General features: G+C 40.0%; 50 protein-coding genes (2 of these 50 only partly in view). 19 read left to right on the top strand and 31 right to left on the bottom strand.

Annotation, left to right across the window (positions count from 1 at the left end; translation table 11 throughout):
• The 7 genes from AAG807_RS03150 to AAG807_RS03120 form a co-directional block, all read left to right on the top strand.
• Positions 1-141 carry the 3' portion of a gliding motility lipoprotein GldH gene (locus tag AAG807_RS03150; protein ID WP_341900706.1) on the top strand. The gene continues 333 nt to the left of window position 1, outside the view, so only the last 141 of its 474 coding nucleotides appear in the window; the start codon falls outside the window, past its left edge; its stop codon occupies positions 139-141.
• Between the two features lie 4 nt (positions 142-145).
• Complete coding sequence (gene dut / locus AAG807_RS03145; protein WP_341900705.1) at positions 146-580, top strand: dUTP diphosphatase; 435 nt, start codon at positions 146-148, stop codon at positions 578-580.
• Between the two features lie 8 nt (positions 581-588).
• The gene (locus AAG807_RS03140) at positions 589-1596 is read left to right on the top strand and encodes a sugar phosphate nucleotidyltransferase (RefSeq protein WP_341900703.1); all 1008 of its coding nucleotides are present in this window, start codon (positions 589-591) and stop codon (positions 1594-1596) included.
• Positions 1596-3302, top strand: a complete 1707-nt coding sequence (locus tag AAG807_RS03135; protein WP_341900702.1) for a tetratricopeptide repeat protein — start codon at positions 1596-1598, stop codon at positions 3300-3302. Before AAG807_RS03140 ends, AAG807_RS03135 begins: the two co-directional genes overlap by 1 nt.
• On the top strand, positions 3283-4170 hold the full coding sequence (locus AAG807_RS03130; protein WP_341900700.1) for a DUF4292 domain-containing protein: 888 nt from the start codon (positions 3283-3285) through the stop codon (positions 4168-4170). The genes AAG807_RS03135 and AAG807_RS03130 overlap by 20 nt, the downstream gene beginning before the upstream one ends.
• Positions 4145-5452 carry a peptidoglycan DD-metalloendopeptidase family protein gene (locus AAG807_RS03125; RefSeq protein WP_341900699.1) on the top strand — a complete coding sequence of 436 codons (1308 nt, stop codon included), beginning with the start codon at positions 4145-4147 and terminating at the stop codon, positions 5450-5452. The genes AAG807_RS03130 and AAG807_RS03125 overlap by 26 nt, the downstream gene beginning before the upstream one ends.
• Positions 5453-5659: 207 nt before the next feature.
• The gene (locus AAG807_RS03120) at positions 5660-7501 is read left to right on the top strand and encodes a T9SS type A sorting domain-containing protein (protein ID WP_341900697.1); all 1842 of its coding nucleotides are present in this window, start codon (positions 5660-5662) and stop codon (positions 7499-7501) included.
• An 81-nt stretch (positions 7502-7582) separates the two neighbouring features.
• Here the strand turns inward: AAG807_RS03120 and AAG807_RS03115 are convergent, their stop codons facing one another.
• The 14 genes from AAG807_RS03115 to AAG807_RS03050 form a co-directional block, all read right to left on the bottom strand.
• Positions 7583-8437 carry a SpoIIE family protein phosphatase gene (locus AAG807_RS03115; protein ID WP_341900695.1) on the bottom strand — a complete coding sequence of 285 codons (855 nt, stop codon included), beginning with the start codon at positions 8435-8437 and terminating at the stop codon, positions 7583-7585.
• Between the two features lie 247 nt (positions 8438-8684).
• On the bottom strand, positions 8685-9569 hold the full coding sequence (locus tag AAG807_RS03110) for a M28 family peptidase (RefSeq protein WP_341900693.1): 885 nt from the start codon (positions 9567-9569) through the stop codon (positions 8685-8687).
• 53 nt (positions 9570-9622) lie between these two features.
• Positions 9623-11560: a hypothetical protein gene (locus AAG807_RS03105; RefSeq protein WP_341900691.1), complete on the bottom strand. Its 1938-nt coding sequence runs from the start codon at positions 11558-11560 to the stop codon at positions 9623-9625.
• 22 nt (positions 11561-11582) lie between these two features.
• Positions 11583-12047, bottom strand: a complete 465-nt coding sequence (locus AAG807_RS03100) for a T9SS type A sorting domain-containing protein (RefSeq protein ID WP_341900689.1) — start codon at positions 12045-12047, stop codon at positions 11583-11585.
• Between the two features lie 146 nt (positions 12048-12193).
• Positions 12194-12829, bottom strand: a complete 636-nt coding sequence (locus AAG807_RS03095) for a DsbA family oxidoreductase (RefSeq protein WP_341900687.1) — start codon at positions 12827-12829, stop codon at positions 12194-12196.
• Between the two features lie 19 nt (positions 12830-12848).
• Positions 12849-13541 (bottom strand): alpha/beta fold hydrolase, encoded by a 693-nt coding sequence (locus tag AAG807_RS03090; protein ID WP_341900685.1) that lies wholly within the window; start codon positions 13539-13541, stop codon positions 12849-12851.
• Between the two features lie 253 nt (positions 13542-13794).
• Positions 13795-14511: a hypothetical protein gene (locus AAG807_RS03085; RefSeq protein ID WP_341900684.1), complete on the bottom strand. Its 717-nt coding sequence runs from the start codon at positions 14509-14511 to the stop codon at positions 13795-13797.
• Between the two features lie 146 nt (positions 14512-14657).
• A complete protein-coding gene (locus AAG807_RS03080; RefSeq protein ID WP_341900682.1) occupies positions 14658-16637 on the bottom strand; it encodes a histidine kinase in 1980 nt (659 codons plus the stop codon).
• A gap of 13 nt (positions 16638-16650) precedes the next feature.
• Complete coding sequence (locus AAG807_RS03075) at positions 16651-18573, bottom strand: histidine kinase (protein WP_341900680.1); 1923 nt, start codon at positions 18571-18573, stop codon at positions 16651-16653.
• Between the two features lie 4 nt (positions 18574-18577).
• A complete protein-coding gene (locus AAG807_RS03070) occupies positions 18578-19318 on the bottom strand; it encodes a LytTR family DNA-binding domain-containing protein (RefSeq protein WP_341900678.1) in 741 nt (246 codons plus the stop codon).
• Between the two features lie 85 nt (positions 19319-19403).
• On the bottom strand, positions 19404-22454 hold the full coding sequence (locus AAG807_RS03065) for a T9SS type A sorting domain-containing protein (RefSeq protein WP_341900675.1): 3051 nt from the start codon (positions 22452-22454) through the stop codon (positions 19404-19406).
• Positions 22455-22466: 12 nt separating this feature from the next.
• Complete coding sequence (locus AAG807_RS03060) at positions 22467-25691, bottom strand: T9SS type A sorting domain-containing protein (RefSeq protein WP_341900673.1); 3225 nt, start codon at positions 25689-25691, stop codon at positions 22467-22469.
• Between the two features lie 82 nt (positions 25692-25773).
• A complete protein-coding gene (gene gcvP, locus AAG807_RS03055; RefSeq protein WP_341900672.1) occupies positions 25774-28608 on the bottom strand; it encodes an aminomethyl-transferring glycine dehydrogenase in 2835 nt (944 codons plus the stop codon).
• A gap of 189 nt (positions 28609-28797) precedes the next feature.
• Positions 28798-29052: a hypothetical protein gene (locus tag AAG807_RS03050; protein WP_341900670.1), complete on the bottom strand. Its 255-nt coding sequence runs from the start codon at positions 29050-29052 to the stop codon at positions 28798-28800.
• A gap of 99 nt (positions 29053-29151) precedes the next feature.
• On the opposite strand from AAG807_RS03050, the gene AAG807_RS03045 reads away from it, so the two are divergent.
• The 4 genes from AAG807_RS03045 to AAG807_RS03030 all read left to right on the top strand — a co-directional run bounded on the left by AAG807_RS03045 (position 29152) and on the right by AAG807_RS03030 (position 33444).
• Positions 29152-30282 carry a methionine aminotransferase gene (locus AAG807_RS03045; RefSeq protein ID WP_341900668.1) on the top strand — a complete coding sequence of 377 codons (1131 nt, stop codon included), beginning with the start codon at positions 29152-29154 and terminating at the stop codon, positions 30280-30282.
• On the top strand, positions 30270-31061 hold the full coding sequence (locus tag AAG807_RS03040; protein ID WP_341900667.1) for a nitrilase-related carbon-nitrogen hydrolase: 792 nt from the start codon (positions 30270-30272) through the stop codon (positions 31059-31061). The genes AAG807_RS03045 and AAG807_RS03040 overlap by 13 nt, the downstream gene beginning before the upstream one ends.
• Positions 31062-31133: 72 nt before the next feature.
• On the top strand, positions 31134-32969 hold the full coding sequence (locus tag AAG807_RS03035; protein ID WP_341900665.1) for a T9SS type A sorting domain-containing protein: 1836 nt from the start codon (positions 31134-31136) through the stop codon (positions 32967-32969).
• Between the two features lie 61 nt (positions 32970-33030).
• Positions 33031-33444, top strand: a complete 414-nt coding sequence (locus AAG807_RS03030) for a YqaA family protein (RefSeq protein WP_341900663.1) — start codon at positions 33031-33033, stop codon at positions 33442-33444.
• On the opposite strand, the gene AAG807_RS03025 is transcribed toward AAG807_RS03030, so the two are convergent.
• Entirely contained in the window at positions 33438-34550 is a 1113-nt protein-coding gene (locus AAG807_RS03025) for a thioredoxin domain-containing protein (RefSeq protein ID WP_341900662.1), read from the bottom strand. The genes AAG807_RS03030 and AAG807_RS03025 overlap by 7 nt on opposite strands.
• A gap of 3 nt (positions 34551-34553) precedes the next feature.
• Positions 34554-35714 (bottom strand): 1-deoxy-D-xylulose-5-phosphate reductoisomerase, encoded by a 1161-nt coding sequence (locus tag AAG807_RS03020; RefSeq protein ID WP_341900660.1) that lies wholly within the window; start codon positions 35712-35714, stop codon positions 34554-34556.
• Between the two features lie 86 nt (positions 35715-35800).
• Between AAG807_RS03020 and AAG807_RS03015 the strand changes: the two genes are divergently transcribed.
• The 4 genes from AAG807_RS03015 (at position 35801) to AAG807_RS03000 (ending at position 38616) form a co-directional block, all read left to right on the top strand.
• Positions 35801-36853, top strand: a complete 1053-nt coding sequence (locus AAG807_RS03015; RefSeq protein ID WP_341900658.1) for a hypothetical protein — start codon at positions 35801-35803, stop codon at positions 36851-36853.
• Positions 36854-36874: 21 nt separating this feature from the next.
• Complete coding sequence (locus AAG807_RS03010) at positions 36875-37342, top strand: DUF6495 family protein (protein ID WP_341900656.1); 468 nt, start codon at positions 36875-36877, stop codon at positions 37340-37342.
• Positions 37343-37493: 151 nt separating this feature from the next.
• Positions 37494-37895, top strand: a complete 402-nt coding sequence (locus tag AAG807_RS03005) for a hypothetical protein (RefSeq protein ID WP_341900654.1) — start codon at positions 37494-37496, stop codon at positions 37893-37895.
• Positions 37896-38001: 106 nt separating this feature from the next.
• Positions 38002-38616 carry a suppressor of fused domain protein gene (locus tag AAG807_RS03000; protein WP_341900652.1) on the top strand — a complete coding sequence of 205 codons (615 nt, stop codon included), beginning with the start codon at positions 38002-38004 and terminating at the stop codon, positions 38614-38616.
• A 1-nt stretch (position 38617) separates the two neighbouring features.
• Here AAG807_RS03000 and AAG807_RS02995 read toward each other — a convergent pair whose 3' ends face one another.
• The 5 genes from AAG807_RS02995 to kynU form a co-directional block, all read right to left on the bottom strand.
• The gene (locus AAG807_RS02995) at positions 38618-38977 is read right to left on the bottom strand and encodes an ArsC/Spx/MgsR family protein (protein ID WP_341900651.1); all 360 of its coding nucleotides are present in this window, start codon (positions 38975-38977) and stop codon (positions 38618-38620) included.
• An 11-nt stretch (positions 38978-38988) separates the two neighbouring features.
• Complete coding sequence (locus tag AAG807_RS02990; protein ID WP_341900649.1) at positions 38989-39906, bottom strand: hypothetical protein; 918 nt, start codon at positions 39904-39906, stop codon at positions 38989-38991.
• A 39-nt stretch (positions 39907-39945) separates the two neighbouring features.
• Positions 39946-41283, bottom strand: a complete 1338-nt coding sequence (locus tag AAG807_RS02985; protein WP_341900647.1) for an NAD(P)/FAD-dependent oxidoreductase — start codon at positions 41281-41283, stop codon at positions 39946-39948.
• Positions 41284-41366: 83 nt separating this feature from the next.
• Positions 41367-41750 carry a GxxExxY protein gene (locus AAG807_RS02980; protein ID WP_341900646.1) on the bottom strand — a complete coding sequence of 128 codons (384 nt, stop codon included), beginning with the start codon at positions 41748-41750 and terminating at the stop codon, positions 41367-41369.
• 144 nt (positions 41751-41894) lie between these two features.
• A complete protein-coding gene (gene kynU / locus AAG807_RS02975; protein ID WP_341900645.1) occupies positions 41895-43178 on the bottom strand; it encodes a kynureninase in 1284 nt (427 codons plus the stop codon).
• 300 nt (positions 43179-43478) lie between these two features.
• Here kynU and hemL point away from each other — a divergent pair, with 300 nt between their 5' ends.
• Entirely contained in the window at positions 43479-44786 is a 1308-nt protein-coding gene (gene hemL, locus AAG807_RS02970) for a glutamate-1-semialdehyde 2,1-aminomutase (protein ID WP_341900644.1), read from the top strand.
• Between the two features lie 44 nt (positions 44787-44830).
• Positions 44831-45400 (top strand): hypothetical protein, encoded by a 570-nt coding sequence (locus AAG807_RS02965; protein ID WP_341900643.1) that lies wholly within the window; start codon positions 44831-44833, stop codon positions 45398-45400.
• A gap of 25 nt (positions 45401-45425) precedes the next feature.
• Here AAG807_RS02965 and AAG807_RS02960 read toward each other — a convergent pair whose 3' ends face one another.
• The 4 genes from AAG807_RS02960 to AAG807_RS02945 form a co-directional block, all read right to left on the bottom strand.
• Positions 45426-45938, bottom strand: coding sequence for a hypothetical protein (locus AAG807_RS02960; RefSeq protein ID WP_341900642.1), 513 nt, complete (start codon positions 45936-45938; stop codon positions 45426-45428).
• 48 nt (positions 45939-45986) lie between these two features.
• Positions 45987-46508 (bottom strand): hypothetical protein, encoded by a 522-nt coding sequence (locus tag AAG807_RS02955; RefSeq protein WP_341900641.1) that lies wholly within the window; start codon positions 46506-46508, stop codon positions 45987-45989.
• A gap of 74 nt (positions 46509-46582) precedes the next feature.
• Positions 46583-48607, bottom strand: a complete 2025-nt coding sequence (locus AAG807_RS02950; RefSeq protein WP_341900639.1) for a tetratricopeptide repeat-containing sensor histidine kinase — start codon at positions 48605-48607, stop codon at positions 46583-46585.
• The gene (locus tag AAG807_RS02945) at positions 48604-49308 is read right to left on the bottom strand and encodes a LytTR family DNA-binding domain-containing protein (protein WP_341900638.1); all 705 of its coding nucleotides are present in this window, start codon (positions 49306-49308) and stop codon (positions 48604-48606) included. The genes AAG807_RS02950 and AAG807_RS02945 overlap by 4 nt, the downstream gene beginning before the upstream one ends.
• A 148-nt stretch (positions 49309-49456) precedes the next feature.
• Between AAG807_RS02945 and AAG807_RS02940 the strand changes: the two genes are divergently transcribed.
• Positions 49457-50002, top strand: a complete 546-nt coding sequence (locus tag AAG807_RS02940) for a hypothetical protein (protein WP_341900637.1) — start codon at positions 49457-49459, stop codon at positions 50000-50002.
• 73 nt (positions 50003-50075) lie between these two features.
• Here the strand turns inward: AAG807_RS02940 and AAG807_RS02935 are convergent, their stop codons facing one another.
• From AAG807_RS02935 to AAG807_RS02925, 3 genes are all read right to left on the bottom strand, one after another.
• Entirely contained in the window at positions 50076-50621 is a 546-nt protein-coding gene (locus tag AAG807_RS02935) for a hypothetical protein (RefSeq protein WP_341900635.1), read from the bottom strand.
• A 2-nt stretch (positions 50622-50623) separates the two neighbouring features.
• Positions 50624-51574: a methylenetetrahydrofolate reductase [NAD(P)H] gene (metF, locus tag AAG807_RS02930; RefSeq protein WP_341900634.1), complete on the bottom strand. Its 951-nt coding sequence runs from the start codon at positions 51572-51574 to the stop codon at positions 50624-50626.
• 681 nt (positions 51575-52255) lie between these two features.
• A complete protein-coding gene (locus tag AAG807_RS02925; protein WP_341900632.1) occupies positions 52256-53764 on the bottom strand; it encodes a hypothetical protein in 1509 nt (502 codons plus the stop codon).
• Positions 53765-53886: 122 nt separating this feature from the next.
• On the opposite strand from AAG807_RS02925, the gene AAG807_RS02920 reads away from it, so the two are divergent.
• Positions 53887-55443 carry a hypothetical protein gene (locus AAG807_RS02920; protein WP_341900631.1) on the top strand — a complete coding sequence of 519 codons (1557 nt, stop codon included), beginning with the start codon at positions 53887-53889 and terminating at the stop codon, positions 55441-55443.
• Positions 55444-55457: 14 nt separating this feature from the next.
• Here AAG807_RS02920 and AAG807_RS02915 read toward each other — a convergent pair whose 3' ends face one another.
• The 3 genes in view from AAG807_RS02915 to AAG807_RS02905 are tightly spaced (at most 15 nt apart) and all read right to left on the bottom strand, a layout consistent with a single transcriptional unit that may run on beyond the window.
• The gene (locus tag AAG807_RS02915) at positions 55458-57029 is read right to left on the bottom strand and encodes a S41 family peptidase (RefSeq protein ID WP_341900629.1); all 1572 of its coding nucleotides are present in this window, start codon (positions 57027-57029) and stop codon (positions 55458-55460) included.
• Positions 57022-57483: a dCMP deaminase family protein gene (locus tag AAG807_RS02910; RefSeq protein ID WP_341900627.1), complete on the bottom strand. Its 462-nt coding sequence runs from the start codon at positions 57481-57483 to the stop codon at positions 57022-57024. The genes AAG807_RS02915 and AAG807_RS02910 overlap by 8 nt, the downstream gene beginning before the upstream one ends.
• Positions 57484-57498: 15 nt before the next feature.
• Positions 57499-57671, bottom strand: the 3' portion of a protein-coding gene (locus AAG807_RS02905) for a response regulator transcription factor (RefSeq protein WP_341900625.1). The gene runs 520 nt beyond the window's last position; only the last 173 of its 693 coding nucleotides appear in the window; its start codon lies beyond the right edge, outside the window — the gene reads right to left on this strand; it ends in the stop codon at positions 57499-57501.

The raw sequence follows: 57671 nt of genomic DNA, 5'->3' as shown, positions 1-57671 counted from the left end.
AACACCGTCTATTTCAAGCACCGGAAATTTCCTCAAAAAGGAGATTACCTCTTTACTTTCGAGCAAGGTATCACGGAGCAAAGTGCACGAAATGTCATGGATATCAGTTATGTAGTCACCAAAGATCCGGAACAGAAATAAGGCTATGGAAATCAAAGTCATCAATAAATCAAACAATGAGTTGCCACAGTATGCAACTGCAGATTCAGCCGGGTTGGATATCCGAGCTTTTTTGAGTGAATCAGTGACACTGAAACCCTTGGAGCGCAGATTGATCCCAACTGGTTTGTACCTGGAAATTCCAAGCGGTTTTGAAGTTCAAATCAGACCCAGAAGCGGATTCGCTTTCAAGCAAGGTGTAACCGTTTTGAATTCACCCGGAACCATTGATGCTGACTACCGTGGCGAAATTGGCGTGTTATTGATTAACCTGTCCAATGAAGACGTACTCATCGAAAGTGGTGAACGCGTAGCACAAATGGTTGTAGCACCTTTTGTACAAGCACAATTAAAACAAACAGATGAACTTTCGGAAACGAGCCGTGGAGACGGAGGTTTCGGAAGTACAGGAAAAAATTAAATCATACTATGAAAGTTATCGTTCCAATGGCGGGGCGTGGTAGCCGATTAAGACCACATACTTTAACAGTTCCCAAACCACTTGTGCCAGTTGGTGGAAAACCGATTGTCCATCGTTTGGTGGAGGACATTGCCGCCATGTGCAGCGAACCGATTGATGAGATCGGATTTGTGATTGGCGATTTCGGTCCTGAAATTGAAGCAGAATTAATCAAAGTTGCTGAAAAATTAGGGGCAAAAGGAAGTATTTTCTATCAGGATAAACCACTCGGAACTGCTCATGCGGTTTTATGTGCTGAAAAATTATTGGAAGGACCGGTTGTTGTAGCTTTCGCGGATACTTTATTCCGTGCAAACTTCAAAATTGATCCGGAAGCAGATGGAATCCTGTGGGTGAAACAAATTGAAGACCCAAGTAACTTCGGTGTGGTCAAATTGAACGACAAAGGCGAGATCATCGATTTCGTTGAAAAACCGAGAGAATTCGTTTCGGATTTGGCCATGATCGGGATTTATTATTTCAAGGATGGAATTGCTTTGAGAGATGAATTAAACTTTTTGGTGGAAAATGGCATCATAAAGAGCGGCGAATACCAACTTCCTGATGCATTGCGCAGATTGACGGAAAAAGGGAAGCGCTTTAAACCCGGAGAAGTGGAAGAATGGCTTGATTGCGGAAATAAAGAAGTGACTGTTATCACGAACCAACGCGTGTTGGAATACGATCAGGAAAAGGGTCTTGACCTGGTGGATGATTCTGCGAAAGTTCTGAATTCCATCATCATTCCTCCTTGTTACATCGGGAAAGATGTCATTCTTGAAAACTCCGTTGTTGGTCCGCATGTTTCCCTTGGAAAAGGTTCCATGGTAACCAATTCGATTATCAAGAACAGCATCCTGCAACAGTATTCGATTATCATCGATGCGAATTTGAAAGACTCTATGTTGGGTTCACATTCAAAATATAAAGGTTTGGCTCGGGATTTGAGCTTAAGCGATTACTCAATAATTAGCTGATGAGACATTTCCTTTACTTCTTTACCCTGGCATTGGTTATCACTTCTTGTGGAACTAAAAAAGTGACTGCTGATAAAACAAATTCGAAATACGATCTTGCATACATTCAGACCTTTCACCATGCCATGCGGTATAAAGTAACAGGACAAACAGCGAATGCGATACAGGCTTTCGATTCCTGTCTGATGATCCGGCCAACGGATGATGCGGCAGCTTTCGGCTTAAGCCAATGTTATCTGCAGCTGGACAATAAAACTAAGGCCGCTGAATACACGGAATTGGCAACAAAATTGGATCCCAACAATATCTGGTACACGCAGGAATTGGGGTATATGTATTACAACCAGGGAAAGTTTGTCGAATCTGAAAAGTGCTTTCAAAAAATGGTCAAGGCGCAGCCGAATAACGTGGATTGGTTATTTGCACATGCAGATCTTTTGAAACGTTTAGGTCGCCAGAATGATGCAATCAATTCCATTAATAAAATGGAAGACCAATTGGGTGTTCTACCCGACCTGTCCATCCAGAAATTTGAATTATATGTTTCATTGAAGCAGGATGAAAAAGGGATTCAGGAGATTCAAAAGGCTCGTGAGGTTTATCCGGATGATCTGGGTCTGATCGGAACCTTGGTAGATTATTATTTTTCGAAGCGGGAAATTGCGAAAGCACAATCCATGTTGGTTGAACTGGTGAAAAATGATCCGACCAATGCACGTGCAAATTTGGCATTGGGTGATTTGTATTACCGCCAAATGAACAAAGCGGAAGCTTACAGGTATTTTAAAGCTGCTTATCAAGGAACTGATATCGATATCGACACGAAGATGTCCATTTTGTTGGAGATGTACGAAAAACAGGTGCTGGTTGATAAGGAACTGATCGAACTCGCTGATTTGTTGATCCAGAATTATCCGAATGATGCAAAGGGTTACTCCGTAAAGGGTGATTTCTTACTTCGGAATAATGACAAGGAGGGTGCCTTGGAAGCCTACAAAAAAGCTTTGACCTTTGAAGAGAATAAATATCCCATTTGGAACCAGGTACTGATTTTGGAATACGAGTTAATGAAATTTGAAGACTTGTATAAGGATGCCCGTGCATGCAGTGCTTTGTTTCCAACAATCACTGAAGTCCAGTTGCTGTATACCATTGCTTGTGTTCAGCTGGATCATTTCCAGGAAGCAATTGATGCGGCAGACATGGGAAAAGAATTGGTGGTCAATGATCCATCAACGGAGTCTGAATTTTATGCCCAAAAAGGTGATGCCTTATTCGGGTTGAAGAAATACACCGAAGGTGCAGAGTCCTATGATAAGGCATTAAGCATCTACCCTTCCAATCTGTTGACCAAAAATAACTACGCGATGCGTCTGGCATTGGCAAACATGGATCTGCCCAAAGCTGAAAAGCTGATCAATGAAGTGAATGAGATCAAACCAAGTCAGGCTCCATATCTGGATACAAAAGGATTGGTTCTGTTCAGACAAGGCAAATACAAACAGGCATTGGAAGAATTTACAAAAGCGGACGAACTGGACAAGGAAAATAAAAATTATACTGAGCACTTGGGTGATGCCTTCTTTAAGTTGGGAGATACCGCCAAAGCACTCGAATTATGGAAAAAAGCGCTTACCCTTGGATCAAAGAACAAATTACTTACTAAAAAAATTCAATCAAAAACGTATGTCGATCCGGAATATTAAATGGTTTGGACTTGCTTTGTTGGTGGTTCTGGGATCTTGCGCAAGAAGACCTGTTGCTGAAAAACCAATCAAACTTGAAAAACGAAAAACAAGCGAGTTGATCTTTGTAATGGATAGCCTTTCTGCGATTCGTCCGAATTCGTTTTACACAAAAATCAAATGTCACTTTTCTGATACCAATCGAAGAATCAGTTTCAAAACATCCATTCGTTCCATCAAAGACAGTATCATTAATCCGATCATTACTTATGCCGGAATTCCGATTGTGAATTCGATCATCCGCCGGGATTCGTTGTTTATATCAAACCGGAAAGACAAGTGTGCCATCCGCACAAACATGGGTTATATCAAAGAATCATTTGGCGTGGACTTCGATTACCGGAATATTGAGGAATTATTGCTCGGTTTACCGGTTGCTTATGATACGACACAAAAATACTTCCAGATCAACGATCCGTACAATTACATCATTTCTTCTCACCGCAAACGTATCATCAAAAAGGAAAATAAAAACAAGCACGATAAGGATGGAATCAATTTGCATCCGCGCCGGAATGGAATTGACAACAACAATGAGGAGGAAGGTGAAGACAACGTGATGATTCGTTATTTCATACATCCTTCATTGAAAAGCATCAGTCGTTTGGTCATTGACAGTCCGGATGATACAACCCATATTTCTGTGGATTACATTGATAGAGATACGGTTGGCACATACCTGCTTCCAAAAGAAGTGATCATTGATATTGTAACGGCACGGAATCATATCGTTCTAACAATGGATTATGATAAGACAGAAATAAACACTCCTCAGGAAATTTACTTTGTAATACCGGAAGAATATGGTGACTGCAGTTCTGAAAAATAGTTTGTTTTTAGTGCTATTAATTAGCACTGGTTCGGTTTGGTCGCAAAAGAAAAGTGATCAGCTTCAGGCTGAACAGAACAAATTGGAGAAGAAACTTTCCACAACGAAATCCTTATTGGATAAAGTGAAAAAAGGAACTGAATCTTCTTTGAATGAATTGAAGTTAATTGAAAATCAAGTGAAAAACCGGGAATTACTTGTCCGGAATTTCGACAATCAGATCCGCAGTGCAGAATTGACCATCTCTTCGAAAGGAGTCCAAATCAAAGAACTTCAGAAGCGCTTGGTACTTTTGAAGGAACAATATCGGAAACTCCTTATTTACGCTTACAAACACCGCAATAAATCTGCGAAGATGATGTATATCTTTTCCTCTTCCAACTATTTCGAAGCGGTGAAAAGAACTTCCTATCTGAAACGGCTTTCAGAAATTCAACAAAAACAATTCAAGGTCATCCTTCAGAATGAAAAGACGATTCATAAAGAAATCAGTACGATAAAACAGGAAAAGGATCACAAGAAAGAATTGCTGGAGGAAAAGATCGTTGAGAAACAACAAATCGAAAAAGACAAAACCAACAAACAGCTGGCACTTGAAAAATTGCGCAAGGATGAGAATTCTTTGATGGCGGAATTGAAAGAACAGGAACGTCAAAAAGCGGAACTTAAACGCCGGATCAAACTCGCTATCGAGAAGGAAATTGCAGACGCGGAAGCAAAAGCAAAAAAAGAAGCAGAGAAAAAAGCATCTTTAGCATCGAAAAGCTCAACGAGCACCTCAACAAACAAAACCACCACCACAACTGCTCCTGCAAAAGAGGTTTCCTTCACGGATACCAAGGAGAATATTGCAATGGGTAAGAACTTCGAATCCAATCGCGGAAAATTGCCTTGGCCGGTTGCAAAGGGTTCCATTACCGAAAATTACGGTAAGAATGCCCATCCGACTTTGCCAAATGTCTACACCAATAACAACGGAGTTGATATCGGGGCTCCTAAAAATGCACAAGTCCGTGCTGTTTTTGACGGAGAAGTAACCAGTGTTCTGAATATTCCCGGAGCAGGAAAAGTGGTCATCATCAAACACGGGGCTTACCGGACGGTTTACAGTAACTTACAGGAAGCGTATGTTTCAGTTGGTGATAAAGTGGGTTCCAAACAATCCATCGGGTCACTGCTTGCAGATGAAGAGGGAAATCTTTCCACTTCGCATTTTGAGATTCACCAGGTAGTGGAAGGAACGGTGCAGCGCATCAATCCAACACTGTGGCTGGCGCAATAAAAAATTGATTCGTCAATTCATCCCCTATCTGATTGACTTTGTTAAGGGTCAACCCTTTAACTTTCATTCTCAATGCGCGCGCAGTAACCCGGGTATCCATTTGGTTCATTTAACGACTTTTATGACACATTTAATCAACTTTTGAAGTAATTTTACGCTTCGCGTAAGAGATCACTATTCCATTAAATTATATTGATAATAGTGTATATGTACAACTTTCTATCCTTAACTTTCCTAAGTGCTTTATTGGCATTCTCCTCGCTCGGGCAAACCGGTCCGGCAGGTGTTGGGACTTCAGCAACCAATGTGTTGTGGTTAAAAGCGGATGCAGGAACCAGTACTTCGACAAACGGCTCTCCCGTTGCTTCCTGGAATGACCAATCAGGAAATGGTGTCATACTAAATCAAGGTACAACCGCACAACAACCGCAATTCGTCAGTTCACTCATGAACGGATTTCCGGCATTGGAATTCGACAACAACAGCTCTTCCGGTCAAAATGATTATTTGATCACTCCCGATAATCCCATTTTTGATAATACCAACGGATACAGTTTCTTCACGGTAACTCGCATGAAGGGATTTGGAGATGCACAATCAATTATTAGCAAACGCAATAACGTAGGAAATGAGGAAGCTTTCATGCTTTTCTATTATACCGGAAACAAATTGTTTGTCGATATTGACAACGACAACAACCGCTTTTCAAACAGTGCAGTAAGTGCAATCAATACGAACAAGATCTATGATTTCTTTTACGACGGAACTTTACTGCCTCCACAACGTTCTACCATCTTTGATCAGGAAGTGTTGCAGACAACCAGTGTGGAAAGTAGCTCAACCATTCCGGATAAAAACTCCCCACTAATTGTAGGTGCAACACACTCCGGAGACCCAAGAGCATTCAACGGGTATATTTCGGAAATAATTATGTACCGCACCAAACTGAACGATGCACAACGAGCCATTATCAATAACCATTTGTCTGCCAAATATGACATTGCCCTGAGTTCCAATGACTGGTACGTGGGCGACAATCCATCAAATGGAAACTACGACCGCAACGTGGCAGGAATCGGAATGGACGCAGCGGGTACTTCAAACCCTCAATTCAATCCATCGACTTGTGCAGGAATCGGAATTCAAACGGTTTCCGGTTTGGATAATCTGGACTATATTCTTGTAGGACATGCATCCCCTGCTAACAGCGAAGCCACAACCGATATTGCCGGAATAACAGGAACCAATGCTTCTCGCTGGCAGCGCATTTGGTATATCGATGTTACCAATACCGGCGCTGCAAACATTGTGAATCTGACATTCGATATGAGTGATGGCGGAATGGCCGGTGTGAATTTGGGTGCTCTTTCAAATTACATCTTGGTTTATCGATCCGCACAAACAGGATCTTGGACGGAAATTGCCACAGCAAACGCCATTGTCGGAGACCAAATTTCATTTGCAAACCAAAGCTTGACTTCGGATGGTTATTACACACTTGCTAGCAAAGATTTTACGATGAGTCCACTTCCGGTAGAGTTGGTTTATTTCGACGCCACTTTAACCAATGGTCAGGTTGCTTTAGCTTGGGAAACAGCAAGTGAATTCAATAGTAGTTATTTCGATGTGTTGCGATCTGACAACGGTGAAAACTGGTCAAGCATCGGTACTGTTCCAGCTCAAGGAAACTCTCAGATCACGCTTGATTATTCATTGATAGACGAGTCTCCTTTATCCGGTGTTTCTTACTATCAGTTAAAAGAGGTCGATTTGAATGGGTCTTTTCATTTATCTGACATTGAATCCATCAACAATAGCCGCAAGGTCAATCAAGTGAAGATCTACCCCAATCCTACTGATAAAGGTTTGGTTACTGTTGTTTCCGATGAGCCAATCACCACCCTTTTTGTTTACAATGCTCTTGGAGAAACTGTTTTCGAAGTCAGAATCGACTCGGATGATACCTACTTATTAGACACGCAGTCTTTCGAATCCGGCATGTATTGGATCAATCTGAATGGTGAGAAATACAAACTGATTGTTCGATAGAAATGATCAATTATAAACGATTTAATTATCAAGGGGGCTTCGACTCCGCTCAGCCACCCTTAGTAATTTATATCGGCTCATTCATATTTTGATCCCAACGACGCAAATATCATCCACTTGTTCTTGTTTCCCTTTCCAGTTATTATAGTGAAAGAGCAGTTCAGCACGTTGTTCCCACTGCTCAAAATCACGGATGGAAGTCAACAAATTCCGGAATCGTTGACGGTTAAATTTTTTCACGTTCTCTCCTCCAAATTGGTCCGTGTATCCATCTGAAAACAGGTAAAACTGATCTCCTTCCTGCAAACCAAAGTGAATGGTTTCAAACTCCTTCGTTTCTTTTGAAGCGTGCCCGATGGAATCCTTTCCTTTTTTGAATTCGACCAATTCACCATCTCTTACCAGAATCATGGGTCTTCCGGCACCGCAAAACGATCCTTTCATCTGAGACAGGTTGAACTTACAGAAAACCAAATCCATTCCATCGCGGGTGGTTCCCTCGGTTAAATGCTCATTGAACAGACTTGTCAGTTCGATATCCAATAACTCCACAATCTTTGCGGGATCTGATAATCCTTCCAATCGAATAATTTGTCTCAACAAAGCGTTCCCTGCAATGTTCACCATGGCTCCAGGAACACCATGTCCGGTACAATCGCCCACCGCGAAATAGATATCATCATGATGTTGGAAAATCCAATAAAAATCGCCGCTAACAATGTCTTTTGGCTGAAAAATGACAAAGGCATCTGAAAACACATTTTGAAAAATTCGCTCATTCGGCAAAATACTTCTCTGCAAACTTCCGGCATAGCGCATGCTTTCATGCAAGGTGTGAGCCTGTTGTTCTAAATAAGCAATTCGATTGGCAAGTTCTTCGGAAACCAACTTAGTTTCTGATAACTGAACTTGCTCTTCCAAAACGAGCGTGTTCATGGTGTAAAAAATAAAATTGAAAAACGGATTGTTTGTTGAATGATTTTCGGAGGATCAACAACCTCCCTTACGAATTCAGAACCTACAAATAGGAATCATAAATCGCATGCGCAAAATGAAACGGCGCGTAAAAATTCGATATGTCGAAGTGAAATTCACGAAACAAAACTAATCAATTTTTCAATTAATCTAGTTTTTGAATGGATTAATTCCTTCCTTCAGGTACTTCTTTCCTTCTATAAACCCTTTATTTTATAGGCAATGAATTCTGAAAAGGTTGTTCTTCAAGCACGATTTCAAAATATCGGAGGATTTGATATAACCCTTCATAATGAATATATAACGCATCATCCGAAATTTTGTGATAATCCGAGTGCATCCCTGTAGAAAAGGTAGCACATGGAATTGTTCTATCCAGAAAATGTTTGGTGTCGAGTATTTCCACTTTCTTTCGATCTTGATAAACAGGATGAATAAAAGAGGTTTCTTCAAAAAGCGAGTCTGCTTGTTGGTTACAGGAAATATACAAGTTATGATTTTGTTCATCCAATCGACCAATCATGTCCCAATTCAAAACACCGACTAAGGTTCCGTACTTGGTATCTAAATGTTTTGAGAGGTATTCCGATCCGAAAATTCCTATTTCATGCGCCGTATACGCAACGAATAATAGATTGAACGGCAATTTCTTTTTAGCAAAATACCGTTGCAGTTCGATCAGTACCGCGACACCTGCAGCGTTGTCGTCTGCACCATTATGAACTTCTGTTTTTCCGGGAGATTTGGAAAGCGCACCTCCCAAACCAATATGATCGATATGGGCTCCAATCACTACCGTAAAAGGAGATTTATTCGAAATGAAAGATCCAACCATTTGACAATGCAGGGTAGAATCTTTGGAAACAGTAAAATCCCAGAATTGATTTTTGGACCTGCGATTTACCAAAAACTGGCTGACAACATAGCGATTAGCCATGCGTTCCTCTTCTGATCCGGATGCTCTTCCTTTCAGGCTATCTGATGCCAAAAACAATACATGAGACTTCAACCTGTTATAAACAATGGAATCCATTTGCCCGTAAGCAAACGAAATCCCTAATAAGGAGACGAGTATCAACCGGTTTTTTATCATACAAAAAGAGGGAAGCTGAATGCCTCCCTCAAAAATAGATTATTATTTCAATTTTATTTCGTTGACGGACGTTTCGTAGTCGTCAAGTGAGCAGGGATTTTTCCGAAACGGATAGTTTGTCCATCCCACCAAATTCCATCAGATGTTGTTTCCAGGTTGGAGTCTGAAACAAGCACCTGTTGGATACTGCGATCAAATCCTGAAGCACTTACGATACGGGTTGCTTCTTCCATGCGGTTGTCGATACGGTTCCCAACAGAAATCCAAGAGATATTTACAGTGCTGTTACCGTTATTCATTTCTTTAATTCTGAATCCGTTTTTATCTACAGAAGCAATGTATACACCATTACAATCTCCATTCGGAGTAACTGTAACAACCGGCTTATCTCCAAGCAAAGCCTTATAGTTTTCATCAAAAGCAATATAAGCTTCTCCGTTTACTAATTCAGCTGTACCGTTGTTATAGATTTTCGCATCTACAGATGTCACAGCATAAACGGGTGTAGAAGCCTCACCTGTTTTCACCAATTCGATGTTTTTACCGGTAGTATATGTGTTTCCGGAGTTATACGAGGCGAAAAGCTCCCCTGAGTTCAACTGACCTGCAATTTCTCCTTTGGAGATTGTACCGATCATACTTCCGAAGAATCCACCACCGATACCGATTGCTTCCGTTGAAGGCAGGTAACCTGTTCCTGAACCCATTGCATTGGATCCGTAAACTCCGTAAGTTACTGTACTAGCCGCTTTGTAACCAAGGCTACCCCAGTAGTTTCCGTAAATTTCACCACCGACCACACCACCGGTACGAGAGAAATCATTGTAGTTCCATCCACCAACACCAAAGGAATAATCATCTCCCCAGAAAGACATCCCTGTAACACCGGTGTTAGAACCGTTTTGTCCGTAAGATGCCCCTACGTTCTGGCTGTTACGGTCACGGTATCCGTAGATAGTTGACTGTCCGTCACCGGTTGCAGTAACTTGCTGACGGTATACGAAAAACTGGGAATTTGCCTGTATCGGGTAATTAAGGGATGCAGATGTTCCGTTGTCCTGAATCATCGAGTTTACAAGGGTTCCTGAAGCAGTCCATTTTGTATGGTAATTATTGTTTCCTGAACCGGTAATTCCCGGAAAGGCAACTGCTGAAATATCCCCGTTGTTATCTGTAGTAAGGTAACGGGTACCCGAACCGGCAGCTGAAGCCAAATTAAGGTTGTTAGTGACTGTTTTACCCGTAACGTTCAATGTGGATGTTGCATCGTTCCAAGTAAGATTGGCAGATGCTCCTGCTGCTCCGGCATTATTGAAAATAATTTGCGTGTCTGCTCCTGCAACTGGTCCTGCTGGTCCTGCTGGTCCTGTTAAACCAGTTGGTCCTTGAGGTCCCATTGGTCCCGTTGCTCCATCTAATCCATCAACGCCCGCAGGTCCTTGTGGTCCCATTGGTCCGGTTGCTCCATCTAGTCCATCAACGCCCGCAGGTCCTTGTGGCCCCATTGGTCCGGTTGCTCCATCTAGTCCATCATTCCCAGCAGGTCCTTGTGGTCCTGTTGCTCCAATTGGACCTTGAGGACCAGCAACTCCAGCATTCTCTGCATACAATGCATACGGTACACTTAATAACTCGGATGTTCCGGCAATTGTATAGTTTGTTCCTCCGGTAATATCTGTTTCTGTTTTTACAAAGTAAGTTCCTGTTGACCAGTCTATCGTTGAAAAAGTACCGGATACCACAGTACCTCCACCGATTTTAACTGTTGCCAAACCATTTGAATTCGTAGTCGCTGTGTGCGTTTCTACATAAACAGATGTTCCGGTTGCAGATCCCTGCAAAATGCTTACACGCATTCCGATGGGAGAACTCACAACTAAGTTATTTGAACTATTTCTTACTACCGCTTGGTAAGTCATTTTTTGAGGAGCTTGAGCAAATGTTGCACCTGCTAATAATAATGCTCCAACTAAGAAGTATAATTTTTTCATGATTACTTAAACTTTAAAGGGGTTAATTTTTAGTGATTTGGTAGGTACGGACGTTAGATTCCTTTACGCGAATCTGAAAAAGGTAATTGGCATTAGCTAATGAGCTAAGGTCAACAGTATTTTTCAATTCTGATAGAATTCCTTGTTGAATCAATTTTCCGGAAACATCCATAATGGCATAAGTAAGACCATCAATAGAGGTTTCTGATTCAACAAATAAAAGATTGGTTGTGGGATTTGGAAAAACCGAAAGGTTCCAATTCATATCCCATTCATCCACTGATAAGGCAAACAACTCATAAGGTTGTTGGACTCCACCAGTTAAATTTCCCGAAGAGGAGGATTGATTCGAGTAATCGATCAAACCGATCGAATACGATACGGTTCCTCCGGAAGATGCTGCTTCACCACCGGAACCGGTAGTTCGTTCTTGGGCAGATAGATACCCAACTGACAGCACGAAAATAGGTAACAAGTACTGTTTCATTCCGCGAATAGTTTAATTTAGAAACAAATGTGACTAAAAAAATCGTTACTATAACTAAGGGGTAACCCCTAATCTATCCGGGAATTGACATATCAAGCATCTCTGTGAAACTATAACGATTTAGCGCGGGGTTTTTATCTATTTTTTTATTCTTTATTTAACCCTGCCTTAATGGTTTCTTCAAAATTTGCGATTGGTTGAGCTCCCGAAATAGCATATTTTCGATCGAAAACAAAGAAAGGAACTCCACGAACTCCAATTTGCTGTGCTTCGGAAATATCGCTTTTAACGGAATTTGCAAACAAGTCCTCTTCTTCCAAAACAGCTTTCACATCCAGTGCATTCAAACCTGCCCCAACACACAATTCTGTTAAAGTTGATGCATCATTCAGATCCCTTCCATCCGTGAAATACGCTTTGAAGAATGTTTCTTCCATCACATCACCCAACCCTTTGGTTTTCGCCAATTGAATCAAGCGATGAGCTTGAAATGAGTTTGAAATGACTGCTTTCTCGAAATGGTAATCCAAGCCAACTTCAGCTGCCCGAGCAACCACCCCGGCATGCATTTGTTTGGATTCTTCCACCGACATGCCTTTGCGTTCAGCCAGGTATTCGTAGACATTCTTATCCGGTTGCGGAACAATGCCCGGATCCAATTGGAAACTCTTCCACTCGATTTCAAATTGTTCATCCGGAAATGCATTCAAGGCAGCTTCCAAATGTCTTTTCCCAATATAGCAAAATGGACACATGATGTCCGACCAAATTTCGATTTTCATGCGCCAAATTTACGTCAATTTACCCTGGTAAGTACAATCTTAACAATTCTTGTGCAAGCTCTTCTACAGGGATTTTATCGATAGGATGTTTCCAATCCATCATTTTATGAAAGGTCCCATTTGCAAGTAATTCCTGAACATTCGCTGTTTCATCTTCTGTTACCATTGTATCCAAAGAACCACGTAATAAATGAACAGGAATTTGAATATGGTGAAAATCGTATGGTCTTAAAGAAGGTTTTTTTCCAAGCTCCAGCATCATTTTTGCTGTCTTTTCAAGAACTGTTTTCCACTCTTTTTCTCCATGTAGTGATTTCAAATAGCTCGCATAAGCCGGCACTTTTTCTTCGATCTTTCCAGCATTCAACAATTCTGCTTCCTTCTCGGAACCTTCTTTGTTCCAGTCGAATTTCGTTCCCAAAGTCACCACTTTCTCAAAAGTCCTTGTTTCCAGACTTTCTAACCTCAATGCCACATAACCACCCATGCTATAACCGAAAACCAATGGTTTATGAATCTCATGCTGCTCCATGAATTTTTTCAGGTTCTGCGCAAAACGCTCAATTGAAAAATCACCTTCTGTATCGGATTTTGTACCATGCCCATCAAAATCAAAGGTGTGAACATTGAAATGGGGGGTCAGTTTGGAAATTAATTCCTCAAATTGAATTTTAGCTCCAAGGGCTCCGTGAAGAATGATCAAGTTTTTCATACGCGAAGATAAGAAGAAATCCGTCCTCCGATGGCTATCGGCAAGACGGATTTCAATATAAATTTCTAAAGCCTTCTATTGTTTCACTACTCGTTGAACGCTATGTCCTTGTGAGTTCTTGAAATCAACCCATCTTTAGATTTTAGTATTACAAAAAAATCCGCCTTCCAATCCATAAGGACCAGAAGACGGATTTGGGCTTTGGTTTGAGTTACAGCGCCCGTTAACGTAGAGTTGGTTATTTGGTATACGCTTAATATTTTACAGCTATTTTGGAAATGTTGTCTCCGTCCCAAGTGATTTCAACCGAACTGAATCCGAATTCCGTTGAACAAACATAGGTTCCGTCTGCTTTGATATTTGTGATTTTAAGTCCTTTCGTTGCAGGATCAGCAAACATCGCTTCTCCGTTTTCTTCCGTAGCAATGTCGTACGGATTCACTCCGCTTTTCACGTATTTCTTAGCAGCTTCCAATACACGACCACCTTCAGTGAATTCGTTCAGGAATTCTTTCATGCGAGGATTCACTTTCAACGTTGCTTCGTCTTTCAACGTTCCTGCATCCAATGTTGCAACTGCATCACCGTAAGATTTGATTTCGATTGTGTATTTTCCATTTGCATCTACCAGGTACAAATCACTTTTATCCGGACTTGTAGTAATATCCAAATCTCTAACGAAAGGTCCTGATACCAGGAAATCCACTGGCTGAATTTCTTTATCTCCTTCTTTTAAGGATGCAAAATAGTTGCTGTTTGCCGCTTTTACATCTACCAACAAGTAAATTTTCCCTTCAGGTGCAACCAATGTTTGTTGTTCTTTCTCGTTCACTAAAACGGTGCTTGCTTTAAAGTCAACCGTCATTTTTTGTTCGTCAAAAGTGAACTCAGTTGCTTTTTTGATTGTTACAGGTGGTTCAGCTGAGCAAGACCCAAGTAATAATCCTACTGCCGCGATTGATAAAATCATGATTCTCATAATTTGTTTGTCTTTGGGGCAAAAGTAAGACAAGAACAAGTAGCAACTCACCCGTATTGGTGTCCGACAGGGGCAAATTGGCAAGTGCAAGGATTTTTCAAATAAGCGCACCGGACTTTTAACTAAAAAAGCTGCTTTTAATCAAAAAGGGTATTGAAGGGAATGGAAAAAAGCACGGTGGTGCCTTCTGATGGTTTGGAACTGATTTCAAATTTAAAGGCTCCTTTTCTTCTTTTATTCAGGAGAAAAATTCGTTTTTCCGTAATTTGGATAGCAACCGATTCATGCTCCTTTTTCACACGAACAGGCTCATCAACTGAAAATCCTCTCCCGTTATCCGTGATCCTGATTTCCACTTCTTTTCCAATTTTTTTGTAGGAAATATGCAATTCTCCCGGTTTGTCCAGCTCAGAAAAACCATGTTCAATGGCATTTTCTATGAATGGTTGGATCAACATCGGGGGCAATAATAAATTATCCGGGGAGATCTGATCATCAATTTCAATCGTGTAGTCAAATCCATTGTTGAAGCGCAATTGCTGTAAGCGCATGTAATCCTTCAACCATTTCATTTCTTCCGATAAGGAAATATTGTCTGTGGAAGAATGTTGCAGGATAGATCGGACCAGGCGTGCAAATGAAGTAAGTAATTTCCCCGATTCTTCCGTATCCTTTTTGAGCATAAAAGTGTGAATCGCATGCAGCACATTGAAGATGAAATGTGGATTCATTTGACTTTGCAGCAAACGCTGTTCCATTTCCACGGCTACTTTTCCTGCCTTCAAGCGGTTGTACCGGATGGTGATGAATGCAATAATCCCCATGAGCAAAAGCAATAAGATTGACCCAAAAACCAGGTAATTGCGTTGACTGATCTGTAGATCCTTCAATTCATTATCTTTTTTCAACTGTTCATTTTCACGCTGCTTTTTTTCTGTTTCGAACTGCTCTTTCATGCGAGAGACGCCATGCTGCACACTCATTTCCTCAGTGAAATCCTGAAGGGCTTTTGCTTCTTCAAAATACTCTAAGGCAACATCCGTTTTCCCCATCGTCTTGTACACGCGATAGTATTGCCAAAGCAAATCTGCCTCCACCTTTCTATACGGTAGTTGGTTTTTAACCCAATGGTGGTTCGACTTTAAGGATCTTAATGCTTCGTTGTATTGTTTCAATTTGGTGAAAGCAATTGACTCATAGATTGCAATCGCTACCAGGTTCGTAGTGTCCTGGTACTTTTCAAAAAAAGACCTGCAGCCGTAAACTAATCTAAGCGCCTTATTTGGCCTTCCGGTTTCTGCGTACACGTGTGCCAGATTAGCTTCAGTCATGATCGTGTTCTGTTCATTTTTCAGGACCTTTTGGAGTTGAAGTGATTCTTCCAAATAAGGCTCTGCGCGGGAATACAAACCTCTTTCTGCCAGCATTCCGCCAAAATTGAGTAAGGCTGTAGATTGACCTATCAAATCTTTTAACTCTTTTCGAAGGGCAATGGATTTCTTATAATATACTTCCGCTTCCTTATATCTTTGAAGATATGTTAACAACAAAGCAACCGACCCTAACATTTTTGCCTCCGATGTCTTAGGGCCATTCTGCTCGTAATACTTGAGGATTAATAAGTCGTTTTGAAGTGCTTTGTCATATTCCCTGAAATAATTGTAGTAATTTGAGTATAGTTCCTTATTGCGAATAATTCGAGAAGTATTCCCTAGTTTTTCATAGATGCTATCCGACTTTTGCAGATTGAACTTCACCTTCTCCCAATCATTTTCAAGGGAATAGTAGAAGCCATAGGCAGCATAAACAAGCCCCAAACCATTGCTGTACTTTAATTTACGAGCCAAACGAAAAGAACTGTCAGTGTATGTCTTAAAGAGTCCTCTGTCTTTTGCAAAGTAACTTCTTCCGATATCGTAATAGAGTTTCGCTTTCAGCGTATCTTCATTTTGATAGTGAATCTTACGTAACAAACTGTCCAATGGCGGTTGTGTATAAGTAACGTGAGAGCAACACAAAAGAAGCAAGAAAAGAAGCGTTCTTTTCAATGGGGAGTAGAATAACAATGCGGAAAAATTTATTAAATCGTTTTTCAAATAAGTGCTAAGGGTTTTCACTAAAATCCGGATTTTAATCAAAAAGTGTGAGATAAGGAATCGAAAAAAGAACACTGGTTCCTTCATTTGGCTTGGAAACAATTTCGAATTTGAAGGCCCCTTTTCTTCTTTTATTTAGGAGCATTATTCGCTTTTCTGTAATTTGAATCGCTACTGACTCATGTTCCTTTTTCACTCGAACGGGCTCATCAACTGAGAATCCTTTTCCATTATCGCTGATTTTAATCTCCACTTCTTTCCCGGTCTTTTTATAAGAAATATGCAATTCTCCGGGCTTATCCAATTCGGAAAAACCATGTTCAATCGCATTCTCGATAAATGGTTGAATCAACATTGGTGGTAATAACAAATTATCGGGAGAGATCTGATCGTCAATTTCAATGGTAAAGTTGAACGAATTTCCGAACCGGAGTTGTTGTAAGCGAATATAATCTTTCAACCAATTAAGTTCTTCCGATAAAGAAATATTATTGATGGAAGAATGTTGTAGAATAGACCGAACCAAACGAGCGAAAGATGTCAATAATTTACCCGATTCTTTCGTGTCTTGTTTCAACATAGAGGTATGAATCGCATGAAGCACGTTAAAAATGAAATGCGGATTCATTTGAGTTTGCAACAAACGCTGTTCCATTTCCATCGTTGCTTTTTCTGATTTCAGACGGTTGTTTCTAACGGCAATAGCAGCAATTCCAAAAATCAGCAAGATCAATAAAATAGAGCCATAAATGAAATAATTGCGCTGACTAATCTGCAAGTCTTTCAGCTCGTTATCTCTCCTAAGTTGTCTGTTTTCCTCCTGCTTCTTTTCGGTTTCGTATTCTTCTCTCGCACGAGAAATCGCACGTTGAATCTCTGCATCTTGGTTAGCTTCAAAAAGAGCTTTAGACCCCTGCAAATATTTTACCGCCATTTCTGTGTTACCCATTTTGAGATAGACATTGTAAAATTCTTCTAGCATGTTGGATTCAAAACCCAGATGTCTTGCATTTCCCTTAATCAGCGGATGCCTTAATTTCAAACCTTCTATTGCCTTATCGTACTGTTTTAGAACGGTGTATGCTCTTGATTTATACATGGATGACATCACAAGCCTGATTGTATCCGAATATTTTTCATAAAATTCATCACACTCATTTGCCAGCTGCAAAGCTTTATGGGGTCTGTTTGTTCTACTGTAGACCGCAGCTAAGTTTAATTTAGCAGCGAATATACGCTCTTCGTCATTCAAGTTCTTTTGAAGTTCAAGTGACTCATTTAAATAAGATTCTGCCTCAGTATATCGTTTTTGTTCGGCCAGTGATGATCCCAAATTGAGTAATATCCTGGAAACTTCCATATCGTTTTTTAATTCTCGAAAAAGAGCAAGGGATTTTCTTTCATACACTTCTGCCTCCTCACTTCGTTCGAGATCTTGCAACAATATCCCGATTTCCCCTAGTAGTGCAGCTTTTTCAGGTTTTATGTTGTTTTTATCATAATACCTTAGAATTTCCAAGCTGTTATCCAATGCTTTGTCATAGTCTCCGATGAACTTATAATAATTCGTGTAATAAGCCTGATTTTTTATAATCAGGAACTTATTTCCAAGTTTTTTATAAATACTATCTGATTTTTTCAGATGATATATTGTTTTCTTCCATTCATTAGTCAAGGTATAATAGAACCCATAAGCTGTATGAGTCAATGCTATTTGCTTGCTGAACTTTAGTTTTGTAGCCAATTGGAACGAACTATCCGTATAGGCTTTATACAAACGTGTATCCATTCCGAAACTATTTCTAGCTATTTCATAATACAACTTTGCCTTCACGGTATCTTCTTTCTGGTGATATCGGAGTTTTTTCAACAGCTCCTTCGGTTGCGAATAAGCTAATCCAGCAAATAAGCAAAACAATACAACCAAAATAGAACAGCTAACTTTCTGTAGTTTCATACTATTAGGAGCTTTTAAAATAAGCCAGTACCTCCTCTTTTTTCCTGGTAGAAACAGGAATTTCAATTCCATTTGGCAGGATTAAGAACCCTCCGTTTCGTTTGTCGAACTGTGTTACATGACGCATATTCACCAAATAACTTTGATGGGTACGGATAAAATGAGTACTATTTATGATACTTTCAAAATGCGCCAATGTTTTGGAAACCAAAATTTCTTTGCGATCAACAAAGAAGAAGTGCGTATATGCACCATCTGCAAGACAATAGGTAATATCATCAATAGCTACAATGTGGAGTACATCAGCAGTATTTAATACCATTTGTTTTGGTTCTTCGGGCTTAAATTGCTGACGAAAAACATCTAATTGCTCCAGGATTTTATCATTCTGAATACGTTTCTGCGCCTTCAATATTGCGGCAGTCAGTTCAGAAGGATCAAAAGGCTTCAACAAATAATCCAAAGCGGATACCTGAAATGCTTTTAATGCAAAATCATTATACGCCGTAATGAAAATGGTTGGAATATATCTCGGAGCAATCGCTTGAAGAATATCGAATCCGGTTTTATCATGCAGCTGAATATCAAGCAACAACAAATCCGGATTAAAGTTTTCTATTTCCTGCAAAGCACTTGCAACACTATCGGCTTCACGGACAACCAAATCATTGATGCCACTGTGGGACAATACCATCCGGCAGTTCTCCCTGGCTATTTTTTCGTCGTCTATAATTAAGATCTTCATGAATGGGGGTAAAATGGAGACTGTAAAAATACGAAAACCGTTCGCTTACTAACGAACGGTTTTCCTAAACTATGTTATTAAATTCTTATTGTTTCACCACACGCTGAACACTGTGCCCTTGTGAGTTCTTGAAATCAAACAAGTAAACGCCGCGTTCGAAGTTCTGCAAGGAAACAATTCCACTGTTCTGGATTTGGTCTTTCAACACCACTTTTCCTTGGACATCGTAGACTGTCAACTCAGCATCCGAACCTGAGAAATTGATGTGGACCTGGTCGTTGGTTGGGTTGGGGTAGATTTCGAATAAATCAACCCCTTTTTTATTTATACCTAAAGTCGATATTCTGTTTCCGTCATAATTAACTCCAATTGTTACAACAAAATATTTTGACAGGGACTTATTGGGACAATATAATTCCAATTGCAAGTAATTGTTCCCTAATGGTATTTCAAGCAAAGTGGGGATAATGGTAATTCCATTCACATCCACAACGGCCCAGTTTATTAGAACCGAATTACCAGAAAACACAGAATACGAATCAATATAAACCGTATCAATTGACGGATAATCCAGATCACAATTCTCAATTACAATCGTTACAGTATCAGCAATGATATCATTTGTATCAAATGGATCTACCAGAATATAAGTAGAATCAGATGGTACAACAAATGTAGAACTCAAGGTGTCTCCGTTACCATCCGTTACCACAACAGAATAGATTCCCGGGCAAATACTATCAAAAACAGCATATCCAGAACTAATAACCGGAGAACCATTACCTATATCAAATGTGAAATCAGGAATTCCCGTTACTGAAAAATAAGCGGTTCCATTACAAGAATCCAACTCTGAAGGTACAGTAAAGACATTGACTCCTCCCTGATTCGAAGGATAACTTCCTACTCGCGCAATCCTGTTTCTACCTGAACCATTGTAATTTGTGAATCCTCCTCCCAGAATAATTTTATCATTTCCTTGTTTGGAACAAGCATAAATTACTTCATTTGCACCTGACCCAGGGAAAAAAGTCCCGTCCAATGTCCCGTCTGAGTTTAATCTGAGAATTCGGTTTATTTGAGACCCATTAAATAAAGTAAAACCACCTACAACAAAGATCTTCCCATCCGGATCAATTTCCAGATCGGTTATCATTCCATTGAATCCTGAACCGATATTGAATGCGCCGTCCAGCGATCCATCATTATTTAATCTCACAAGCCGATTTTTTGCAGTTCCGTTTACGGTAGTGAAATTCCCTCCAACCAGGATTTTTCCGTTAGGTAATACCCGAATTGCACGAACCATTCCGTTATAACCCGAACCGATTGTAAATGTCCCGTCTATTGACCCATTCGGGTTTAGTCGAATAACCGGGTTATTTATGATTGTTCCATCTACTTCATTAAAATGACCGCCAATTAATATTTTTCCATCCGATTGAATCTCGATGCTATAAATTACGTTCGCATAATTTGCTCCGAAACTCGTTGCGACTTGAGGAGCTATAAATTGTGGATCAAGTGACCCATCTGAATTCAATCTGGCAATATCTGTAGCATATCCATTAACCCCAATATTATTGCCCCCGACTAGTATTCTTCCGTCTGATTGAACATTAGCCGTTTCTACAATTGAATTATCAATTTCTGAATCGAAAGTGACATCTATACCTCCATTTGGATCCAAACGGATGAAACTTCCTCCGCCATTGTTCCCACCACCTAGCAATACTTTGTCATCACTTTGAACAAACACGCTTTTTATCCAGGAAAAAGGACTGGGCAAAATTGGGAGAAATGTAGAATCTAGGGAGCCATCCGAGTTTAAACGCGCAAACTTATTTCCACCCACTAATAATCCGTTCATGGAACTGAAATTCCCTCCAACAATTATTTTACTATCACTCTGCACGTCTAAAGTGAAAATAACATCATTGGCCCCTGTTCCCGGATTAAATGTTCCGTCAAGAGCGCCATTGCTTTCGACTATTAGGTAATTTCCATTATGACTTTCATTTACATAACCGAAAGTTCCTGCAAAGAAAAGATTTCCTGATGTAAGAATCTCAAGCGTATTAATCTCTAAGGCTGAAGATCCCTGATTTTGCCAGAAACTTATATCGGATGATCCGTCCAGATTTAACCGCATAACATATTGAATATCGGCCCCATTAACTATAATAAAAGCTCCTCCGCATATTACTTTTCCATCTGATTGGATTTTACATACATTTACCATATTGTCGGTTCCAAGAGGTGGGACAAATGATAAATCGATTGTTCCATCACTATTCAATCTAGCTATTCGATTTCTAGGGTTTGCATCGAATGCGGTAAACTCTCCTCCAATTATGATTTTTCCATCCGATTGCAAACAAGAAGTTCGAATTGATGCATTTGCTCCTGAACTGTTTTCGAAATTGGTATCCTGCGAGCCATCAGCATTTAAGCGGATTAACTTTCCTACGTTTATTCCATTGAAAGTGGAAAAATCACCTCCGACAAAAATCTTACCATCTGGTTGGATAATCAACGTTCTTACCCAAACGTCAGCTCCTGTTCCAATATCAAAGGTGCCATCCAACGTTCCATCAGAATTCAATCTTACAATTCTATTCTTCGGTTGCCCGGCGAAAATCGTGAAATTCCCTCCTAAAATTATTTTGTCATTCGAATCAATCCCTATCGCTATGATACTCCCATTTGATTGCGCAGAAGAGTCGAAAGACAAATCAACTGATCCATCTTGGTTTAAACGTACTATCCGACTTTTAGAATATCCATTTACAGATGTGAAATCCCCACCAACCAAAATCTTACCATCGGATTGTAGACAAATTGCCCGAACATTGCTATTAATACCCAAACCAACATTGAATGTATTGTCCGTCGAGCCATCTTCATTCAATCGGGTAATTCTATTTTTGATCTCGTCGTTTACCTTCGTAAATGCTCCACCAATTAGAATCTTTCCATCCGTTTGCAAGCAACTTGCAAATACCGTGTTATTTGCTTCATCACCAAAACCATTTCCGTGATCACTTATATTAAATGTAGCATCGTTAGCTCCATTTTGACCAAAGGAAATACCTGTAAGACTTAGCAATAATAATGCAACTTTAAATAATTTCATCTTCTTTGATTATCAATGTTTTATCACCCGTTGTACGCTATGTCCCTGCGAATTCTTGAAATCAAACAAGTAAACTCCCCGCTCAAAGTTCTGCAAGGAGACGATTCCGTTGTTTTTGATCTGGTCTTTCAAGACAACTTTCCCTTGGAGGTCGTAAACGATCAATTCCGCATCCGAACCGGAGAAGCTGATATGAACCTGGTCGTTGGTTGGATTGGGATAAATCTCAAACAGGTCTTTCCCAATGTCTGCCAGGCCTGCAGTAGAAACCGAACCGTTATTGAAGTAGACTGCTTCCGTTACCGTGAAGTATTCCCCTACTGATTTGTTCGGGCAGAAAACACTCAACTGCAACCAGTAAACTCCATTTCCGTTATTCAGAACGTAAGTTGTTGTATCGAAATTCGATCCGTTTGAATCTACAATATTCCAGATCACATTGACTGTATTTCCTGTTGCCCAAATCGAATCGATGTAAGCGGTATCAATTCCGGCGTAATAAATATCGCAGTTTGTCATCGTTACACCCAGGGAATCCTGAGCTAATGAATCAATGAATGGATTGTTGAAGACGTAGTTCGAATCGACCGGAATCACAACCTGAATCGAAAGTGTGTCGCCACAATTGTCTGTCACATGCAAGTCATGAACACCGGCGCATAAACCCGTCACCAAACTATATCCACTTGAAGTCAGAACTTGTGAACCATTATCGAAATCCAATTCGAAGTCTGCATTTCCGGACAGATTTATTGCAACCTCACCTTCACATGAATTTGCATCGGAAGGCATGGAAAAGGAATTGTCGATGGTTAAAGGGAGGGATGGGATGATGGTTAAATCTAAGGTGATGATTGAGTCACAGCCTAGGGCATTAATTAGTACCTGTGTATATACTCCGCTTGATGTATAGTTTTGACCATTCAAAACATAATTGTCACATGCCGATGCAGTAAATGAATTATTAGAAGGAAAACAATTTAATAAACGAACTAATCTGTTACGTGGAGTACCATTATAATCGAAAAACCTTCCAGCAACAATGATTTTATCATCTGTTTGGACAACTGTTGATAGAACTTCGTCATTAAATCCATTCCCTGAAATAAAAGTCCCATCCAAACTACCGTTACTATTCAAACGCACTATTCTATTTCTTGTAAGCCCATTGAATGTTGTGAAATTCCCTCCAACTATAATTTTTCCGTCTTCCTGGATACTAATCGTTCTGACATCCCCATCAAACCCACTTCCTGTATTAAAAGTAGCATCCAAACTGCCATTACTATTCAAACGAACTAGTCTATTTCGTGATAACCCATTAAATGTAGTGAAATTGCCTCCAACTATAATCTTTCCATCATCCTGAATAATTGTAGAATAAATACTATAATTTGGCCCATTTCCCGGATTAAATGTTGGATCCAAACTACCATCCGTATTTAACCGTATAATTTTATACACCGTGTTTCCGTTATAATAAGTCAAATTACCCCCTACTATAATCTTTCCATCACTTTGTATATTAATTGATTTTACCTCATAATTTGAACTCGAACTAAATGTTGGATCTAAGCTTCCGTCAGCATTTAAACGCACTATTTTATTCTGGGGAATTCCATTAAATGTTGTGAAATTCCCTCCAACTATGATTTTTCCATCTCCCTGAATGCAAATAGTTCGGACATAATTATCAAAACCACTTCCTGGGTCAAATGTTGAATCTAGGCTACCATTGGGATTTATTCGAGCCATTCTCTCACAAGGTGCTCCATTATATGTTGTGAAATCACCACCAACCAATATTTTTCCATCACTTTGAATACATAATGTCGACACAGAGTTGTTAAATCCGTCACCAATATTAAAAGTATTGTCCAAATTACCATTGGAATATAAACGGGTTATTCGCTTTTGTACAATACTAGAGAATTCTGTAAAATCTCCTCCTAAAAGGATTTTCCCATCCGGTTGGATGCTAGTACTAGTAACAAAGTTGTCAAATCCAGTTCCCGGATTAAATGCTTCATCTAAACTACCATCAACGTTTAATCGAAGCATATGGCCTGTTACAATCGAATTATAGGAAGCACAAGGCCCTAGTACAATTATTTTACCGTCATTTTGAATATTTAAATTGTATACCCAATCTCCAATCGCCGTTCCCGAATTGGCATTAAATACCAGATCAATTGTCCCATCTGAATTTATTCTAGTTAAATAATAACAGTTAGTCCCATTATATGAATAAAAACTCCCTCCTACGACTATTTTTCCATCAGATTGTATTTTCACTGTTTGTCCATAATTAGCATTAAAACCAATTCCTACGTTGAACGTGACATCTATACTTCCATTCGTGTTAATCCTGGATACACGGCTGCAATTTGAACTGTTGTAAGAGGAAAACACTCCAACGGCAACAATTTTACCATCAGTTTGTATATCCAAATCCCAAACTTCGCCATTAAAACCAGATCCCGGATTAAATGTTGCATCTAAACTACCATTGGCGTTCAATCTTGTAATCCCATTTCTTGTGGTTCCGTTGTAACCTGAAAAAGTACCAACAGCAATTATCTTACCGTCAGTTTGGAGTTTAACAGAAGAAACCCCACTATTACTTAATCCTGTAAAGCCCGTTCCTATAATAAATGTTGGATCCAAACTTCCATCCGGATTTATTCTAACAATACGAGAACGTGAAACTCCATTATAGGACGTAAATCGTCCTGCGGCAATTATTTTACCATCTGTTTGGACTACTGTTGTTTGAATAGTACTTGAAAAAGGAAAACCAGTACCTGAATTAAATGTTGTATCTAAGCTACCATCTGCATTTAAACGTGCTATTCCGTTTCGAGTAAATCCGTTACAAACTGTAAAATTTCCGGCAACAATAATTTTACCGTCTGTTTGAAGACTAATAGAACATATTTCAGCATTAAATCCGGAACCTATGTTAAATGAATTATCTAAGCTTCCATCAGGATTTATTCGGGATAACCCTGGTTGTATAACCCCGTTATAAGCATAACTGAAAATTAACCCTGCTCCAACAAGAATTTTACCGTCTGGTTGAATTTTTGACGAATAAAGAGCACTTGATAAACCTGTTCCATCACCAAAAGAGCCATCATCAGCTACATTAAACGATGGATCATTTGTGCCTGGTTGTGCAAATCCATTATTTGAAACAAGAATGATGAAAGAAAGTATTGATATTAATCGATTCATACGGTTAAATTGATTCTGTAAAATTACAAAAATCCGCCCACCAACTGATGAACGGATTTCCACTATAAATTATCATTAATTCTTATGCCTCCACGTGCATGTAGCTCTCTACGCTCGGACAAGAACACACCAGGTTTCTGTCTCCGTATGCGTTGTCTACTCTGCGAACCGGAACCCAGTATTTCCACTCTTTCAAGTAGGCAACCGGGTAAGCTGCTTCTTGCGGAGAATAAGGGTAATTCCATTCTTGATTGATGATACAATCTGCAGTGTGCGGAGCGTTCTTCAACAAGTTGTTTTCTTTATCGACCTTTCCGTTTTCAATATCAGCAATTTCTTGACGAATCTTGATCATCGCTTCGATGAAACGATCCAATTCTTCTTTGTCTTCCGATTCTGTGGGTTCTACCATCAAGGTACCAGCTACCGGGAAAGAAACTGTCGGTGCATGGAAATTGAAGTCGATCAAACGTTTCGCCATATCTGCTACTTCCACGTCTGCCGTTTTCTTGAATTCACGGCAATCCAAGATCATTTCGTGAGCTACCGTACCGTTTTTACCAGCGTACAATACGTCGTAATGTCCTTTCAATTTTGCTGCAATGTAATTCGCATTCAAGATTGCTGCTTCTGTAGATTCTCTCAATCCTTCAGCTCCCAACATTTTGATGTATCCGTAAGAGATCAACAAAATCAAGGCGCTTCCGTAAGGTGCTGCGGAAACTGCGTGAATCGGTGTACTTCCTCCTGCGGCAACAACCGGGTTACTTGGCAAGAAAGGAGCTAAATGTGCTGCAACTCCGATTGGTCCCATTCCCGGTCCACCACCTCCGTGAGGAATTGCAAATGTTTTGTGCAAGTTCAAGTGACAAACGTCTGCTCCGATGTTTCCCGGATTGGTCAATCCGACTTGCGCATTCATGTTCGCACCATCCATGTAGACTTGTCCGCCATTCTCGTGAATGATTGAGGTGATCTCGCGAATTCCTTCTTCATAAACTCCATGAGTGGATGGATAAGTTACCATCAAACCACATAACTCGTTTCCGATTTGGTTCGCTACAGTTCTTAATTCATCAATATTGATATTTCCGTTTTCGTCACATCCCGTAACAACCACTTCCATTCCTGCCATTACTGCAGAAGCAGGGTTTGTTCCATGCGCCGATGATGGAATAATCATTTTTTTGCGTTGCACATCTCCACGGCTTTCATGGTATGCTTTGATCACCATCAATCCGGCGTACTCACCTTGTGCTCCCGAATTCGGTTGCAAAGACATCGCTGCAAATCCTGTTGATTCACACAAGTCTTTTTCCAACTGACGGAACATGGCGTGGTACCCGGCAGCTTGCTCAACCGGAGCAAATGGATGCATATTTGCAAACTGAGGATTCGTAATCGGAATCAACTCGGAAGCTGCATTTAATTTCATGGTACAAGATCCCAAAGGAATCATGGAATGAACCAATGACAAATCTTTATTTTCCAAACGTTTCAGGTAACGCATCATCTTGGATTCAGAATGATGTTTGTTGAACGTTGCATGAGTAAATACTCCGTCTGTACGTAGAACTGAATTTACCAAAGATTTTTGGTCGTTGAGCGGAGTCGAAACGCCGAAGATCGATAAGATTGTTGCAACGTCTTCCATCGTATGTGGTTCTCCGAAACTGATTGTCAATTCAGACCCATTGATGATGCGGAAGTTCATTCCTTTCGCTTCAGCTGCCGCTTTGATTTTCGCTGTGTCCACCCCTTTTACCCAAACAGTATCGAAGAATGAATCAGAACCAACCTGAATTCCAGCTGCTTTCAATCCGTTTGCTGTTGCAGAAGCCAAGCCATTTACGTGCTCAGCGATCTCCTTCATTCCAACCGGACCATGATATACTGCATACATGGAAGCCATAACTGCCAACAATGCTTGTGCCGTACAAATGTTGGATGTTGCTTTATCTCTTTTAATGTGTTGTTCACGTGTCTGCAAAGCCATACGCAAAGCCATGTTGTCATCTGCATCTTTCGACACACCAATGATACGACCAGGAATGGTGCGTTTGTAATCTTCTTTTGTTGCGAAAAATGCTGCGTGAGGACCACCATAACCCATCGGAACACCGAAACGTTGTGAAGACCCGAAAACCACATCTGCTCCCAATGATCCCGGTGATTTCAATACGACCAATGATAAGATATCTGCAGCTACAGCTGTTTTCAATCCGTTATTGCGACCGATAAATCCGGCAACGTCTGTAATATTTCCGTAAACATCCGGATATTGAATAATCGCTCCGAAATAAGTTCCGTCATTCGTGAAAGTTGTTTCATCGCCTTCCACTAATTCAATTCCTAAGTTGATTGCTCTTCCAAGAACAACGTCCTTTGTTTGAGGAAATGCATTTTTGGAAATGAAAAATTTATTTATTCCGTCTTTTACCTCTTGGCGTGAACGTGAATTCCAGAACATGATCATTGCTTCTGAAGCCGCAGTTCCTTCATCCAATAAAGATGCGTTTGCGATTTCCATTCCTGTTAATTCCAAAACCATTGTCTGGAAATTCAACAAAGCCTCCAAACGACCTTGAGAAATCTCAGCCTGGTAAGGAGTATAAGCAGTATACCATCCCGGATTCTCCAAGACGTTACGCAAAATAACAGAAGGAACAATGGTTTCATTGTATCCTAAACCGATAAAAGACTTGTATACTTTATTTTGAGCACCTAAAGCTGTAATGTGCTGCAGGTATTCCTGCTCGCTCATAGCAGCATCAATCTTCAACTCTCCGGATAATCGGATGTGTGAAGGAATTGTCTTGTCTACTAATTCTTGAATTGATTTAACACCAATAGCAGCTAACATCTCAGATTTCTCAGCTGAATCAGGTCCAATGTGACGGGATGAAAATGCACTCATAAAATTTCACTAATTTTTGAAACTCACCTTTACTAGTAAGCGATGCAAAGATAGCGATTTTTCACCTTTTATTATTTCGATTTAGCCGGAATATTTGTTAAGTCAAACCGGAAGTTTTTCTTAGCTATTCAAGAATCGAATTCAAATCCATGATTCTATTGAATTTCAGAGTGAAATGAGAGAAGCTTCCTACTTACAACTTGCCTTTCGTTCCATCATTTCAGGACCACTCATCAATTCAAATTCCTTGCATTTAGCCTTCTTCGTTTTGATCAGTTCTTTCACTTCTTTTTGACCCTCGGCAGTTAGCTTTTTAGTTCGAAGCTGATCGTATTTGTTAGTCAGCTCATCACTTGCGCGAATGCAATCACAAATGGAATCTTCACTACAGGAAGAAAGAATAAGGGAAAAAAGTGTGAGAATTGCGAAAATTGAGCCTTTCATGATCTGTGTATTAATTGGATTCCTGTTAAATATCCACTATCGAAAGCGTCATGTAATGAAGGAATGATTTACTTTGTTATTTGCAAACAAATGTAGCCCATGCAAACAAAACTTCCAAAAGTAGGAACCACGATCTTTTCAACCATGAGTCAGATGGCAAATGAATACCAAGCCATTAATCTTTCTCAAGGGTTTCCAAATTTTCCAATTGATCCATTGATTGAGGAACTTTTGGCAAAGAATAGCAAGGACAACGTCCATCAATATGCTCCAATGAGCGGTTTGCCATCTTTGTTGGATGGAATTGCTCAAATGGTACATCGCGTCTATAAACGGGAAGTTAATCCTGCTGCTGAAATTTTAGTAACTGCCGGAGCAACGCAAGGTATTTTTGCTACGATTCAGGCTTTGGTTCACTTCGGTGATGAGGTGGTCATTTTAGATCCTGCTTATGATTGCTACAGCCCGGCGGTTCATTTGGCAGGTGGAAAAGCGATCCATATTCCCATGCGGGAAGATTTTACAATCGATTGGCGAGAGTTAAGACAAACGGTGAATCAAAAAACACGGATTCTGATCATCAATAATCCACACAATCCTTCGGGGAAAATGATGGATCAATCGGACTACGATGCTTTGGTTCAAGTGATGACCGATCATCCCAATCTGATCCTGTGCTCCGATGAGGTATATGAATTCATTACCTTTGAAAAGACCCATTTTTCCGCACATAACCATGAAATTTTGCGAAATAGAAGTGTCATTGTTTCTTCTTTCGGGAAAACGTTTCATTTGACCGGTTGGAAAGTAGGTTACATTATTGCACCTGAATACATTCTGAAGGAGATTAAAAAAGTGCATCAATTTTTGGTGTTCTCCGTAAATAGTGTGGCTCAAAAAACCCTGGCAGACTATATTTCAACCACCGATGTTACCACCTTGGGGAAATTCTATCAGGACAAGCGTGATCGCTTTAAGGAATTGATGTCCAAAAGCAAATTTGAATTTTTACCAAGTGAAGGGACTTATTTTCAAACCGTGAGGTACAGGGCAATTTCCGATCTGCCGGATGTTCAATTCTGTGAATGGATGGTGAAGGAAGTTGGTGTTGCTGCAATTCCATTATCCGTTTTCTACGAAGAGTTGACCGATTATCAGACCATTCGTTTTTGTTTTGCAAAAACAGATGAAACACTCATTCAAGCTGCAGAAAGATTATGCAAGATCTAAGAATCACATTTGTCCAGGCAAATCAAATCTGGGAAGACAAAGCTGCCAATTTGGAACATTATGAGTCCTTATTGAAATCCGTTGATGAGACCGACCTGATCCTTTTCCCCGAAATGTTCCAGACAGGGTTCTCTATGAATGCAAGTCAACTGGCAGAAAAGATGGAGGACGGTTCAAGCATTTCCTGGCTAAGACAACTGGCTAAAGAAAAAAATGCGGCATGCTACACTTCCTTGATCATAGAAGAGAATGGAAATTACTACAATCGCGGTGTATTCATAGAACCGGCCGGCACACTAACTTACTACGATAAACGAAAGTTATTCGGAATGGCTGAAGAGTCGGTTCACTTCACTGCAGGAACCAAAGAGGTCATCGTTGATTATCTTGGGTGGAAGATCAATTTACAGATTTGCTACGATTTGCGTTTCCCTGAAAATATCCGAAACGGAGAAATCGATGGCTTACCGATCTATGATCTCCTTTTGTATGTGGCAAACTGGCCCGAGAGAAGAATTCACCATTGGTCCACACTCCTTCCTGCAAGAGCTATTGAAAATCAATGTTATGTAGCAGGTCTGAACCGGGTTGGCACAGATAATTCAGGTTTGACTTACACTGGTCAGAGCAAATTAATTAACCTTCTTGGTGAGGAACTTTCCAACCTTTCGGATTCAGAAAGCGTCATTACTTATAGTGTTAGTTATGAAGAACAACGCCGATTGCGAGCGCAAATCCCTTTTTTGAGGGACAGCAATTACCGTTCATTTCATAATTAGTACCGTTTAATAAATAAACAGCCCTTTTATGGGTCAAATCATTAAATTTAGAACTTCGTAAATTAAAGAAACATGAAAAAACAAATTACTTTGTTATCGGGATTGTTGCTAGTTTCAGGTGCATTTGCTCAAAATGCGAAACTGGCTTCTTCACCTCGAATGGCACAAACAATTAGCACAGAAACACATAAAGCAACTCCAGTGACTCCTGCAAAGGCTCTTGGTACAGCTTTATGGTCAAGTGACTTCTCTAATCCTAGTGATTGGACTATTGACAATGATGGACAAACAGGAGGTAACTTTGGTTGGAACATCAACGCAACGAAAGAAGGTTGGGCAAACAGTACAACTCAAGGAATTATCAACTCTACTTCTGATGGTAATTTTGCTGAGCTTGGAAACGGTAACCCTTCATTGACTCCGGGTACGCAAGCTTTAGGCGTTGATTACTATTTAACACAAGCTGCTCCGATTACTATTTCATCTCAAAACCTTATTTTGTCATTCATGCAAAATGGTGCATTGTTCAATGACTTACAAGAGTTCCAGATTTCAGTGAATGGTGGTACTAGCTGGATCACTGTAGGAGATAACACAGACAAAGGTGTTTTATCTCAATCAGGAGGAAGTCCGTATGCTAACCCAACTCAAGAAACTATTAACTTAGCTTCTTATATTCCAGGAGGGTCAACTTCACTTATGGTTCGTTTCCATTGGACAACACGTTTCCCTGCTCAAGCAACTAACGCGAACGTATGGGTTACTTACGGATGGAATATTGATGATGTAGCAATTTCTACTCCAGCGGATTATGACTTGGCAATCACTAACGATTACTGGGGTTCTGTAGGATTGGGATATTTCAAAATTCCTACAACACAAATCGCTCCAATCGAATATTCATTGAACGTTAAAAACGAAGGTGGATCTTCTATGACAAACGTAGTATACGGTGTAGGTATTACTGGTGCCGGAACTTTTGTTGGAACAAGTACTCCCGGAACTATTGCTGCAGGAGCAAGTGACAGTTTAGATTTGACAACACAATTCACACCTGCTACAATTGGTACTTATAACGTTACAAGAACATTGTCAGCTACAAACACTGATGATGTTCCTACAAATAACGTGTTGACTAACTTCTCTTTTGATGTAACAAACTATATCTACGCAAGAGATAACAATGTTCCTAACGGATACACTACTAACTTAGCTGATCCTTTCGAAACAGGAAACTTATTTGATATCTGGACTGCTCAAACGGTTAAAGGTGTTGACGTGCGTTTTGCTACTGGAACTCCTGTGGGATCTGAGGTTTATGCTAGAATTTATAAAAATGATCCAACTGCAACAGATCCTGTTTGGGTAGGTGAGTCTCAACAAGTTGTAACATTGACAGCTGCTCAAATCAATACAAACTTGACGATTTACTTGGGTATTCCAATTGCATTGGAAGCAAATACTACCTATTTTGTAATGGTCGGATCTTACACTCCGGATGTTAAAGTTGCAAATGCTGGTTATTCTCCAGATCAGACTTCTTTCTTATTGGATGGAAATGACATTGCAAACAGCACCTTGTATTACCAAAATGAAACTCCAATGGTTCGTTTGAACTTTGATCCTACATTAGGGTTGAATGAGTTGACTTCTGCAACTGATGTAACGGTTTATCCTAACCCATTCGTTGGAACAACAGAAATTAAATTCAACTTGAAAGCTGATGCACAAGTTTCTGTAGTAATCACTGATGTTGCTGGTCGTACAGTTGCAACAGTTCCTGCTACTAACATGAATGCTGGTGAGCAATCAGTTTCTATCGACGGAACAAACTTCGTAGCTGGTATTTACAACTACACGTTAACTGTTGGTAACGAAACTATCACAAAACGTATCGTTAAGAAATAATTCTTACAATATAAATTGGAAAAATGGGGGCTTCGGTCCCCATTTTTTTTATTCGCAAAGTATGGCTTTTGAATGGGGATTGTTCGGTTTGTTCCTGGTTTGCTTCTTGGCTTCCACCATCATCCCGTTTCCTTCCGAAGCGACACTGTTATTCTTTTTGAATTCGGAAAACTATTCTCCCATCTCCATTTTACTGGTTGCAAGTTTGGGGAATTGCCTTGGAGGAGGCACGAATTATTTTATCGGGAAATTTGCCCGGGATCGCTTCCTGAAGAAAAAGACTCCAAAAGCAGAGCAGTTCGTTCTAAAATATGGGGTTTATTCTGCCTTGCTCTCCTGGTTACCAATCATTGGTGATCCCATTATGATCACGCTTGGGATCTACGGAACAAAAAAAATCCCAACGTTCATCTATATGACATTGGGAAAATTCCTTCGCTACTCAGTACTGGTGATTCTCTTTCTTTACTACTGATTTTCTTTGGTCTCAAGTATTTTGGATTCCTTCAACCATTTATCCGCCTTTTTGGTATTTCCAACTTTCTTGTACAGTTGACCCAATGTGTCCGTATTATAAAAGTGTTTTTCCAATTTTACAGATCGTTCAGCCCAGGTGATTGCCTCTTTTAATAAGGTCAAATCTGTTTCGTTTTCAAATCGTTCCCAAGCATACTCGTTCAATAAGTTAGGGTCATTCGAAGACTTCAAATATTTTGTAGCCAATTCGTTCAGTTTTTTCCTGTCCCCTATTGTTTGGTAAAAATACAATTCCGCTGATTGCTTAAATTCTTGCTTATCCGGTGAATACCTGTCAACTAGTGTCAATAGCGCTTTCAGTTTCTCCTCTGATCTTGATTCAATTGCTGCTTTCAGTTCATAATCCAAACATTGACTCTTTATAGCTTCCACCAATGTAGGTTCAAACTTTTTTGAATTCTCAAGAACATACTCCGTTGTGTTTGAGTCGAATGTTTTACTTGCACTATAAATCAAGGTATTATTTTCCGGCTTACTCCAATCCTCTTTGGAAATGGCGTTTAGATAAGCTTCCACATAAGTTGAAGCATTTGCTTCATATCCATTGGTAGCGGCTATCGCCAGTTTTTTCAGAAATTCCGGTTCGCGATTTCCCGCCTCAAATTTCTTCACCATACTTGGAAAATGGTTTTCATCATCTTTTAAGCTGCTTGCGTATTCAAGAAAGGATTCGATACTATTGGTACCAACAATGCGATAAACAACTTCTCCATTTTCATTGAGCCACAGCAAAGTCGGGTAAGCCTGAATACCGAATTTCTTTGCCAAATCCAGTCCTTCGCCTTTTTCCATGTCGAGCTTATAATTTACAAATTGACTGTTATAAACCTCTCCCAACTTTTTATCAGAAAACACATTACTTACCAACCATTTGCATGGACCACACCAGGTGGTATAACAATCCATGAAAATCAGTTTGTTTTCGCTTTTTGATCGGTTCAACACCTGTTGAAACGGAACATTGTCTTCAAACTGAATTTGCGCAGAAACAGCGGTGGAAATCACCAAAGAAAGGAAGAGTGTTTTGATTTTGAAATTTTTCATGTGTTATTTTATAAATGACAAATTATTAGCCAATTCTCGTGCCAAAAGATCTGTTCCAACATAATCTTCATAGCTCGGACTGGAAATAAATGGTGCTTGTAGCATGACGCTTTCATTGATCCGTGCAATATCCAGGAATCCGATTTTTTCTTCCAAAAATAGTTGGACTGAAATTTCATTTGCTGCATTCAATGCACAAGCGGCAGTTCCCCCTTTTTCCAATGCATCATACGCCAATTGCAAATTCCGGAAAGTCCCTGCATCCGCTTTTTCAAACGTTAACTGCGGGTAATCCAAAAAGTTGAATCTTGGAAATTCCGTTTTCAATCGATCAGGATAAGTTAAAGCAAACTGAATCGGCAACTTCATATCCGGAAGTCCCATTTGAGCTTTCATACAACCATCTTGAAACTGAACCAATGAATGTACGATCGATTGCGGATGAACAATGACATCAATTTGTTCCGCCTTTAAGCCAAAAAGCCATTTTGCTTCAATCACTTCCAAACCTTTATTCATCATGGAAGCTGAATCAATGGTGATCTTGGCGCCCATCGACCAATTCGGATGTTTCAGGGCTTGAGCAGGTGTTACTGATTTCAGCGCATCTGCTTTCCACCCACGGAATGGTCCACCGGACGCTGTTAGATAAATTTTTTCGATCGGATTGTGAAACTCACCTACCAAACATTGAAAAATAGCAGAATGTTCAGAGTCCACCGGATAAATGTTGATTCCTTTGGCACGTGCCCTTTGCGTTACCAATTCTCCTGCTACAACCAAGGTTTCCTTATTAGCCAATGCAATATCTTTTCCTGCTTCAATGGCAGCCAATGTGGGTTTCAATCCGGCATAACCGACCAAAGCCGTTAATACCACATCCACTTCATGAAATTCAACCACCTGACAAAGTGCCTGACTTCCAGCGTAAACATGGATATCTTCAGAAAAAAGTGCATCTTTCACTTCTTGGTACTTTCCTTCATCACCAATGACAACTACATTTGGCTGAAATTTCTTCGCTTGCTCAATCAATAATTTCGAATTTGACTGAGCGGTAATCACTTGCAAGTCGAATTTCTCCGGATAAGCCTGGATTACTTCCAAAGCTTGTGTCCCGATTGAACCAGTAGAACCGAGAATAGCAACACCTTTTTTCTGCATTTAACAAAAGTACGCGTTTTATGTAGATTTGTAGTGTAACCAAATGGCCATTTCCACTTATTGAACACGAACCTAAACAAATGCATATGAAACTAATTTTGCTACTCCTGTTATTCCTCCCAACTTTGTCATTTGCCTGGATCGGTCAAAATTCGGAAGCCTCTGTGTTGAGTTACCTCCGGTGGGGAGCTAAATACGAATTGGGTTATGATTACCGACAGAATCTCTATTATGGAGCAACTCCCGAAACAATGAAGCAAAATAAAGTGCGTGTTGTAAAATCATTCGCTGTAAATAAGTATGGGAAGAAAAAGGGGTGGTATGAGCGGACTTTTGACCTATCCGGAAGACTCATTCAAATGAAATCGGATGGCAATACTGTCAATTATAAATTCACTGACACACTCTTGAGCGAAATCCAGCGCATCACAAAGAAACATACTTTTAATACTAAAATCGGGTATGATTCTCAGTCCAGAATTGTAATCATCCAATCTTTTAAGGATGAGCAGTTAAATGCAGAAACCAGATATGTTTATTTCAATGGTGATTTGGCTTCTCTGGTGGAAAAGAAAATCTACGGAAAGAAAGAAAAGACTTACAGACTGGAAACCGATTATGACGACTTATTGAAAAAAGCTACAGAATCCCGCTATGTGATTAATGGAGAATTGAAAAAACGTTGGGTCTACAGTTGTGACGAAAAGGGGAAGATTCAGGAATCCAAATTGGATGAAGTTAAACAATGTCAATACTATGGTTCGAATAATGATGGATCCTATATCAGTTATACCAGAACCATTGAAGATGGGAAGGATTATTTGCAAGAGATTGCTTTTAATAAGGACTCCGTAATGACAGGTTACAAGCGTTTTCTGCATGATTCCATTTTAGTTAACCACAACACTTATTCAAAAGAAAAAGATGTATTTGAAGCCTATAAGAAAAATGGAAAAAGATCTTATAAACTAATTCAGGAAAAAGATAAAAACGGGAATATTATCCGACATATCGATTGCTATAAATCAACGGATAAGACTATCATCACAACCACTTTGCTTTATTCAAACAGTAATCTGATTCAGGAGGTTACCTATCAAAGTGGAAGGAAAGTACAGTTCGAGTATACGTATTTGTAGCTGGAACACTACTTTTGCACTATGAAATACCGGATTTTATCTAACGAAGAACTCCAACATCTGGAGGGAGATTTAAAAGCATTCCTGATTATCAATGGTGTTCATGGGGAAGAATGGGCAAAACTGAACCAGGAAGATCCCCAAAAGGCATTGGAATTAGTGGAGTTGTTCTCAGATCAGGTATTGCAAACAGTGTACGAAAAGGTCCGGTTCCTGGAACACCGCACACCTGACTCTTGCATTGTATTCCATTTTCAGGAAGACGAACAGGAATTGATCGCCATTCAGAAAAAAAGTGAGGCTTCAATTGACTTATCAACTGTTGAGGGAATCCATGAAGCACTTACCAAAACACCAACCAGTCTTTCCTTTTTCACAAGCAAAAAGAATTACAACTCCTCCCGGGAAATGGAAATTCATCTGTTGATCGAACAGGGAGCAGTTCTATCCGACCAATCTTTTTGGAATTCTTTGAAGGAAATTCTCTAGAATATGCCAAATGCTAGGAAGGCATAAGTAAATTGCACAGTCAAATTGGGCAATCACTCACTCAAAATTTGCTTGAGTACAATCTCAAAAAAAAGCGTTTGGTACTCTATGGAGAAAGATTAGTTTTACCTAAGTGCCCCGCTTTTTAATTATGAGGATCAGATTTACTTACTTACTATTCGGACTGCTTTTCTTCGTCCTTTCTGCTTGTTCAAACTCTAAAATAGACGAACGTTTGGTGAAGAAATGGACACTTGTGAAGGTCGATGGTTTTGGACCCGAAAAGGACAAGATTCTAGGAATCAACACCATCTGTTTTGATTTGAGAGACGACGAAACATTCAAGGGTCGTTGGTATGATCAAAACAACATGACTGATTTCATTGATCTGGAAGGAAAGTGGTTAAGCACTCAATACGAAGACAAAATCGACTTATTCTTATTTTACGGCCCCAACCAAAAGAAGTCTATCATTTTCAACATCACAAAAGTTGAGGGGAATGATATGACGATGCGCATTTCTGAAATTGACTATTTCTTTAACGCGAAATAAACAGTTAAACCAATAACCAAGGAGAGGGGCGTAGGCCCCTTTTTTTATTTGCCCATACTTTTGAAACTTGATCAGAAAGCAAGTGAGAACCATTATATTTGTCATCATGGAACTTAGAAAGGCATTAGAAAACCGTTTTGGAACGCATCGCGTAAAATCCATTCAGAATCCTTTGCATCCTGATCAAGAACTGATCGTCCTGTTATTAGAATTGGATGTTCCTGTAACTGTTGTCATGACCGCGTCCCTTTCGGGATACAAAATGCCTGTTTTGGACAAGTGGATCGGGAGAGAATTCAATGAGATTTATTTCTGTTTGCCAACTTACTGGGATTTTGAAGATCATACGAACCCCAACTTTTCCTGGATCTATACCTGGATCTATAAACTGGAACGCTTTGTAAAAGACAAGAATACTTGGTACGGACCGGGTCATACCATTCCAACCGGAAATCCTGAAGTTCCAATTTCAGAAACAATGCCCCAAGAATATTTCATCTTCCTGGACCCGATTTTACTTCAAAAGGAGTTGGAGCCTGCAAGAATTGAAGGGAAAACAGTTCAATTCCTAAGTATCGTACCCATTTTTGGCGACGAGTTGGATTTCAAAATGGGGAAAGGCACACAAAAATTCATCCGCCGTTTTATTCAACGAAAGGGCGACGAAAAGCTCGACAATTACAGAAGATCCATATTGGACAGCAGGTTGCGCTTCTTCTGACCTATTTCAGGTTCGCAAAAAATTCCTGCGCAGAATCCACTTCTTTTTTTGTGTTTCCAATCCAGATATGATCATCGTAAATGGTAAATGGTCGTTTCAGGAACGTGTATTCTTCCAGCATGTATTTGCGGTAATCCGCTTCCGTCAGATTCATTTCATGCAATCCTTGGGAACGAAATTTCATGGCTCTTTTCGAGAACATTCCTTCATAGGAACCTACCTTTTCCTTCAACCAATCCAACGTTTTTGCATCAATATTTGTTTGTTTGATATCGATTAACTCCACATCACTTGGGAGATTCAACGCCTTCATGATTTTTTGACAAGTATCACAAGAGCTCAAGTAGTAAAATCTTCTCATCGGTTTCGCTATTAACGGTTTTGCATGTATTCGTTGTTTCTTTTACGGTCTTCCGGCGTACCGGTATTACAGCCATTCGATTTTTTAGTAAAGTGATGGATCCAACGAATTTGGAATTGGATCGGCCAGTAATTACTTGAAAACCATTGAACGGTTGGTCGTGCTTTATTCGGTTCGTAAATCCCAAAAGCCGGTACAATGAACCCCAATGTCAGGTAATCTCCTCTGCGGATCGTTCTTGTAAAACCTAAATGCAGATGAAACTGAGCCATAAAATCCTGTTGGAATTTCACCGGAGCAATCGTTGGGACATAAGGAGTTTTTGGTGCAGGAAGTGCATTAAACAGAAAATTAAAACCCAACCCTGTTTCCAAATGCCAACCATCTGCTATTTTGGTGAAACGATCAATCGTTACGCGGGCAGTAACATATCCATTGTAGAATGACCCGGTACTTTCATCAAAAGAAGAAGCTCCGGAAGATGGATCAACTAATTCGAATTTCGTACGTTCGCTTCCACCGATATAATTGAACCCCAATCCCCAATCCAATCGGTGAAAAAGATTCGCTCCGATCCATTTGACCTCTCCTTTATCTCCTCGTTTCTTATACCAGGAAGCCAAAATCTTAGAGGATTTCAAGCGGTAATGTGCTGCTCCTATCTCGATAAATCCTCCGGGTTTTCCAATGGGATCAACCGTAGTTGTAACCGGGCGACCATTGACATCAACTCCTGAATATTCCGTCACATGCGGATTGGTAAAAGTATAATTCGGTCCTAATGAAATCTGGATTCCATCCTTTGTCAACTGACGATAATCCCTTGCACCCCCGAAAAAATCCTTCCGGCTATGCCCCTTCAAGTTTCGGGATTGACCGAAAGAGAATCCGGTAATCGCAATCAACAAAATACAAACGACAAATTTCATGGTCTAATTTTAGTTAAATATCTAAAGTTTTCGGATTGGTTACGAAATAAGTTCCAACATTTTATCCATAACGAATGGTTCATCCCATTTTTCATGGATGTTTTCAATCTTCAGAATCTCCTGCATCAAGGCATCCTGTTTTCTTCCGTTCTTCAATGCATCGCTGTAACGTGTATTGCTGAAAGTGACCTGAGAATATAATGGAGTCCACTTATCCGGATGTAACCGGGAGAATTTCCCTTCGATCTTCTTTTGCAACAGGAATTCAGGATCTGCAGTTTTATCGCGCATTTCTACATAATTATCAAGCGCTAAGTCCAAAATGGCATTTGCATCCGGAACACGTTGGTCTGAAAAACGGCTCAGTAAGCCATTCCAATCTCCATTGCTTTGATCATACATTTCATTGAAAACCGTACAGTCCTCAAATCCACAGTTCATTCCTTGTCCATAAAACGGAACAATTGCATGTGCAGCATCGCCTAACAAAACAATTTTGTCCTGATAATTCCAAGGCTCACAGCGAACCATGATTAGCGAACTTGTCGGGTTTTCGAAATAATCATCCAATAAGGTCGGCATCATCTCTACTGCATCCGGAAATGTAAGATCAAAAAATGCGGCTACCTGTTCACGTGTCTGAAGCGTTGCAAACGACGTTTCTCCTTCCATCGGGAAGAATAAAGTACAAGTGAAACTTCCATCCAGATTCGCCAGTGCAATCATCATGAATTCACCTCTTGGCCAGATATGCAGACAATTTTTGTCCAGTTTATGGCTTCCGTCTTCATTTGCCGGAATCACCAATTCTTTGTACCCGTGATCCAAGTATTTTTGAGAATAATCGAAGGTCATGGATTTCTGCATGCGCATACGAACTGCAGAGAATGCACCGTCCGTAGCAAAGATCTTATCCGCAGGAAATTCTTCTACCTCATTGGTTTGTTCATTTTTGAATGAAAGTGCATTGGTTTTCAGATTGACGTCCAAGCATTTGCGATTGAAGAAATATTCGATGTTTGGATAGTTATCCGCCAAATTCATCAGCTTCTGATTCAATCCACCACGTGATACGGAATAGATTGCTTCGTTATTCACCCCATAAGGCTGATACGTCAAAGTACCATCCAACGCATGCATACAGCGGTTGTACATTGGAATGGCAATTTTGCGAATATCCTCTGCGATTCCTGCTATTTCCAAAGCTTTCCAGCCACGATCCGAAAGCGCCAGATTGATTGATTTTCCACCGATCAAGGTTGCTTTTCTCAAATCAGGTCTTCTTTCAAATACCGAAACCTGGTATCCTTTCTGTGCAAGTAAAATGGCTTGTAAACTTCCAACAAGTCCTGCTCCTACTACTGCTATTTTTTCCATATACTATCCTGTTTTAACCACAAAGGCACGAAGGCACAAAGATGGCAGTTTTCTTTTATCACAATGGGTAAGATGAATATGACTTATTCCAATTGTCCGTTCACGACTCGTTTGAATCCTGTTCTAAACAGTTCGGAATTGAAGTTGATCAACAAACCCAATTTGCAATCTGTTAATTTTAAATATGTCAATACTTGTGCTTTAAAAACTCCAGCTAGTTCGTTTACTGCTTTCACTTCTACAACAACCTTGTTATTAATAATTATGTCTAATCTATACCCTACATCCAGTTGAACTCCTTCATAAAACAAGGGTAGTGATTTCTGTCTCACAACTTCCATGTCATACTGTTCCAATTCATACATCAAGCAAGCCTCGTAAGCTGATTCCAATAATCCCGGACCCAACGTTCTATGCACTTTTAAGCCGCATTTAAATACAATTTCAGCGATTTCATTTTCAGTCATTTAATGATTATTTTTGGTTTAACTCTATTTAAGTTAGTCAAAAACATCAAAATTAATTCACTCAAAATCAATTATTTTCACTCTAAATACAAAGAACAATAACTAGCAAATTACCTTGTGTCTTCGTGCCTTTGTGGTTAACAATTATTGTTCTAAAATCGCTTCTTCCAAATACTTTCCAAGGAAATACACATCCTCAAATGAATTGTACAGCGCTACCGGCGCCACGCGAATCACATTCGGTTCTCTCCAATCAGCCACCACTCCTTTTTCTGAAATTGCATCAAAGATTTGTTTTCCTTTTCCGTGAACCAAGATCGACAGTTGAGCTCCTCTGCGTTTCGGATCTTTCGGTGTAATGATCTCAAATCGGCATTTGTCGGCATGTTTTTCTGACAATCCATCTAAAATGAATTCCAAATAGCCCGTCAACACGTCACTTTTTGCTTTTAACCGGTCCATTCCAACCTCATCAAAGATTTCCAACGAAGCCCAATGAGCAGCCATTCCAAGAATCGGTGCATTACTCAATTGCCACCCTTCAGCACCTTCCATTGGGATGAAACCAGGCTCCATCTGAAAACGGGTACTTTTATCGTATCCCCACCATCCTGCAAAACGAGGAAGTGATGCGTTTTTTGCGTGTTTTTCGTGAACAAACATCCCGGAAACTCCTCCAGGACTTGAATTCAAGTATTTGTATGAGCACCAAGCGGCAAAATCAACTCCCCAATCGTGTAATTTAACCGGAATATTTCCAGCTGCATGCGCCAAGTCAAAACCAACCATCGCACCAACTCCTTTACCTGCTTTAGTAATTGCTTCCATGTCTAACAATTGTCCTGTGTAGTAATTCACTCCACCAAACATGACCAGGGCTAAGGAATCTCCCAATTCCAAAATCTTAGCTAAAATATCCTCATCTCTTAGTGTGTGTTCTCCTTCTCTCGGACTCATTCCCACCAGATCCGTTTCCGGATCCAACCCATGAAACCGAACTTGTGATTCCAATGCATACAGATCACTTGGGAACGCCTTCGCCTCACACAAAATCTTTGTTCTTGTTCCTTTCGGCTGATAAAATGAAACCATCAACAAATGCAGATTGGTAGTCAGGGAATGTGTCACCACCACTTCCTTTGGCAATGCCCCTACAATTTTTGCAGAAGCATCCGTAAGGAATTCATGATACTTATACCAAGGATTGGTTCCCAGAAAATGTCCTTCCACTCCCCACTTCGCCCAGTCATCCAACTCCAAATTCACTTTTTCACGCACTGTTTTAGGTTGTAGCCCCAACGAGTTTCCGGTGAAATATCTCACAGGATTCTTAGTGAAAGTTGGAAAAAGAAAGCGGTCTCTGTAAGACTTTAATGGATCCGAAGCATCCATTTGAGCTGCAAACTCGGGAGTAAATTCGTATTTCATCTGATAAATCGATTGTTCCGTGAAGAACTGGTAAAAAATATGTGTCAAATATAACCAATCTTCAGCTTTTTTATCGCTGTGTTACATATTGAAATACAAACCTAATGCATTATTTATAAAGAAAAATTCATTTCACCGGAATTTGGGATTTCAATAATAAAATTGCCGATTCGTATTATTGCGAATCGAATTTAAGATAGGCAAAATCATATTTTAGTGAAATGACAAAAATCATGGTGTTTACTGTCGACTCAGCGAATCGAATTCGTAATTTTGCATTAAATTAAAATCTCCGTCTCCATGGCAGCAAAACAATTGAACAGATCAAACTCCGAAGCACTTTACGAAAAAGCGAAAAATTACTTTCCTGGTGGAGTGAACTCGCCAGTAAGAGCATTCAAATCTGTGGAAGGTTCTCCGCTTTTTATCAAAAAAGGGGATGGTGCTTTCATCTGGGACGAAGATGATAATGAATTCATTGATTTTTGTGGAAGTTGGGGACCGCTTATCTTAGGTCACAATCATCCAAAAGTTTATGCAGGAATCGTTGCTGCTTTAGGAAATGGAGCAAGTTTCGGAGCACCGACCCGTTTGGAAAATGAATTGGCAGAATTGATCCTTTCGAAGAATCCGTTTATTGATAAGATCCGTTTTACCAGTTCCGGTACGGAAGCTGTCATGTCAGCGATTCGTTTGGCCAGAGGATATACCGGAAGAAACAAGATCGTAAAATTTGAAGGCTGCTATCATGGTCACAGCGATTCACTACTGGTTAAAGCGGGTTCAGGCTTGGTTACGTTTGGAAACACTTCCAGTGCCGGAGTTCCGGAAGCATTTGCCAATGAAACACTCGTGTTACCATTAAATGACCTGGAGGCATTACACAGTTGTTTTGAGCAATTCGGAACTGAAATCGCCTGTGTGATCATTGAACCGATTCCCGCGAATAATGGGCTGCTTTTGCAAGAGTTGAGTTTCTTAAAGGAATTGCGCGAAGCATGTACCAAAAACGGATCTCTTTTGTTCTTTGACGAAGTAATTTCCGGTTTCCGCGTAGCTTTTTCAGGTGCTGCAGAATATTATGGAATCACTCCGGATTTGGTCACTTACGGAAAAATTATCGGTGGTGGTTTACCTGTTGGGGCTTATGGTGCCAAAAAGGAAATCATGGCGTGTGTTGCTCCCGATGGACCTGTTTATCAAGCGGGAACACTTTCGGGAAATCCGGTTGCAATGGCGGCAGGATTGGCGCAATTGACCGAGCTCAGCAAACCCGGTTTTTATGAAGACCAGGAACGCAGAACCAAATTGTTCACGGATCAGATCAATTCTCATGCAAGGGAAAAAGGCTATGTTTTTGAGTTGGTGACAATCGGTTCCATTTTCTGGATCTCCTTCGACAATTCAAAACATATCCACGCTGCTGAAGAAATCAATCCGGATATGACAGGCTTCAAACATTTGCACAAAGCATTGTTGGAAGAAGGATTCTACATGGGTCCAAGCGGATACGAGGTCGGTTTCATTTCTCAAGCACATACCGATGAGATTTTGGCAAAGGCTGCACAATTGTTTATCAATGCCTTGGATAAAATTATGGAGAATTGATCCGCCGCAGCGGATACATTTTCAATTAGTTGTATCTTTCAAGTATGAAATCAGAACTGGCGATATTATCATTGGGAAGTTATTTTTACTTCCGTAAAGATTCGCTTTATTACCTGTTTCAGTTATTGGAGTATAACCCAAATCAAATCCTGGTTCAGGGTTTTTGGTCAACGACCAATGTTCCATCCATGGAGAAGCTCCACCAATTTGATGTCAAAAGTGCCTGTTCAGAATTTGATGAGGAATTTGATGAATTGACAATCATCGGAAAAGAAAAAATCACAGCAGATCAGAAACAGGAAATATCCCAATTTCTCAAGATCAAAGCTGGAAAAATTGCACGCGAAGCCGGGTTTCTGACTCTAAAAAGAGAAGCTGTCGATGCGTTTGAAAAAGGAGAATATCCCGAAGCGATTCGCCTATTTTCACTTGCAGCGCCTTATTCCAAATACGATATCGAAATCTACGAAAAGCGTGGGATCGCTTATCTGAAACTAGGTCAATACATCGATGCTTTGGCAGATTTTGAGTATTACCTCATGCATCATTCAGAAAACGAAATTGTAAACGCGGCTCTTCAATCAGCAAAAAATGAAATTGCTAAGAAAAAATAATTCGTCAGCAAATTCGCAGTTCCTATTATAAATTGTAAGCAGCTTTTACTTCTTCATACTTGCTCAAATCCACGTTTGGATGTTTGATCAGACCACCGCTTTTAATGTGAACTATTTTATAACGCACTTCCTGACTTGTCGACCATGGACTTGAATATGTTCCGGCTGCATAGGTGTTGAACGAAATTGCTCCTGTACTCTCTACAAACAGCGTTAAATAATCGACACCATATACTGTTGCGGAAATTGGGGTACACAATGTTTGTCCCCCAACTGATAAATAAACGAGATAAATCAAGAGCACATCGTCCGATTCGAAATCAGTCACCCCTGAATAATATCTGTAGGTCTCACCTGCACCATAAGTAAACGTTACATTATATGTTTTCGCCTCAGGACCATTTGCACCTGTTGCTCCTGTTGCTCCCGTAGGACCTGCCGGTCCTTTTTCTACTTTTTTACACGAGTTCAATGTTAATCCAAATACCAACATTATTCCGGTGACCAGTATCGAAAATGGTTTAATCGCTTGTTTCATATTATCTGATATTTATAGAACAAAAGTGAAGTCCCCTTTGATTCATCTTTATAAATTATACGCCGCCTTTACTTCTTGGTAATTGTAGTGGTCAACATTGGGTTTTTTGATCTGTGCAGGAATTATGACAATTCTTACTATCAAGGATATACTTGAAGGGTCTGGTGTCGTCGTTAACTCATCGTTGTCTCTGTAGTAGAATTTTACAGAACCATTCAAGATTTCAAATGTGATGTCATCTGTCCCAGACATGATTCCTGAAAAGGGCAATGGAGCCCATCCAATTCCAGTTTTTATGTAAGCCATTACAAGCCCTTTATCAACCACCTCTTGGGTAATCAAAGCAGTTGGGAAAACACTTACGTATGAATCACTTGCGGCAGTACCTTGGTAAGTCCATGTTAGTACATTCAAATCCACTTCACCCGTGCTTTGAACATTTGCATTACCATCCGTTCCATTTTTTCCAGCAGGACCTGTCTCTGCTTTTTTACACGAACTGAATGTTAACCCAAATGCCATTACCAGTCCAGTAAATAGTGTCCCGATTGTTTTGCTTGCCTGTTTCATACTATCTGTTTATTTATGAAACAAAGGTGAATCGCTTTAGGGAATAAAACGTGTGCTAATCGCCAAACGACCGTTTAAATCGACGAACGGGTGGATTTGTTGAAAATCAAGGAAATGGTTGTTCCCGAAGATTGTTCTGTGCTTACTTCCACTTTACAATCAATTGCTTGTGCCAGATCGCGAATGAGATGCAGTCCTAAGCCCGTTTTAATTCCAACCACTTCCGAAGCATCATACAATGCTTTGAACTGGCTTTTTGCGGCACCTGGTCCATTGTCCTCGATTACCAAGATGGTGGAATTTATTGTTTCTGCAACCGACCATTGAATCATCGGGTCTTTCACTTTTTCAAGTGCTTTAATCGCATTCGAGGTCAGGTTGCGCAGAATAGTCAGGAGATAATTGCGATCTGCGGAAAGCAGTATATTGTTCGTTTTATCGACCACCAATTTCACTTCTGAATTTGAAACAAAATAGATTTCTAATTCGGCAAACAGATCCCGTATCTTTAACTCCTCGATTGATGGTTTAAATTGCTGCATTTGCCCTTTACTCCACAGCAACATGTCTTCCATAGACTGCAATAAATTCTCGGCACCCTCCATTGTTTTGTGCTCCAATCGTTGCTTGGTTGCCTTATCAAATAATTCCGGACTTTCCTTTTGCAACTGCAAGAAATGGATCAAATTTGCAACCGGGCTTCGTAAATCGTGGTTAATGATGCTAAAGAAACGGGTTTTGTTTGCATTCGCTTCCTGCAACTTTAGATTTAGCTCCAATAAGTGTTGATTGACACGTTTCCGCTGGCGATTTTGAATATAGAATAATGCAATAATAAGGAAAAGAAACAGTACGCCAATTCCATAAAACCAGCGCTCTTTCTCACGGGTATTTAACGCTATTTTGTTGATTTCGATTTGTTTATCCCGTAATGCTATTGTCCTCTGATCTTCCAAATTCTGAATCGATTGCTTATTCTTGAAATTGTAAATCGAATCTTTGTAAGTGGCTGAAATTTGTTGCATCTCAAAACTTTTTTCAAACTGTTTTATCAGGGAAAAGTATGTTGCCAAAAGCGCGTAATCGTTTGTCAATTCTTCGTGATTCCTTGTTTTTAAATGAATGCCGAGTGCTTCATTCAGATAATTTCGGGCAGTTTCAAAATCTTGTTTTTGATTATTTATTTTGCCTTTTTCCAAGTAGGAAACACCCAAATTCTGATAGGTCGAGGCCAGTAGTTCCTGATCTCCTGATCGTTTGGCAGTCGGTAATGCTTTCATAGAACAGGCAATGCTGAAATCGTATTTTTTCAATCCCAGGTACGCTTTTCCCTTCAAATTTTGAACGAAAGCAAGCGAAACGGAATCTCCCACTTTCCGTAATTCGTTTTCAGCGAAATGATAAGAAGAAATGGCTTTCTGGAATTTTTTTTGTTTACTGTATATCGTTCCTTTGAGTGCCACATTCATCACATAATTTTCATGCTGATCAGGAAATTGTTTAAAGAGGCTAATTGCCCTTTCATAATTTTTGAGAGCCGATTCATTCTCTTCCATGAAGTTGAAAATATTACCAATATTTTGATAGGCGTTCGCCTGGTAAATCTTGCTCTCATTATCCTTAAACTGCTCAAACAAGGTTAAGGCTTTAAAGAATGAATCCAAGGCTTCTGGAAATTTGCCCTGATTCCCATAGATCGTCCCTTGATTCAAGCAAACCAATCCCACAGATTTCTGGTCATTCAATTTTTCGAAACCAGATCTTGCAATCGAATAGTAAATCAAACTTTGATCATAATCTCCTGTCATGGAGGTGTTTTTAGCCAGGTTGAGGTATGCAAATGCCCTTCCCTTAGAAAAGTTAATCTCGTTAGCCAAATTCAATGCCTGACGAGCATATTTAATCCCTTTTTGTGAATTATAGAGGTAATAACGATTTGAGATGTTATTCAGTAACATACACCTTTCTGACTGATCCGATGTCGTTTTGAGAAGAGTATGTAAAGAATCGATTTTTTGCTGGTATGTTTGTTCAGCTAAAGCCATATTAACTGAAGGCAAAGAAATCATAAGAACTATCCGCAACAGGAATGTTTTCATAAAAGAATCGATTGAATGATCTCTTTGTAGCCTCTACCAAGCGGAACACTTTGCTCATCTTTCAAAATCACTTCATTCGATGATACCCGTTCAATGTAAATCGGATTTACGGCGTAACTTCTATGAACCCGCACGAAGGATTGAAATTCTGCTTTCTTCAGTAGATTTCCCAAAGAACTAAGTACGCAGTGCCGTTTGTCTGTTGTAAAAATGAGTGTATAATCCTTCATTGCCTGAAGGTAGCACACAGCATGTAATTTGATTTTAGTCTGAGTATGGCCTTCTTTCACAATGATCGTATCGCCGCCCAGACTCGATTCAAAAAGCGCTACTTTTTGACGAATTTCCAGGTAGTCATGTATCCGTGCGATAGTCGATTTGAAGCGATCTGCTTTCAGTGGTTTCACCAAAAAATCAAGTGCTTCTAATTCAAAACTCTCCACAGCATGTTCCGGATAGGAAGTGATGAATACACAAATAGCAGTTTGGGGAATTCGTTTCCGCAATTCTATTCCACTCATTTCGGGCATATCAATATCCAGAAACAAAATATCAACGGGATTTAGATCCAAAAATTCAAGAGCTTCCACCGGAGAGCTGAACACCTCAAGTACCCGAATCTCCGGATAATTTCTCAAACAAGAGAGTACCATCAATCTATCCAGCTCATCATCATCTACAACCACACAATTCAATTCCATCACGAAGCGGTTTTAATCAAATTTAACTGAAAATCAGCATACCAACCAGCTATTCGTCGATTAATCGTGTTGTTTATCTATTGGCTGTTGCTGTTGACTGGGTGAAGTGTGACTTTTGAATAGTAGTAATCATTAATATTTTTCAATTATGAAATTTCTTGTTTTTATAGCACTTTCGGCTTCTATGCTAATGTCTTGTAAAAAAGACGAAAAGAAACCCACAGCGACTCCAACACCGGTCACAGAAGAAGGACATGCAGATATTACGCTGACCATGCCAACCGGAGAAGTCTACCAATTAAACGGACCATGTGGATGGGCAACAGCGGCGGGAACAAACTATATTGGAGCAAACCATTCTTCAAACAACCTCAAAACATTCTCTGCGTTCTTTAATATTTCCGAATTGCCGGCTCAAACAACAAGTTATACTTTGGTCGAGGATGGATCTGACACTGACCCTACACACATAACTATGAACATTACCGAAATAAACGGTGATACGCTGACCACTTGGAATTCGAAAACAACTTCAGGTACCTTAACAATGGTGGTAAACGGAAATGAAATTACTGTAAATCTTGCCGGAATCACGCTTTACCCACAAACGAATTCTGGTTTTTTCGTAAACGGAAATGTTGGAGCATTTGCCAATAATGGAGCTTTAACGGGAACATTGACTTTTTACAAATAATTAGGAGACAAAACTAAAAGAGTCAGGACAAAGTATTCATCCTGACTCTTGTCTCTAAAAGTCTTGAATCTAATTACATCCAGCTTTTCTCTAAGCGCTTAGCCAATTTTTTACGGAATTTTCTCAGTACTTTATCACGGGATCCCGCACCACCAATTTTCAACAAATCGGCATAAACCAATTTCCCGTCACGGTAAAAGTGAAATTCAAAAGTTACTGAAACGATATCTTCCTTATAAATCGGAAACAGGTTATCTGCAGCCAAATCTTCTGCCAAGGTCATGTTTCCTGTTGAAGGTCTGAATCGATTGTCAAAACCACGTACCGAAACTAACATCAAGGTATTGATCCCTTTTGTTTTCAACAGTTGTGTCAAGGAATCCGTCATTAAAACTTGTGGATCTCCACCCGCTTTCAACACATTCAATGAAACCGTGTTTTTAACCTTGGATCTTGAAAGTACGTCAGACACCGCAATTTCCAATGAAAACTGATCTGATTCCTTATCCAAATGGCTTACAACAAGCGCATTGTTCAACTTTAAGGGGGGAAATTTTGCTTGTGCAAATCCCAACAAACAAATGCTTGAAAATAGAAAGCTTACAAGTGATTTTTTCATAGTTAGAATATTTTCTCTGCTATCGTCTTAACGCTTTCAGAGGTAGACATAGTATAATAATGGATTCCTGGCACATTTGCCTTTTTGAGTTCTTGTGATTGATGGATTCCCCATTCAACACCTACTTCAAACACATCCTTATTGGTTTTGCATTTAATCAGGTCCTTGCTCAATTCTTCCGGAAGATCGATATGGAACACTTTCGGCAAAAAGGAAATGTGGTTCAATGTGGTAATCGGTTTGATTCCGGGAATGATCGGAACGGTAATTCCAATCGCACGGCAAGCGTCCACAAATTCGAAATACTTCTGGTTGTTAAAGAACATTTGTGTCACAATGTACTCTGCTCCCGCATCCACTTTCGCTTTTAGATAATGTAGATCCGTACTTAGGTTCATTGCTTCAAAATGCTTCTCGGGATAACCTGCCGCACCGATGCAAAAATTGGTTGGAGCCAATTGGATGTCATCCACCAGATAATTCCCCTTATTCATTTCTGCGATCTGGTTGATCAACTCAACCGCATATTTGTGTCCTTCCGGATCCGGTTTGAACGTGGATTCTGTTTTAATGGAATCACCACGCAAAGCCAACACATTGTCAATCCCAAGGAATTGCAAATCGATCAATGCGTTCTCCGTTTCTTCCTGGGAGAATCCTCCACAGATAAGATGTGGAACTGCATCTACATAATACTTATTCATGATTGCCGCACAAATACCAACCGTTCCCGGTCTTTTTCGGATTGCAATCTTTTCGAGCAAGCCTTTTTCGCGCTCTTTGTAGATGAATTCTTCGCGATGGTAAGTAACGTTGATGTACTTCGGTTTGAATTCCATCAGGGGATCAATTCCATCGTAAATAGATTGAATATTCGCCCCTTTTAGCGGAGGGAGAATTTCAAATGAAAATAGCGTGTCTTTCGCTGTGTTTAAATGATCGATAACTTTCATGCCTTCAGAGAGGATATATTATAATTCGTCGCCAAAGATACATGAAATCTTATCTAAAGTGCCCATTTCAGTAAAATTCCCGATTTGCAAATAATGTTAAAAAGAACTTCGTTATGAAACAAAATCGAAATGCGTCCGTTATCTTTGTCATACGCTAACGTTGGAAACAAGTAAATACTTTGGTACGTTATTTGTTACAACTTTAGAGGTTAGTTTTCATAAGTAGTAGTAGTTTAGGTTGGAACAAGAGAGGAGCGCCTGCTTCTCTCTTGTTGTTTTTAGGAACTTCATCTCAGAAAGAGAAACAGAATGAAAATGATGCCTAATTTGGCCCCTTAAAATCTGGATAGGAGGATTATAATTTAGCAAGTAATTCTTGCAAACAAAAGACTATCAAAGTCTTAACATCCTAATGTCTTATTGTACTAACACCCTTCCTCCCTATAAGATTAGTTAAAAGACGTTAATTACACACTTCACATGTACCAAAACAAAAACACCTGCGTTAATAGAGTATAAGTAGTAGTAGTTAGGTTTAGTTTAGGTAGCGTGTGAAGAGAGACTTTATTTCCAGTCTCTCTTCTTTTTTGGCTTCGACTCTGCTCAGCCATCTTTCGACGAATACTTTACAAATCTTTAAGGAGACTGAATAATTAAGCATAGGCGCAGCGCAGTCGAAGTCTATTCCTTGATTAAAGCTCCCGACAAATCCACCAAGTACGATTCATTGTTACCCAGATTTTCCCAGACCAATTTGATCCGTTTCCCATTGATGAAATCCACACGGTAGGAAATTCCCAGGTTTTCAAAGAAATGCTGATCCAACTCCTTGAAGGGAAGATTTCCAAATTCGGGATTGGAAGGCACTTTGTTTCCAGGCAAAACAAGCAGGTATTCCCCGATGTTTATTTTCCATTCTGCCACTGATTTCGCTTCCAGGTATTTGGTGTAAACGGGTTCTTTCTTATTGTTTTTAAATACCACAAGCAGTACCATTCGATCCGTTTCGTTGTGAAGCTCCACTGCAATTTGTCCCTGTTTCTTGTCCAAATCCTTCGTCTTCACATAGGGTTTGCTGAATGGTTTTGCCTGCGTGAAAAATTTGGTGTACGGAACGGAATCATTGTTTCCCCAATTCTGATACAGTTTCCGGAACAATTCATTGCTCCAGTCGCGCTTTGTTACCAAATCAACGCCAACAAATGGAAGATTGGAATCCAATTGCGCATCATCAACCATGCGCTCCTCACTTTTGATCTCCGTAATCAGGGAATCGAGCTTCAATCGTTCTTCCTTACTGAAGTCCATATAGGCTGTCTGTTCCTGAAGTATATCGGTTTCCGGATCTGCTTCAACAAAGAACAAGGCGACAATTCCTGCACCGCACAACAACAAGACAAAGATCACCAAGCTTAAACGCAACCAGGAAACGCGTGTGGATTCCACCACAATTTTTCCCTTCTTTACATCCGCCCCAAAGTTGCCTAATTGCTTTTTGTGTTCGGCAGTAAATTGAATTTCCAATAGCTTATTGGTCAAATACATCAGGAAACGTGTAGAACTTTTCGGATGATAGGCCAAACTCATGAAAAACTCCAGCAATTGGGTTTTTACCCGGTAGTGATTGACATTCAGCAAATCCAAAGCAGCAATCATATTTGCAGTCAGGAATGAATCAATCATCCGATGCAAATCCGTGTCTTTTTTCGCTTTATTGGTTGCCAGGCTCAGTTCTTCCTTTTGTTTGAAAATCCAATCCGACAAGGAATCCTGAACCAAATTTTGCTGATAATCCGGCAACAAAACCGAATAACTCATGAAAAAATGAATGTTCTTGCCGGAGACGGAAGAAAATTGATCGGTAAATATCGGGAACAAATAAAGTTCAATGAACACCTTGTATTCCTCAAAAAGTGCGTGTTCCTGAAGTTTGGAAGAATCGACAAAAAGCGCTGTGAACTCCCCCTTTTTCAGCGTGTGGAGCAGACTTGTATTTTCCTCTGTCCACGAAGCGAAAATGATTCCTTTCGGGGTGGAGCAAACATTCAAAAACTGCACCTGATCCATTTCAGAAGCATCCAGGTTAAGCCTTTTGAACGTTTCTAAAAACTCCTCTTTTTGATCTTCGGAAAGAGGGAATTGGAGATTCGGATTTTCTTTTTTTACAGCACCTAATTGGAGATACTTCATGTCGATTAATTGATGGATTGAAAATACTACTTTTTGAACAATTAAACCTTTGTCTGTAAAACTTATCCAAATGATTGGAAATCAACAGATATTCTTCTAGATTTAGATTCAAAACTAATACTATGAAACAACTGCTTCTTCTATTCATCCTTGTTAGCCCTTCCGTTTTTGCACAAAACTGGAGTGATAATGTAGCAAGTATCGTTTACAATAAATGTTCATCTTGTCATCATCCAGGAGGAATTGCACCATTTTCATTAATGAGTTATTCGGAAGTTAGTCCGATGGCAACCGCTATTTACGACGCCATCTCCACCAACGAAATGCCTCCATGGCCTCCCAATGAAAACTATCAACAATACAGCCATTCACGTGCATTGAATTCAACAGATAAAGCAACGCTTCTGTCTTGGCTTACCAATGGAACACCTGAAGGAAATCCGGCAAATGCTCCCGCTCCACCGATTTTTAATTCCGGTAGTATTTTAGGAAACGGTGATCTGATGCTTCAAATTCCGCTATACCAAAGTAAGGCTCAAGACGGACAAGATGATTACGTCTGTTTCAGCCTTCCTACCGGGTTGACTCAAAACAGATATGTCCGTGCAATGGAAATTGTTCCTGGAAATAGACAAATTGTTCATCATGCACTTATTTATATCGACCCAACTGGAACTTATCAAGGAGATACAATTGGTGGAAATTGCGGAGGACCTCCACAAAGTTCCACACTTATCGGAGGATATACTCCGGGTTCTACACCCTTGATTTTCCCTTCGGCCACAGGATTTAAATTGGGGATGTCCATTCCTCCCAATAGCAATCTCGTCTTTGCCATGCATTATCCTCAAGGAAGTTACGGTCAGTATGACAGCACCAAAGTTATTCTTCATTTTTATCCGCCGGGAGAAACGGGAATCAGAGAGGTATATGCCGCACCTGTTCTACAAAATTGGTCGCTTTCGATTCCCCCGAATCAGCTCTCATCATTCACAGCGCAATATCCTGCATCCGGAGGAGTTCCTACGAATTACAGCATTCTGAGTGTTTTCCCCCATATGCATTTATTGGGTAAAAACATTCGAGCCTATGCTGTAACACCTGCAAACGATACCGTGAAGTTCGCCGACATTCCTACTTGGGATTTTCACTGGCAAGATTTTTACTTCTTCAAAAACCTGCAAAAGGTTCCTACCGGATCGGTTCTAAAAGGAGAGGCAACTTACGATAATACGGTAAACAATCCCAACAATCCAAGCAATCCTCCTGTTTTGGTTAACGCAGGTGAAAGTACTACCGATGAAATGTTCTTGGTCTACTTTCATTTTCTACAATACCAGCCCGGTGATGAATTGATTGATTTGGAAGGGTTGCTCAATCTGGGAATGCAAGAACTTATCTCAGACGATGATTGGAAAATATTTCCCGTTCCTTTTACTGAAAGCGTATCGATTAAACCAAATCAGCTAAAAAGCGGAGACATTGTTTCATTAGCGATCTATGATTACCAAGGACGACTGATTCGCACCATTTGTGACAAACAAACTATTTCAACCACATTCAATGGCTTCGAATGGGATGGTTTATCCGAAAATGGCGCTGAATCCAAAGCAGGAACTTATTTTATCTCCATGATTTGCAATGGAATAATCAGTTCTCACCCGATTATCAAAAACTAATATTCGTTGTTCAATCAGCGCTTCAGAAACTGGAGCGCTTTTTGAACTTCCTTGTCATGAGAAGCAACGATAAAGAAATATCCTTCTTCAATAAACAATTGACGGGCAATCTCAGCCTTCATGACCTGTTTCATCAATTCCTCGCTGCGTCCAAAATCAGAAGCATTGTAAGGTATTTTCAATTTTTCACCTTCTGAAACCAATTTCTGTAAAAGAAGTTTTGGTGTAGTAAATGCTGCATTGAATTCCGAAATGGAAGACCACGAGTTCCGTTTATTCGATACAAAATCAAAAGCAACCTGTTGGAATACTCCTGAGTAACGAAGCGTGAGATAATAAATCGTAGAATTCGACGTGTCTAATGGAACAAAGATGTCCGGCATGATTCCACCACCATCGTAAACGGTTCTTCCTTTGAAGGTCTGGAATTTGTGTGCGTTTTTGAAAACAGATGAATCAGGAGCGAAATATTCACCATTGTCCCTTCTTTTTTCTGCACTGTGATAATAATCCTCGTAGCTGTCACCAAACGGTTTTTGGATACAACGACCAGAAGGAGTATAATATCTCGCAATGGTCAATCTCAAATCACTTTTGTCGGAAAGGGAGAAATCCTGTTGAACCAATCCTTTTCCAAACGATCTTCGCCCGATGATCATTCCCCGGTCATTGTCCTGAATGGCACCTGCAACAATTTCCGAAGCGGAAGCAGAATTTTCATTGATCAAAACGACGAGTGGTGTATTTTCCAATAAACCTCCCCCATTCGCATATCTGGTGGTATTCAGGTATTTTTTTCCTTTGACGATAACAATTTTTCTTCCCTTAGGTAAAAACTCATCCGAGATCTTAACCGCTTGATCCAATACTCCGCCTCCATTATCCCGTAGATCAAAGATGAGTTTTTTCATCCCTTTTGCTTTCAACTGCGTAGCAGCATCATTAAATTCCTGCGCACATGAAACGGAAAAATTATCCAAACGGATATATCCCGTTTTTTCGTCTAGCATCTGTGCACAGACAATGGAAGGAATTGGAATGATTCCGCGGGTAATCGTTTTATCGATTTTCTTTTTGTTGCGATAAAGTTGGATTTTTACTTTCGTATTAGGTTCACCCTTCAACTTACCCAAAACGTCTTCATTCTTGATTTTCTTTTCCGTCACGTTTTTACCGTCAATCATCAGAATTTTATCACCTGCAAGAACGCCCATTCCAAAAGAAGGTGAGTTGGGAATGACGTTCGTAACGCACAAGGTATCCCGAATGATTGCAAATCGGATTCCAATTCCACCGAACTTGCCATCAATTTGCTCATTCATCGCTTTCAGATCCTTGTACGGAATGTAATTTGAATGCGGGTCCAATTCATGAAGCATGTCAGAAATCGTCTTTTCAAACAATTTCGTGCTTTCAATGGAATCAACATATTCCCGATCCAGCAAGCCGATAATCTCCTGCATTTTGGAATAATTACCCGAATTATGTTGGGGAACCGGTTGATTTAATTTGGATCCAAGTAACAAACCAATGACCAGAAAGATCATCAACAAAACCGGATAAACAAAGGCGTATTTTCTATTCATTTATGTTTGGGTCTGGGATGTGAACAACTTCAACACCTGCGCTTTTTAAGAAATCAACGCCAGCGGTATCTTTGTATTCCATCATATAAACAACTCGTTTGATTCCTGCTTGAAGAACCAGTTTACTGCAATCTTTGCAGGGTGATAAGGTAATAAAAAGCTCCGCTCCACTGCAATCATTTGTAGAACGTGCCACTTTCAGAATCGCATTTGCTTCTGCATGCAAAACATACCATTCCGTATTTCCTTGCTGATCTTCACAACAATTTGGAAAACCTGCCGGTGTTCCGTTGTATCCATCAGAAATAATTCTTCCGTCCCGCACGATGAGTGCCCCCACTTTTTTTCGTTCACAATGCGACAACTCCGCCCAGGTTTGAGCCATTCTCAAATAGGCTTTGTCGTAACGCATTCTTTTTTCTTCTGTTACTTCTCTGTCAAGTTCTACAACCATGCTGCAAAGATAGGATTAATCAAGTAAGGTGAATTTATATCCAACCCCTCGAATCGAATGAAAAAATTGGGGGTTCTTCGGATCTTCTTCAAACAATTTCCGAAAACTCAGGATGTAATTGTCAATCGTCCGTCCGGTGGGGAATTGATCGTTTGTCCACAAAGTGTTCAGTATCTCATCACGGGAAA

Source organism: Fluviicola taffensis DSM 16823 (assembly GCF_943372375.1).
Lineage (GTDB): Bacteria > Bacteroidota > Bacteroidia > Flavobacteriales_D > Crocinitomicaceae > Fluviicola > Fluviicola taffensis_A.
This window is presented reverse-complemented; position numbering and strand designations above follow the sequence as displayed.

Excerpts from the sequence above, each read along its gene's own strand:
- kynU (WP_341900645.1), bottom strand. The coding sequence starts at position 43,178 with ATGAAATACGAATTTACTCCCGAGTTTGCAGCTCAAATGGATGCTTCG.
- AAG807_RS02940 (WP_341900637.1), top strand. The coding sequence starts at position 49,457 with ATGAAATTTCTTGTTTTTATAGCACTTTCGGCTTCTATGCTAATGTCT.
- AAG807_RS02950 (WP_341900639.1), bottom strand. The coding sequence starts at position 48,607 with ATGAAAACATTCCTGTTGCGGATAGTTCTTATGATTTCTTTGCCTTCA.
- AAG807_RS02965 (WP_341900643.1), top strand. The coding sequence starts at position 44,831 with ATGAAATCAGAACTGGCGATATTATCATTGGGAAGTTATTTTTACTTC.
- AAG807_RS03110 (WP_341900693.1), bottom strand. The coding sequence starts at position 9,569 with ATGATAAAAAACCGGTTGATACTCGTCTCCTTATTAGGGATTTCGTTT.
- AAG807_RS02945 (WP_341900638.1), bottom strand. The coding sequence starts at position 49,308 with ATGGAATTGAATTGTGTGGTTGTAGATGATGATGAGCTGGATAGATTG.
- AAG807_RS03050 (WP_341900670.1), bottom strand. The coding sequence starts at position 29,052 with ATGAAAGGCTCAATTTTCGCAATTCTCACACTTTTTTCCCTTATTCTT.
- gcvP (WP_341900672.1), bottom strand. The coding sequence starts at position 28,608 with ATGAGTGCATTTTCATCCCGTCACATTGGACCTGATTCAGCTGAGAAA.
- AAG807_RS03115 (WP_341900695.1), bottom strand. The coding sequence starts at position 8,437 with ATGAACACGCTCGTTTTGGAAGAGCAAGTTCAGTTATCAGAAACTAAG.
- AAG807_RS03040 (WP_341900667.1), top strand. The coding sequence starts at position 30,270 with ATGCAAGATCTAAGAATCACATTTGTCCAGGCAAATCAAATCTGGGAA.
- AAG807_RS02920 (WP_341900631.1), top strand. The coding sequence starts at position 53,887 with ATGAAACAACTGCTTCTTCTATTCATCCTTGTTAGCCCTTCCGTTTTT.
- AAG807_RS02935 (WP_341900635.1), bottom strand. The coding sequence starts at position 50,621 with ATGAAAAAATCACTTGTAAGCTTTCTATTTTCAAGCATTTGTTTGTTG.
- AAG807_RS03100 (WP_341900689.1), bottom strand. The coding sequence starts at position 12,047 with ATGAAACAGTACTTGTTACCTATTTTCGTGCTGTCAGTTGGGTATCTA.
- AAG807_RS03010 (WP_341900656.1), top strand. The coding sequence starts at position 36,875 with ATGAAATACCGGATTTTATCTAACGAAGAACTCCAACATCTGGAGGGA.
- AAG807_RS03035 (WP_341900665.1), top strand. The coding sequence starts at position 31,134 with ATGAAAAAACAAATTACTTTGTTATCGGGATTGTTGCTAGTTTCAGGT.
- AAG807_RS02990 (WP_341900649.1), bottom strand. The coding sequence starts at position 39,906 with ATGAAATTTGTCGTTTGTATTTTGTTGATTGCGATTACCGGATTCTCT.
- AAG807_RS03015 (WP_341900658.1), top strand. The coding sequence starts at position 35,801 with ATGAAACTAATTTTGCTACTCCTGTTATTCCTCCCAACTTTGTCATTT.
- AAG807_RS03065 (WP_341900675.1), bottom strand. The coding sequence starts at position 22,454 with ATGAAATTATTTAAAGTTGCATTATTATTGCTAAGTCTTACAGGTATT.
- AAG807_RS02910 (WP_341900627.1), bottom strand. The coding sequence starts at position 57,483 with ATGGTTGTAGAACTTGACAGAGAAGTAACAGAAGAAAAAAGAATGCGT.
- AAG807_RS02995 (WP_341900651.1), bottom strand. The coding sequence starts at position 38,977 with ATGAGAAGATTTTACTACTTGAGCTCTTGTGATACTTGTCAAAAAATC.
- AAG807_RS03095 (WP_341900687.1), bottom strand. The coding sequence starts at position 12,829 with ATGAAAATCGAAATTTGGTCGGACATCATGTGTCCATTTTGCTATATT.
- AAG807_RS03060 (WP_341900673.1), bottom strand. The coding sequence starts at position 25,691 with ATGAATCGATTAATATCAATACTTTCTTTCATCATTCTTGTTTCAAAT.
- AAG807_RS02915 (WP_341900629.1), bottom strand. The coding sequence starts at position 57,029 with ATGAATAGAAAATACGCCTTTGTTTATCCGGTTTTGTTGATGATCTTT.
- AAG807_RS02960 (WP_341900642.1), bottom strand. The coding sequence starts at position 45,938 with ATGAAACAAGCGATTAAACCATTTTCGATACTGGTCACCGGAATAATG.
- metF (WP_341900634.1), bottom strand. The coding sequence starts at position 51,574 with ATGAAAGTTATCGATCATTTAAACACAGCGAAAGACACGCTATTTTCA.
- AAG807_RS03070 (WP_341900678.1), bottom strand. The coding sequence starts at position 19,318 with ATGAAGATCTTAATTATAGACGACGAAAAAATAGCCAGGGAGAACTGC.
- AAG807_RS03020 (WP_341900660.1), bottom strand. The coding sequence starts at position 35,714 with ATGCAGAAAAAAGGTGTTGCTATTCTCGGTTCTACTGGTTCAATCGGG.
- AAG807_RS03120 (WP_341900697.1), top strand. The coding sequence starts at position 5,660 with ATGTACAACTTTCTATCCTTAACTTTCCTAAGTGCTTTATTGGCATTC.
- AAG807_RS02985 (WP_341900647.1), bottom strand. The coding sequence starts at position 41,283 with ATGGAAAAAATAGCAGTAGTAGGAGCAGGACTTGTTGGAAGTTTACAA.
- AAG807_RS03000 (WP_341900652.1), top strand. The coding sequence starts at position 38,002 with ATGGAACTTAGAAAGGCATTAGAAAACCGTTTTGGAACGCATCGCGTA.
- AAG807_RS03090 (WP_341900685.1), bottom strand. The coding sequence starts at position 13,541 with ATGAAAAACTTGATCATTCTTCACGGAGCCCTTGGAGCTAAAATTCAA.
- AAG807_RS03005 (WP_341900654.1), top strand. The coding sequence starts at position 37,494 with ATGAGGATCAGATTTACTTACTTACTATTCGGACTGCTTTTCTTCGTC.
- AAG807_RS02925 (WP_341900632.1), bottom strand. The coding sequence starts at position 53,764 with ATGAAGTATCTCCAATTAGGTGCTGTAAAAAAAGAAAATCCGAATCTC.
- AAG807_RS03130 (WP_341900700.1), top strand. The coding sequence starts at position 3,283 with ATGTCGATCCGGAATATTAAATGGTTTGGACTTGCTTTGTTGGTGGTT.
- AAG807_RS03125 (WP_341900699.1), top strand. The coding sequence starts at position 4,145 with ATGGTGACTGCAGTTCTGAAAAATAGTTTGTTTTTAGTGCTATTAATT.
- dut (WP_341900705.1), top strand. The coding sequence starts at position 146 with ATGGAAATCAAAGTCATCAATAAATCAAACAATGAGTTGCCACAGTAT.
- AAG807_RS03085 (WP_341900684.1), bottom strand. The coding sequence starts at position 14,511 with ATGATTTTATCAATCGCGGCAGTAGGATTATTACTTGGGTCTTGCTCA.
- AAG807_RS02980 (WP_341900646.1), bottom strand. The coding sequence starts at position 41,750 with ATGACTGAAAATGAAATCGCTGAAATTGTATTTAAATGCGGCTTAAAA.
- AAG807_RS03075 (WP_341900680.1), bottom strand. The coding sequence starts at position 18,573 with ATGAAACTACAGAAAGTTAGCTGTTCTATTTTGGTTGTATTGTTTTGC.
- hemL (WP_341900644.1), top strand. The coding sequence starts at position 43,479 with ATGGCAGCAAAACAATTGAACAGATCAAACTCCGAAGCACTTTACGAA.
- AAG807_RS03135 (WP_341900702.1), top strand. The coding sequence starts at position 1,596 with ATGAGACATTTCCTTTACTTCTTTACCCTGGCATTGGTTATCACTTCT.
- AAG807_RS03045 (WP_341900668.1), top strand. The coding sequence starts at position 29,152 with ATGCAAACAAAACTTCCAAAAGTAGGAACCACGATCTTTTCAACCATG.
- AAG807_RS03030 (WP_341900663.1), top strand. The coding sequence starts at position 33,031 with ATGGCTTTTGAATGGGGATTGTTCGGTTTGTTCCTGGTTTGCTTCTTG.
- AAG807_RS03025 (WP_341900662.1), bottom strand. The coding sequence starts at position 34,550 with ATGAAAAATTTCAAAATCAAAACACTCTTCCTTTCTTTGGTGATTTCC.
- AAG807_RS03140 (WP_341900703.1), top strand. The coding sequence starts at position 589 with ATGAAAGTTATCGTTCCAATGGCGGGGCGTGGTAGCCGATTAAGACCA.
- AAG807_RS03105 (WP_341900691.1), bottom strand. The coding sequence starts at position 11,560 with ATGAAAAAATTATACTTCTTAGTTGGAGCATTATTATTAGCAGGTGCA.
- AAG807_RS02955 (WP_341900641.1), bottom strand. The coding sequence starts at position 46,508 with ATGAAACAGGCAAGCAAAACAATCGGGACACTATTTACTGGACTGGTA.